General features: G+C 71.9%; 41 protein-coding genes and 1 pseudogene. 7 read left to right on the forward strand and 35 right to left on the reverse strand.

Going from position 1 to position 46,135, the window contains the following annotated elements; translation table 11 throughout:
- The 7 genes and pseudogenes from ACZ7FF_RS42270 to ACZ7FF_RS42300 form a co-directional block, all read right to left on the reverse strand.
- Positions 1 to 305 (reverse strand): annotated as a pseudogene (locus tag ACZ7FF_RS42270) (hypothetical protein); the annotation flags it as partial.
- Between the two features lie 484 nt (positions 306 to 789).
- Positions 790 to 1,089 (reverse strand): helix-turn-helix domain-containing protein, encoded by a 300-nt coding sequence (locus ACZ7FF_RS42275; RefSeq protein ID WP_470819734.1) that lies wholly within the window; start codon positions 1,087 to 1,089, stop codon positions 790 to 792.
- A 452-nt stretch (positions 1,090 to 1,541) separates the two neighbouring features.
- Positions 1,542 to 1,868: a WhiB family transcriptional regulator gene (locus tag ACZ7FF_RS42280; RefSeq protein WP_470819735.1), complete on the reverse strand. Its 327-nt coding sequence runs from the start codon at positions 1,866 to 1,868 to the stop codon at positions 1,542 to 1,544.
- A gap of 252 nt (positions 1,869 to 2,120) precedes the next feature.
- Complete coding sequence (locus tag ACZ7FF_RS42285) at positions 2,121 to 2,750, reverse strand: TetR/AcrR family transcriptional regulator (RefSeq protein WP_470819736.1); 630 nt, start codon at positions 2,748 to 2,750, stop codon at positions 2,121 to 2,123.
- Positions 2,751 to 2,809: 59 nt separating this feature from the next.
- On the reverse strand, positions 2,810 to 3,748 hold the full coding sequence (locus tag ACZ7FF_RS42290; RefSeq protein ID WP_470819738.1) for an alpha/beta hydrolase fold domain-containing protein: 939 nt from the start codon (positions 3,746 to 3,748) through the stop codon (positions 2,810 to 2,812).
- Positions 3,745 to 3,942, reverse strand: a complete 198-nt coding sequence (locus tag ACZ7FF_RS42295; RefSeq protein WP_470819740.1) for a hypothetical protein — start codon at positions 3,940 to 3,942, stop codon at positions 3,745 to 3,747. Before ACZ7FF_RS42295 ends, ACZ7FF_RS42290 begins: the two co-directional genes overlap by 4 nt.
- 36 nt (positions 3,943 to 3,978) lie before the next feature.
- On the reverse strand, positions 3,979 to 5,532 hold the full coding sequence (locus tag ACZ7FF_RS42300; protein ID WP_470819741.1) for an FAD-dependent monooxygenase: 1,554 nt from the start codon (positions 5,530 to 5,532) through the stop codon (positions 3,979 to 3,981).
- Positions 5,533 to 5,663: 131 nt separating this feature from the next.
- Here ACZ7FF_RS42300 and ACZ7FF_RS42305 point away from each other — a divergent pair, with 131 nt between their 5' ends.
- On the forward strand, positions 5,664 to 6,956 hold the full coding sequence (locus ACZ7FF_RS42305; protein WP_470819743.1) for a multidrug effflux MFS transporter: 1,293 nt from the start codon (positions 5,664 to 5,666) through the stop codon (positions 6,954 to 6,956).
- A gap of 128 nt (positions 6,957 to 7,084) precedes the next feature.
- Here the strand turns inward: ACZ7FF_RS42305 and ACZ7FF_RS42310 are convergent, their stop codons facing one another.
- The 10 genes from ACZ7FF_RS42310 to ACZ7FF_RS42355 all read right to left on the reverse strand — a co-directional run bounded on the left by ACZ7FF_RS42310 (position 7,085) and on the right by ACZ7FF_RS42355 (position 16,395).
- Positions 7,085 to 7,756, reverse strand: coding sequence for a hypothetical protein (locus tag ACZ7FF_RS42310; RefSeq protein ID WP_470819745.1), 672 nt, complete (start codon positions 7,754 to 7,756; stop codon positions 7,085 to 7,087).
- 360 nt (positions 7,757 to 8,116) lie between these two features.
- A complete protein-coding gene (locus ACZ7FF_RS42315) occupies positions 8,117 to 9,121 on the reverse strand; it encodes a 2-dehydropantoate 2-reductase (RefSeq protein ID WP_470819746.1) in 1,005 nt (334 codons plus the stop codon).
- 127 nt (positions 9,122 to 9,248) lie between these two features.
- Positions 9,249 to 10,028: an SGNH/GDSL hydrolase family protein gene (locus ACZ7FF_RS42320; protein ID WP_470819747.1), complete on the reverse strand. Its 780-nt coding sequence runs from the start codon at positions 10,026 to 10,028 to the stop codon at positions 9,249 to 9,251.
- Position 10,029: 1 nt separating this feature from the next.
- Positions 10,030 to 11,157 (reverse strand): acyltransferase family protein, encoded by a 1,128-nt coding sequence (locus tag ACZ7FF_RS42325; RefSeq protein ID WP_470819749.1) that lies wholly within the window; start codon positions 11,155 to 11,157, stop codon positions 10,030 to 10,032.
- 228 nt (positions 11,158 to 11,385) lie between these two features.
- A complete protein-coding gene (locus ACZ7FF_RS42330) occupies positions 11,386 to 12,444 on the reverse strand; it encodes a CU044_5270 family protein (protein WP_470819750.1) in 1,059 nt (352 codons plus the stop codon).
- Entirely contained in the window at positions 12,441 to 13,067 is a 627-nt protein-coding gene (locus ACZ7FF_RS42335; protein WP_470819793.1) for an RNA polymerase sigma factor, read from the reverse strand. Before ACZ7FF_RS42335 ends, ACZ7FF_RS42330 begins: the two co-directional genes overlap by 4 nt.
- Before the next feature lie 135 nt (positions 13,068 to 13,202).
- On the reverse strand, positions 13,203 to 14,432 hold the full coding sequence (locus tag ACZ7FF_RS42340; protein WP_470819752.1) for a cytochrome P450: 1,230 nt from the start codon (positions 14,430 to 14,432) through the stop codon (positions 13,203 to 13,205).
- 172 nt (positions 14,433 to 14,604) lie between these two features.
- Positions 14,605 to 14,736, reverse strand: coding sequence for a hypothetical protein (locus tag ACZ7FF_RS42345; protein WP_470819753.1), 132 nt, complete (start codon positions 14,734 to 14,736; stop codon positions 14,605 to 14,607).
- 28 nt (positions 14,737 to 14,764) lie between these two features.
- The gene (locus tag ACZ7FF_RS42350) at positions 14,765 to 15,700 is read right to left on the reverse strand and encodes a sugar kinase (RefSeq protein WP_470819755.1); all 936 of its coding nucleotides are present in this window, start codon (positions 15,698 to 15,700) and stop codon (positions 14,765 to 14,767) included.
- Positions 15,697 to 16,395, reverse strand: coding sequence for a bifunctional 4-hydroxy-2-oxoglutarate aldolase/2-dehydro-3-deoxy-phosphogluconate aldolase (locus ACZ7FF_RS42355; RefSeq protein WP_470819757.1), 699 nt, complete (start codon positions 16,393 to 16,395; stop codon positions 15,697 to 15,699). The genes ACZ7FF_RS42350 and ACZ7FF_RS42355 overlap by 4 nt, the downstream gene beginning before the upstream one ends.
- A 104-nt stretch (positions 16,396 to 16,499) precedes the next feature.
- Between ACZ7FF_RS42355 and ACZ7FF_RS42360 the strand changes: the two genes are divergently transcribed.
- From ACZ7FF_RS42360 to ACZ7FF_RS42370, 3 genes are read left to right on the forward strand one after another with little or no spacing between them, the layout of a single operon-like run.
- Positions 16,500 to 17,663 (forward strand): mandelate racemase/muconate lactonizing enzyme family protein, encoded by a 1,164-nt coding sequence (locus tag ACZ7FF_RS42360; RefSeq protein ID WP_470819758.1) that lies wholly within the window; start codon positions 16,500 to 16,502, stop codon positions 17,661 to 17,663.
- Between the two features lies 1 nt (position 17,664).
- Positions 17,665 to 18,582 carry a dihydrodipicolinate synthase family protein gene (locus ACZ7FF_RS42365; RefSeq protein WP_470819760.1) on the forward strand — a complete coding sequence of 306 codons (918 nt, stop codon included), beginning with the start codon at positions 17,665 to 17,667 and terminating at the stop codon, positions 18,580 to 18,582.
- Positions 18,579 to 19,316, forward strand: a complete 738-nt coding sequence (locus ACZ7FF_RS42370) for an SDR family NAD(P)-dependent oxidoreductase (RefSeq protein ID WP_470819761.1) — start codon at positions 18,579 to 18,581, stop codon at positions 19,314 to 19,316. The genes ACZ7FF_RS42365 and ACZ7FF_RS42370 overlap by 4 nt, the downstream gene beginning before the upstream one ends.
- Before the next feature lie 265 nt (positions 19,317 to 19,581).
- Here the strand turns inward: ACZ7FF_RS42370 and ACZ7FF_RS42375 are convergent, their stop codons facing one another.
- The 11 genes from ACZ7FF_RS42375 to ACZ7FF_RS42425 all read right to left on the reverse strand — a co-directional run bounded on the left by ACZ7FF_RS42375 (position 19,582) and on the right by ACZ7FF_RS42425 (position 35,057).
- Positions 19,582 to 20,463 (reverse strand): SMP-30/gluconolactonase/LRE family protein, encoded by an 882-nt coding sequence (locus ACZ7FF_RS42375; protein ID WP_470819762.1) that lies wholly within the window; start codon positions 20,461 to 20,463, stop codon positions 19,582 to 19,584.
- Between the two features lie 2 nt (positions 20,464 to 20,465).
- A complete protein-coding gene (locus tag ACZ7FF_RS42380) occupies positions 20,466 to 21,293 on the reverse strand; it encodes an IclR family transcriptional regulator (RefSeq protein WP_470819764.1) in 828 nt (275 codons plus the stop codon).
- Between the two features lie 129 nt (positions 21,294 to 21,422).
- Positions 21,423 to 22,733: an ABC transporter substrate-binding protein gene (locus ACZ7FF_RS42385; RefSeq protein WP_470819766.1), complete on the reverse strand. Its 1,311-nt coding sequence runs from the start codon at positions 22,731 to 22,733 to the stop codon at positions 21,423 to 21,425.
- Between the two features lie 94 nt (positions 22,734 to 22,827).
- The gene (locus ACZ7FF_RS42390; protein WP_470819768.1) at positions 22,828 to 23,712 is read right to left on the reverse strand and encodes a carbohydrate ABC transporter permease; all 885 of its coding nucleotides are present in this window, start codon (positions 23,710 to 23,712) and stop codon (positions 22,828 to 22,830) included.
- Entirely contained in the window at positions 23,709 to 24,650 is a 942-nt protein-coding gene (locus ACZ7FF_RS42395) for a carbohydrate ABC transporter permease (RefSeq protein ID WP_470819769.1), read from the reverse strand. The genes ACZ7FF_RS42390 and ACZ7FF_RS42395 overlap by 4 nt, the downstream gene beginning before the upstream one ends.
- A gap of 355 nt (positions 24,651 to 25,005) precedes the next feature.
- On the reverse strand, positions 25,006 to 26,025 hold the full coding sequence (locus ACZ7FF_RS42400; protein WP_470819770.1) for an AAA family ATPase: 1,020 nt from the start codon (positions 26,023 to 26,025) through the stop codon (positions 25,006 to 25,008).
- Entirely contained in the window at positions 26,022 to 29,711 is a 3,690-nt protein-coding gene (locus tag ACZ7FF_RS42405) for a WGR and DUF4132 domain-containing protein (protein ID WP_470819772.1), read from the reverse strand. Before ACZ7FF_RS42405 ends, ACZ7FF_RS42400 begins: the two co-directional genes overlap by 4 nt.
- Before the next feature lie 289 nt (positions 29,712 to 30,000).
- On the reverse strand, positions 30,001 to 32,262 hold the full coding sequence (locus ACZ7FF_RS42410; RefSeq protein ID WP_470819773.1) for an ATP-binding cassette domain-containing protein: 2,262 nt from the start codon (positions 32,260 to 32,262) through the stop codon (positions 30,001 to 30,003).
- 87 nt (positions 32,263 to 32,349) lie between these two features.
- On the reverse strand, positions 32,350 to 33,117 hold the full coding sequence (locus tag ACZ7FF_RS42415; RefSeq protein ID WP_470819775.1) for an ABC transporter permease: 768 nt from the start codon (positions 33,115 to 33,117) through the stop codon (positions 32,350 to 32,352).
- On the reverse strand, positions 33,107 to 34,090 hold the full coding sequence (locus ACZ7FF_RS42420; protein WP_470819776.1) for an ATP-binding cassette domain-containing protein: 984 nt from the start codon (positions 34,088 to 34,090) through the stop codon (positions 33,107 to 33,109). The genes ACZ7FF_RS42415 and ACZ7FF_RS42420 overlap by 11 nt, the downstream gene beginning before the upstream one ends.
- An 82-nt stretch (positions 34,091 to 34,172) precedes the next feature.
- Positions 34,173 to 35,057, reverse strand: a complete 885-nt coding sequence (locus ACZ7FF_RS42425; RefSeq protein WP_470819777.1) for a siderophore-interacting protein — start codon at positions 35,055 to 35,057, stop codon at positions 34,173 to 34,175.
- Between the two features lie 114 nt (positions 35,058 to 35,171).
- Between ACZ7FF_RS42425 and ACZ7FF_RS42430 the strand changes: the two genes are divergently transcribed.
- From ACZ7FF_RS42430 to ACZ7FF_RS42440, 3 genes are all read left to right on the forward strand, one after another.
- A complete protein-coding gene (locus ACZ7FF_RS42430) occupies positions 35,172 to 36,008 on the forward strand; it encodes a TetR/AcrR family transcriptional regulator C-terminal domain-containing protein (protein ID WP_470819779.1) in 837 nt (278 codons plus the stop codon).
- 223 nt (positions 36,009 to 36,231) lie between these two features.
- On the forward strand, positions 36,232 to 36,879 hold the full coding sequence (locus tag ACZ7FF_RS42435) for an LmbU family transcriptional regulator (RefSeq protein WP_470819780.1): 648 nt from the start codon (positions 36,232 to 36,234) through the stop codon (positions 36,877 to 36,879).
- A 36-nt stretch (positions 36,880 to 36,915) separates the two neighbouring features.
- A complete protein-coding gene (locus ACZ7FF_RS42440; RefSeq protein ID WP_470819782.1) occupies positions 36,916 to 37,119 on the forward strand; it encodes a ferredoxin in 204 nt (67 codons plus the stop codon).
- Between the two features lie 66 nt (positions 37,120 to 37,185).
- Here ACZ7FF_RS42440 and ACZ7FF_RS42445 read toward each other — a convergent pair whose 3' ends face one another.
- The 7 genes from ACZ7FF_RS42445 to ACZ7FF_RS42475 form a co-directional block, all read right to left on the reverse strand.
- Complete coding sequence (locus ACZ7FF_RS42445) at positions 37,186 to 38,478, reverse strand: cytochrome P450 family protein (RefSeq protein WP_470819783.1); 1,293 nt, start codon at positions 38,476 to 38,478, stop codon at positions 37,186 to 37,188.
- Positions 38,479 to 38,504: 26 nt separating this feature from the next.
- Entirely contained in the window at positions 38,505 to 39,545 is a 1,041-nt protein-coding gene (locus ACZ7FF_RS42450; protein WP_470819784.1) for a methyltransferase, read from the reverse strand.
- Between the two features lie 122 nt (positions 39,546 to 39,667).
- Entirely contained in the window at positions 39,668 to 40,930 is a 1,263-nt protein-coding gene (locus ACZ7FF_RS42455; RefSeq protein ID WP_470819786.1) for a kynureninase, read from the reverse strand.
- A 35-nt stretch (positions 40,931 to 40,965) separates the two neighbouring features.
- Positions 40,966 to 41,766: a tryptophan 2,3-dioxygenase gene (locus ACZ7FF_RS42460; protein WP_470819788.1), complete on the reverse strand. Its 801-nt coding sequence runs from the start codon at positions 41,764 to 41,766 to the stop codon at positions 40,966 to 40,968.
- Positions 41,767 to 41,813: 47 nt separating this feature from the next.
- A complete protein-coding gene (locus ACZ7FF_RS42465; protein ID WP_470819789.1) occupies positions 41,814 to 42,677 on the reverse strand; it encodes an alpha/beta hydrolase in 864 nt (287 codons plus the stop codon).
- A gap of 39 nt (positions 42,678 to 42,716) precedes the next feature.
- Positions 42,717 to 43,361 carry a DUF6875 domain-containing protein gene (locus tag ACZ7FF_RS42470; RefSeq protein WP_470819791.1) on the reverse strand — a complete coding sequence of 215 codons (645 nt, stop codon included), beginning with the start codon at positions 43,359 to 43,361 and terminating at the stop codon, positions 42,717 to 42,719.
- A 72-nt stretch (positions 43,362 to 43,433) separates the two neighbouring features.
- A partial coding sequence (locus ACZ7FF_RS42475; protein ID WP_470819792.1) for a thioesterase domain-containing protein occupies positions 43,434 to 46,135 on the reverse strand: 2,702 nt, incomplete at its 5' end.

Here is a 46,135-nt window from a genome sequence, read left to right on the forward strand (position 1 = left end):
CAGGAGAAGATCACGAACTGCGGCGGGGTCTGACCCGGCTCCAGCGGCACGGGCCTGGCCGGCTGATGCGGCTGCTTGCCGGTGAAGGACGTCGAACCATCACCGATCGGACGGCTCGACGGCGGACTGCTCGCTCCACTCGGGCCGCCGGGCGGCCCGGACGTACCCCCGCCGGAAGGGTTCGAGGGCTCGTCGACGACCGACGGCTTTCCCGTCCCGCAGCCGGAGAGGGAGGCAGCGGCCGCGGCACCCGCTCCGAGGCCGAACACTCCTCGGCGGGACAAGCCCCGGAAGGCGGTGCGCATGAGGTTCTCCGATCACCATTCCCGCCGGTGGACACCCGTTCAGAAGGCGTGACAACCGCGGAGGCTACGGTGTTTCTCACAATCCCCACAAGGGCCGCAGCAGTTGGGCGCCGAGCGGCAATCGCCCGGTACAAGGGTGCCGGCGCCAGGGGTTCGGGCCATGCTGCTCCCCTCCGGGCACGGCCTGCCGACAGCCTGTTCCGGGCTTTTCCACATGTATCCGTCGGCGAGAACGTCGTGAGGCGATTGTGGGAACTCACCGTCCCCGTGCCCTCAGGAGCCGCCGACGGCGTCACCCGGCGGGAACGCGCCTGCCATCGGGCCGCCGCGCCGTCGAACTGCTCACACACATGACCATGTCCCAGCGTGCCGGCCGGGGGTGGCTGGGCATGGCGATGAGCGGGTGCTCCGTGGAGTGCCCGGCACCTGCGTCGCTTCGGGCACGGTCCCTCATGCGCTCGCTGTCCTCCTCGGGGCCGGTCACCTATCGCTGCGCCGGGGTCAGCATCTGCACGAGATCTCGGACCTGCCTCCGGCTTGGCACGTCACCTTTGATGTAGATGTTCCGCAGATGGAACTCGACGGTTTTCATGGTCACATACAGCTCCTGCGCGATCTCTCTGTTGATCCAACCCTGCCCGACGAGTCTGGCGACATCCCTCTCCCGGTCGGTCAGGACCGTCCAGAAACGCTCCGCCCGGGAGACTGTGAGCTCGTCGGCCAGGGTCGCCTCTCGGATCGAGGGCGAGACACCAGCGACGGTTCGTATGCGCGGGTGGTCCATGTGCTCTCTGCTCTCTTGGTGATCTGTCCTCGCGATGTGCTCCTGCCGGATGGGGCGGCTCCCGGGGAAGGGGGCCGGCGGCACGCCACGCCTGGGGCGCGCGGCGCGTCGGCCTGCAAGGACGGACCTCGCTCGAGGTCTCTCGTGTCCTCGCCCGGGAAGAGCACCGGTAACGACTCCATGCTGGTCACGGCTGCCCTGGCGGACATCCGCCGAATGACGCAGGAATCGCTGCCATCCCGTGCGCGCGGCTCCGCGGTACGGCCGGTGTCGACGTCACCCAAAGGGAGCGATCACCTGTGGCGGCTCTGCGTGATCTGCCGTGGAACCGTCCGAAGGCGCAGATCGTCCCGGCCCCGGGACACGACCTTTGTGCGCAACACGGCGAGGCAGGCGTGCGACTACGGAACAGCCGGTGAAGTGGCCGCCACACCGCGCTGCCGGGAGGCGGTTCAGCTGGTCGCTCTCCAGCGCTCGCCGTCGCCCGCGCCCGCCTGCCGGTCGTGCTCCCGGCGGGCCGCCTCCAGCAGCCGTCGCCAGGACGTCACCGTGGGCCTCCGCCGCAGCAGGGCGCGTCGTTCGCGGTCCGTCATCCCGCCCCATACGCCGTGCTCGATGCGGCGATCGAGCGCGTGGGCAAGGCATTCGGTGCGCACCGGGCAGCCGGTGCAGATGGACTTCGCTCCGTTCTGGGCCGCGCCGTCGGCGAACAGCTCGTCCGGATCAGCGGTTCGGCAGGCTCCGCGTACTTCCCAGGTTGCCTCGTCACCCTCGCCCACTGATGCCGTCCTCTCCCCGATCCGGCCTGCCGCGCCCGACCCCGGACGCGTGCCGATCCGGACGTTACGACAATCGCGGCGCGCCTGGCACATCGTCATCCCGATGCAACCCGCCCGAGTGACGGAGGTCTTGACGCCTCCGACGCATCCACCACGGCGAGACTCGGGGCTCGCGGGCGACCTCCTCCGGCGCCGGGCACGGATCGGCGCCGGCGCAGGCTCCGGTGACCACCCGGGTATCGGCGCGGTGGGTTACGGGTGCAGACCGTTGCGGAGGGACTCGAAAGCGGCCTGCGCGTCGTGACGGGCCGTGCTCGCGACGGAGTCGGGTGAGGACCCGCCGACGACACGTTCCTGGTTGACGCGGATGAGCAGGAACTGGACGGCGCTGATCTGGCAGGCGGCCACGCGGGCCGCCATGGCGTCCATGCCCGGGCTCGCTTCGTGCAGGGCTTCGGCGAGGAGCTGGGTGGCTCGTTCCTGGTAGCGGTTGAGGGCGGCTGCCAGGGAGGGGGTTTCGATCACCAGGCGGCTGTACGCGATCACTTCGGGCCTGTCGCAGAGACCCGAGATGGGATCACGGGAGTCCAGATTCCGCAGGAAGGCCTCCTCCAGCGCGTCGAGCGGAGTCTGCTCCGCCCGGCGATGCCGGACGACCTCGGCCGACTGGTCGAGATGGTCGGCGATGCGGTGCAGAACCAGGTCGTCCTTGCTGGGGAAGTAGACGAAGACCGTGGACTTGGTCACCTCGGCCGCGGCCGCGATCTCCGCGACCGACACCTGGTCGTAGCCGCGCTCCAGGAACATGGAGATCGCGGCTGCCGAGATCGCGCTCCGGGTCTTCGCCTTCTTCCGCTCACGCAGGCCGATGGGTGCCGTCATGGCCCCATTCTAACCGCGCGCCGCCCGCAAATCGGACTCGGTCCGGGTTTTCAAGACGCTCACTTCCACGACTCGCGCAGGAAGCTCACCGCCTCGCTCACCACGGGCTCCGCGAAGAAGGCGGGCGCGGCGTGGTCTTCACCGTCGACGATCACGAGCCTCGCCGTCACCCCCGATTCGACCAGGCCTTGGTGCAGCCGCCTGCTGTCGTCGACGGGCACCCGCCGGTCCGCGCTCCCGTGGACGATCAGGAACGGCGGCACACCGGTCGATCGCCGGGCTCGCGAGACCGGGTCGCCCTCCGGGACGCGCTCGGGGGCGGTCACCGGATCGAATCCGAAGAACACCTGCAACTGGGCGCGTTCCTGGGGTGACAGCGCGGGCGGAGCGCCCTGGTCCCTCAGGTGTGCCGCGAAGGCCGTCAGCGGTCCGGGCCCGTAGTGGTTGACGACGGCGGTGAGCCGGGCCGGTTCGCCGTGGGGCAGCAAGGGCGGGCCCACGGGCTCGCCGCCCGCCGCGGCCACCATGGAGAGGAGATAGCCTCCGGCGGAACTGCCCCAGCCCGCGACCCGGGTGGGGTCGAGGCCGTGTTCCGGGGCGTTCTCCCTGACCCACTGGACCGCGGCACGCATGTCCTCCACGGGGTGGGGCCATGTGGCTTCGCCGGCCAGTCGGTAGCCGACCGACACCACGGCGATTCCCTGGGACGGAAGGGAGTGCCACGGGCCGTATCCCGGCACGCCGCCGAGGAAGCCCCCGCCGTGTGCGTAGACCACCACCGGGCAGGGCGCGTCACCCGGGTCGACGGGGACGTGCAGATCGAGCCGCAGCGGCCGGAAGCCGATCGGGGAGGCGAACGGGATCCCCAGGTGGCTGCGGACCCCGGGAATGACGCGCACGGCCGGCGGGAGGGTGAATCCACGGGGAATCCGGGCCGCGTAGTCCGGCTGCTCGGGCAGTCTCAGCTGCTCCGGCGTGCTGTCGCTCGCGCCGGTCACCGGTCCACCGCCGATCCGGAGCCGACCGGCGCGCGGAGGGCACGTTCGCGGGCCGTCGCCGACGGCGATCCGCCGGGACGCGTGACGATGCGGCGGGCGCACATCTCGTCCCGCCGGGGGCGCAACCGGCGTCCGGGCTGCGGCTCGAGGGGCGGTGTGCCGCCGGGAACGGCGGGACGGGCGGTGTCGGGCACGGAGTCTCCTCGCTGGGTGTGGGGCATGACGGGGCGTCAGGCCGCGAGCGGCGGAGAGTGCGGAAACCACAGGTGCAGCGCCTTCTCGAAATGCTCGTCGGCCGTGTCGCCGGCCCAGCAGACATAGCCGTCGGGCCGTACGAGGACGTGTTCGGCGTCCACGGTTCCTGCCGGAGAGGCGACGACTCGGCCGCGGTGGGCCTGTACCCGGCCCTCCGCCGAGGGGGCGGGCGAGCCGTCCAGGGACAGCAGCAGGCCGTCGCCCGACCGCAGCAGGGCACTGACGGTGGTGTGCCGGCCGTCGAGGCGGAGTTCCAGGTCCGGCATGCGCCGCCCGGTCAGGGGGTGCGGGCAGCCGTCCGTCTCGTAGCGGATGTCGAGTCCCGACATGCGGCCCGTCAGAAGCCGGTTGGCCTCGGGGGTGTTGGCGAGTTCGGTGACGATGTCACGCAGGGCGGCCACCTCCTCGCTCAGCCCCTCCAGCGGCATGAGAACCCCCTGGGCGCGGGCGGTGGCGATGACCCGCGACGCGACGGGGCGCCGTTCCCTGGTGTAGCTGTCCAGCAGCTCTTCGCGGACGGCTCCGCGCAGGGCGGTGGCGAGCTTCCACCCGAGGTTGACCGAGTCCTGGAGGCCGAGGTTGAGGCCCTGGCCGCCGTAGGGCGGATGGATGTGGGCCGCGTCCCCGGCGAAGAAGACGCGGTTGCGGTGCCGGTAGTCGTCGAGCAGCCGGGCGGCGTCGGTGAAGCGTGAGGCGGAACGCAGTCGGCCGACCCGCGTCTCGGTGCCGTAGACGGTCGAGACGGCGACCGCGACCTCTTCGAGGGTGACGCGGGCGTCCCGTCCCGCGTCCTGCTGGGCGGCGGTGGAGAACATCACGCGGTAGGCGCCGGCCGCGCCGGGGACGGTCTCACCGAGCGTGTGCATCATCATCTGGTAGCCGCCGACACTGACCGTCTGCATGCTCATGTGCCTGAGCCGGTCCTGGACGCGGTCCGACACGGACAGCAGTTCCACTTCCGCCGACGTGGCCACCCGCACCCCGGGGCTCCCGGGGAAGGGTGTGCCGGTGAGGCTCCGCACCGTGCTCCTGGCACCGTCGCACGCCACGAGGTACCGCGCCTGGAGCGTGCGGCTCCGCCCGCCGTGGCTCACCTCGGCGGTCACCAGGGTGTCGGACACCTCCAGGGCCTGGAGTTCCGTTCCCCGCTGGACGCCGACGCCCAGTTCGCGCAGGCGGTCCTCGAGGATCGCCTCCGTCCGGCTCTGCGGGAGCATGATGCCGCCGTTGTGGCGTGTGGACCACACGGAGGCGTCGAGCACGACCGGCAGCGCACCGAAGTGGCCGCCCAGGCCCTCGCGGTGCACGGACCGGGCCTTCGCCTCGTCCCACAGGCCGCGCATGGCCAGGACCTCGCAGGTCCGGGCGTTGACCCCGCTGCCCCTGGTCTCGGTGCTCGGCTCGTCTCTGCGGTCGATCACCGCCACGCGCACTCCGCGCATGGCCAACTCGACACCCATCATCAGCCCGCTGGGTCCCGCGCCCACGACGAGGACCTCCAGGCTGCCGCTGGCGCTCACACTGGTCATACCGAGACGGTAATCAGACCGGGTATGATTTTCAACCGAGTCGGAGATTTCTTGTGCGGCTGTGCGCATCCGGGGAGCGGGGGCCAGGTCGAGCCGCCGCCACCCGGTGAGCCGGCCGAAGGGAGGGACACATGCCCGAAGACACGGCTGCACCGACACCCGAGAAGGGACGCGGGTCAGCCCCCGCCCGGCTGTCGGCAGTCGCCCGCCGCACCGGCCTGGTCGTCGCCCTGCTGGGCGGCCTCACCGCCACGCCCGCGCTCGCGATGGACATGTACCTCCCCTCGCTGCCGCAGGTCAGCCGCTCCCTCGGCACCCCCGCCGCCGCCGTGCAGCTCAGCCTCACCACATGCATGGTCGGCATGGCGCTCGGACAGCTCGCCGTCGGCCCGATGAGCGACCGCTGGGGCCGTCGTCGCCCGCTGCTGGCCGGACTCGTCGTCTACCTCCTCGCCACCGCCCTGTGCGCGCTGGCGCCGGACATCGAGACGCTGATCGCCCTCCGGCTGGCGCAGGGCCTCGCCGGCGCGGCCGGCGTCGTCATCGCACGGGCCGTCGTACGCGACCTGTACGACGGCGTCGCCATGGCCCGCTTCTTCTCCACCCTGATGCTGATATCGGGGGCCGCGCCGATCGTGGCGCCACTGATCGGCGGGCAGATCCTGCGAGTGACGGACTGGCGGGGCGTGTTCGTCGTGCTGACCGCGCTCGGGGCCGTGCTCGCCGCGCTCGTCTGGCTGCGGCTGCCGGAGACACTGCCTCCCTCCGGGCGCGACGGCAGAGGACTGCGGGAGGCCCTGCACACGATGCGCGGCCTGCTCGCCGATCCGCCCTTCACCGGCTGCGTACTCGCGGGCGGCTTCGCCTACGCCGCGCTGTTCGCCTACCTGTCCGCCTCGCCCTTCGTCGTCCAGGAGATCTACGGCGCCTCCCCGCAGACCTTCAGCCTGCTCTTCGGGCTCAACGCCATCGGGCTGATGATCGCCGCCCAGGTCAACGGCAGGATCCTGGCAGGCCGGGTCAGCCTGGAGAAGGTGCTCGCCACCGGGCTCGCCGTGATCGTGCTCGCCGCCACGGCCCTGCTGCTGATGACCACGGGTGCCTTCGGCGAGGCCGGCCTGCTCCCGGTCGCCGCCGCCCTGTTCGTCCTCCTGTCCGCGATGGGACTCACCCTGCCCAACGCCCAGACCCTCGCGCTGCTGCGCACCCGGCACGCCGCCGGATCCGCCTCCGCGCTGCTCGGCACCTCCTCCTTTCTCATCGGAGCGCTCGCCTCCGCGGTCGTCGGGATCGCCGGGGAACACACGGCCGTGCCCATGGCGCTCGTCCAGCTGGTGGGAGCGCTGATGGCGGCGGCCTGCTTCGTGGGCATGTACCGCCCCTGGTCACCGGGCGCGGGACGGGCGGGAGACGCCGGACCTTGACCTTCGGTGCCGGGGACACACCGAACGCCCCTACCTGATGAGCAGTCAACTTTCGAGCGGTGGGCCGCTTGCCGGGGACGGGTGTTGCCGGAGGATCCGTGGCGGCCTGGGTTCCGCCTCCGGGCCGGTCAGCCGAGGTGGAGTGTCGTCAGCGCGGTGGTCCAGTCGGTCACGATCGCCTGCTGCGCCTGGGCCAGGGTGATCTTCCCGGAGCAGAGGGCGGTGTGCAGCTTGGTCTCCACCGGGTCCTTCTTGTTGTTCACCCCGGCCCCCTTCCGGTGGCCCGGGTCGGCGGGCTCCACCCACAGGTTGCGGGGATCGTTGGGGTCGCCGCCCAGCTGCAGACTTATCAGGTGGTCGTACTCGGCATCTCCCATCCTGCCGGTGAAACCGTAGGACGCGGCGTTCAGCCGCTTCTCCTTGCCCGTCACATAGGCGGAGGGCCGCACGCCGGAGGTGTAGCCGCCCCTGCGGCAGACCGTCGACCGCAGATTCGCCTGCGTCACCGCCGGAGAGATCGCGCCCGGGGTGCACGTGCGGTCCTCCAGCGGCTCCCCGTGCTCGTAGCGGTAGTGGCAACTGCCCGCGGCCGGCTGCTGCTGCACCTTGTACGTCTTCTGCGGGCCCGCACCCACCGCGATCACCCGCGACCCGCCCGGCGCACCCGACCCGGACCCTCCCGACGCCGCGGCGCCGGACGACGAGGAGGGGCCCGAGGAGCCCGGATCGACCGAGGAACAACCCGCCAGCAGCAGACAGGCGAGCAAGGCCGGCGGCACGGTACGACGGTGGAAACGCATGACGACCCCTCACGGGCAGGCGATGGCTGAACAGATGCTGCCCTATCGGGAATGCGGCACACCGGCCGGGGTCCCCGCACGGGAGCACAGAGGCGGCCCGATGGGAGCGCGTGCGGAGGTGACCGCGCCCAAAGGCCCGCACCGCAGGCCCGCTCGGGATCGGGAGGGCGGCGGACTCACCGGTCCGGTGGCACGTGCCGTGCGCGCCGACCTGCCGCTCCGCCAACCCGTCCGGAAGCGGGACCAGTTGGCGGGGCCGGCAGGGCGTGAACGGCTCGGCGCGCCGACTCCTTCGTACGCCCGTACCCGCCCCCACCGCTCAACGCGGTTCCCGGCCGGCTCGGGCGGTGGTGCGCGGTTTCAGCGCGCCGCGCGGAGTTCGGCGTAGAGCGCCGGTCCCGGCCATGCGCGGGGCCGGGACTCCGCCTCGTGCACCAGGGCGGCGAGGCGGGCGTTCACGGGAGCGCCGCGCCCGTGAGCGGCGGCGAGGGCGACGATCTCGCCCTGGAGCGAGTCGATCTCCGTGGGCCGCCCGCGTTGCAGGTCCTCCCACATCGACGAGCGGGCGTGGGCGTCGATGCGCAGGGAGGCCGCCGCCACCCGCCGGAACAGTGCGTCGGGCAGCCCCAGCACGTATGGGGTGACGCCGGGCGGCGTCGGGCCCAGGCGGGCCGGAGTGACCCCGGCGGCACGGTAAGCGGCAAGGGCCTCGCGCTGGCACAGGGCGAGGCAGCGGCGGTAGGCCCGCAGGCCGAGCTGATCACGCAGCGGCAGCCCGGAGAGTGCGTTGATCGCGTTGTTGAGGTTCATCAGCAGCTTGGCGTGCTGTACCTCGGACATGTCCGTACGGGTCCCGATGGCGAGGCCCGCGCCCAGGAAGGCCGCGAGGAGCATGTCGTCGGGTTCGGTCATGAGCCTGCCCGGCATGCCCTGGTGCACGGTGCCCGGCGCGGACCCCACCACGTTGTAGGGCACCATTCCGGCGAGCACCGTGTGGCCGGGGAGCGCGGCGCGCAGGATGGCGGTGTTGTGCAGCCCGTTCTGGAAGCTGACCACGACGGCGCTCGGCGCGAGATGGGCGGCGAGGTCGTTGGCAGCCGCCTCGGTGCCGGCGCTCTTCACGGTGACCAGCACGTAGTCGGCGCCAGCCGCGCCCTCGGGGCCGGTGGCCAGCGTCAGCCGGTCCGGCGGGAGGTGCACGGGGGGCCGGTGGGAGGTGCTGAGCGTGAGTCCCCGCTCGCGCAGCACGTCCATGGCGCGAGCCCTGCCGATGAGGGTCACGTCGTGTCCGGCGGCGACGAGATGCCCACCGAGATGACAGCCGATGCTGCCGGCTCCGAGTACGGCGAAGCGGGGCTTGGACATGCGTGACTCCTGCGGACGAACGCCTGGGGCAGGGGCCAGAATGCCCCAGGGCCACCCCCTCTGACCAGGCCGCGGGCACCTCAGGGCACGGGTGGACCCGGCCGCTTGACCGCCGCTCTCGGCTGTCTCAGGCACTGCGGGCCCGTCTGCCGGCACCCTGCGGGTCCGCCGGGGGTTCCTGATCCTGCGGGCGGGTGTCGGCGAGCGCGGGCTCCTCGGCACTCTTGACGGGGGCAGGGGGAGGTCTTCCGGTCAGCCGGGCCGGATCGACGGCTCGGGCCATGGCGCGGTGGCCTTCGTCGTTGGGGTGGAGGTGGTCGCCGGAGTCGTAGCCGGGGCGGATGCGGGTGGGCTCGGCGGGATCCCTGAGTACGACGTCGAAGTCGAGGACCGCGTCGAAGAGGTGGCTGGTGCGCAGGTAGGTGTTGACGGCCTGACGGCAGCGCTCGCCGGCGATCTCCCAGCGGACGAAGCCCCCGTAGGGCGGAATCGTGGTGACGACGACTCGAACGCCATGCCCGATGTCGTTGACGACGTCGGTGAGGACGACGGTGCGCACGCCGGGCGCCGCGAGGGCGTCGCGGCTCTCGCGGGCGAGGGAGCTGGGACGGCCCTGGTCGTTGGGTGTGAGCAGGCGGGTGGCGCCGATGCTGGCATTGACCAACCGGATCGGCGGTGTCTCCTGCCGCAGCCGGGCCGCCGTCCGGTCGGGCCAGGAGGCGCCCGGGGTGGTGCGGAACCCGCCGGAGACGGAGGCTCCGATCACCACGACGGTGTCCTTTCGCTCCGTGCCGCGGTGCGGCGGTGGGCCGCCGCCCAAGACCGTGACCACGGCCGCCGTCGCGATGACGAGCATGGCCACCAGGAGCAGGGCGGCGGGTCGTGGCCGTTCCGGGCCAAACCGCATCTCAGGCACGGCCCGGGTGACGTGGGGCAGCGACTGCCGGTCGCCGCCGAGAGCGCAACAGGAGGCGTCTGCCGGGTTGTTCGACCCACTGGTACAGGGCCCAGGCCAGTGCGAGGGAGACGAGGAACGCCGTGGCGGTGACGGCCAGGGCGGGGCCTGGGGCGAGGAGTGGGCGAGCGCGGAAGAGCTGTTCGCCGGTGCGCAGCACCAAAATGTGGATCATGTAAAAGGCGTAGGACCACTCCCCCAGGCGCACGAGCCGACGGCGGCGCCACAGGGAAGGGGCGGAGCGGAGGTCGGCGCAGGCCGCCGCGGGTATCAGGCAGGTGAGGCCGAGCACGGTGCAGGCGGCGGTGCCGTAGGGGCCGGGGAGTTGGCCGATGAGGAAGTAGCCGGTCAGGGTGACGGCCGAAGAGGCCTCCAGACCGGGTCCGCGCCAGGCACCGAGCTTGACCAATTGAGCGGTGGCGGCGCCGAGGACGAACTCCGGCAGCCGGGTGAGCGGCTGGTGCGGCTGCCACCAGCCGAGATGATGGTTGACTTCGCTCCACGGCCAGGCCATCACCGTCACCACAGCCGCCGCCACGACCACGACCAGGGCTCTGGGACCGAGCCGGCGTAAGAGCGCGTGCAGGGCGGGAAAGAGGGCGTAGAAGAAGGCCTCGCAGGTCAGGGACCAGCTGACCGGATTCAGCGCCTGCCACCACTCGGGCTTCCAGGCGCTGACCAGAGCGGGATTGGCCAGCGCCTCGGACAGGCCCCCGGGCCGCAGCCCGGGCACCAGGGTGAAGGCCAGCAGCACGGCCAGGGCAGCGGTGGCCAGGTGTACCGGGTAGATCCGGGCAACCCGGCGGCGCCAGAACTCCCAGGCCCCGTCGTGTTCGCGCGCCGACCAGGCGAGAACGAAGCCCGAGAGGATGAAGAAGAACGACACCCCGGCCGCGCCGGCGCCGAAGGCCCAGTCCGTGATTCGGGCGCCTTCGCCGCCGAAGTAGCCGAAGTTGTGCACGTGGTAGACGAACACGATGAAAGCGGCCGCCCACCGCATGGCGGTCAGCGACGGCAGCGGGCCGCCTGGAGCGGGCTGGGTTCTGGTGCCGGGGTGCGGCGGGCCGGTGAGCAGCGTCATGCGGACATCGGCCCGTTCCGGTCGAGGAGGCGTTGCGGGCCTGGCGATGTGAGGGCGTGCATGAGGAACTCCTGTCGGGTGACCGAGGCCGTTCCCCCCTCATGGCCTGACGAGGGCAGGACGGGGCCTCGTACGAGGAGAGTGGCGAAGGGACGTCCAGGGCACGGGCCCCGACGGGGACCGACGCTGGACCGGAGCCGGCCGATGTGCCGGAGCCGGCCGGGCGGTTCAGACGGCGGGTGCGGTGGGGGTCCGGCCGGGTTCGTCCACGATCGCGCGGTCCAGGATGGCGCTGGTGCTGGTCACCTGCCCGGCCTTCGTCCCGGCGGTGTTCTCGGCCATCACGCTGCGGTTGCCCAGCAGTGTCAGGGTCGTTCGGTCGAAGATCCATTCGGCGCGTTCGCCGTTGGCCTTCAGGAAGGTCACCGCGATGCCGTGGCGGCCGGCGGCGTCGACCGCGTCCTTGACCACGCTCACACCGGGGATCCTCGCGGCGGCCTGGTAGAGGGCGGCGCTGACCTTCGGCGGAGCGATCTGCTCACGCAGTGCGTCACCGATGGTGACGAAGGCCTCCTCGGCGGGACTGGGGCCGACGCCCCCGGTGTCCTGGTAGATCTTCTGCAGGAGCAGATCCGGGTCCGTGGGCAGGGATTCCAGGTAGCGGTAGGTCGGGCTGTTCAGGCCGGGGTGGGGGTTCGCGCCCAGGGAGGAGCCACGGGCGGGCAGGCCCTTCTCGCGCAGCAGTCCCGGGCGGGAGCCGTCCACCGACAGCCACACCTGCCGCAGTTGGGGCTTGTCCAGGGTGCTCCGCGCGCCGGCGGGAGAGCGGCCGTCGGTGAGCAGGAACGCGTCCAGGGACTTGATGTACACGTACTGGCCGTCGTGAGCCGTGAAGGCGGGCTTGCCGGCTGCCGCTGCGGCGATCCGGTCCAGCAGCCGCACCGGATCGCCCGTCGTGGAGTACCCGCCTCCGGCGGTGCCCGGTGAACCGGTCACACCGCCTGCGGCGGCATTCCCGGCGGGGGTGTGCTGCCGGCCGGGCAGCGCGCCGCTCGCCAGCGCCACCACCATCGCACCGGCCGCCAGAAGGGGTGCGATGTGGGACATGCGGCGCCGGACACTGCGCCGGGGGGTGAGAGCCGCGGTGTTCTGCCGTACCTCGGCCACCAGGTGGTCCCTGAGCAGGCGACGGCGGCTCGGGGGCAGGTCCCGCTCGACCGGCACCCGCAGCAGCCGAGCCAGCTCGGCGCGCTCGGCCTCGGTGGGCCCGTGCGGCTTACGGCTCATCGGGTCTCCTCCTGCGTGCGCCGGGCCGCGGAAGCACGGCAACCTTCTACCTGTCCGCAGTCCGCATCCGGGTTCCCGGGCTCGAACTCGGCCGCCGGGCCGACGGATTTCCGGAGCTTCCTGCGGGCGCGGGACAAGCGGGAGCGGACGGTGCCCACCGGGATTCCCAGCGCCTTGGCCGCTGCCGCGTAGTCCAGTCCGGACCAGACGCACAGCGCGAGCACGTCCCGCTCGCAGCGGCGTAATCGCGAAAGCGCCGCTCTCAGCTCCGCGAGGTGGTTCGCGTCGTCGATGCGGCCGACCAGATCGTCGGCGAAGTCCGGGAACGCGCCGTCGCACGGCAGGCGGCTGACGGCCGCCTCATGGCGGCGGGCCGCGCGGCGGGTGTTCCTCGCGGTGTTGGTCGCGATTCCCAGCAGCCACGGCCGCAGAGAACCGCCGTCCAGTTCCACCGTCTCCCGCAGCCTCCACGCCTCCAGGAAGGTGAGGGACAGCACGTCCTCGGCCGCCGACCAGTCACCGGTCAGCCGGAAGCCGTGGTTGTACACCGCCCGGGCGTAGTCGTCGAAGAGAGACCCGAACGCATCGGGATCTCCCGCGCGTATCCGGGCACGCACGCTCATCTCCATGCCATCGGACTGTCCGGCCGCAACGGGTCGGTTCCCGGAAGGTGATGTACGCCATACCATCCGCCCACGCCCCGGGCCGCCGCGGCGCGGCTGGAACGGGCCCAGGGAGTGTCCGGTCGGCCGCGCGGCTCAGGCGGTCACCGGGGTGAAGCGCACCGGCAGCGACCGCGGGCCGCGGGTGAACACGCCTTCCTCGACCAGGTCGAAGCCGTCGGCCAGCCGCATGTCCGGCATGGCGTCGAGGAGTTGGTCGACACCGGTCTCCACCTCGGCCTTGGCGAGCAGTGCGCCCACGCAGAAGTGCCGGCCCAGCGAGAACGCGAGGTGGTCGGCGGCGGCCGAGAACGCCGACTTCGTGGACAGGTCGTCGCGGAAGATGTCGAAGCGGTCGGGCTCCCGGTAGCGGTCACCGTCCCGGTTCGCGGCACCGATCAGGCAGGTCACCGTGGCGCCCTTCGGTATGGTGCCACCGCTCACCTCGACGTCGGTCGCGGTCTGCCGCATGATCATTTGGATCGGCGGGGTGTACCGCAGAGTCTCCACGAAGGCCGCCACGATCAGGCTCCGGTCCTCCCGGACGGCCGCCAGCTGATCCGGGTGCAGCAGCAGGTTGCCGAGGATGCCGGCGATCGCCTTGTCCGTGGTCTCCCCGCCCGCGGCGAGCAGCAGGTAGCAGAACGACTTGATGTCCTCGTCACTCATCCGGACCCCGTCGACCTCGGCCGCGCACAGCGTGGACAGCAGGTCGTCGTCGCCCGGGTTGTCCCGCCGGTGCCGGATGATCGGGATCATGTACTCGGCGAACTCGACCCGGGTGCGCTCACCCGCCGCCTTCACCTCCGGGTCTCCGGACAGGTTGCTGATGAAGGCGATGGCGGCCGTGTACCAGCCGTGGAAGCGGTCGTGATCGGCCTTGTCCAGGCCCAGCATGTCCGCGATGACGTTGACCGGGAAGCGGGTCGCGTAGTCCCGGACGATGTCCGCGGAGCCGGACTGCCGTAAGGCGTCGATGAGTTCACGGGAGTTGCGCTCGATGAGCGGCAGGTACTTCTCCTGGAGGTCGCTGCCCCGGAAGGCGGGGGCCACCAGCGCCCGCCGCACCGCGTGCTCGCGTCCGCTCATCTGGAGGATCGTGCGGCCGTAGACCGGCTCCAGCTGCCAGCTGTAGTTGTCGGTGGTGAACTCCGACTTCTTGTCCTTGAAGACCCGCTCCACGTCCTCGTAGCGGGAGACGACCCAGCTCCGGGTGGCCTCGTGCCAGAACAGCGGCTCCCTCTCACGCATGACCGCGTAGGCGGAATAGGGATCGGCCGCGAACTCCGGCGACAGGATGTCGGGCACCTGCTGTGCGATGGACATGGAACTCCTCAAGTGGTGAGCCGATCTTCAACGGGTCGATTATGGAACTGATTGAAAGTCACATATGTTCTTCTGGATCGACGTTGCGTACTTCTGCACCTTGAGGCACATGCGCACCTGAGCGGAGCCCGGCGGCGGTGACGGCCGGGCTCCGCTTCGGACGGTGGGGGTGTCAGCCCTGGAAGGCGCCGATGTCCGGCGTGGCGCTGAGCGGGTTGCCGTGGAAGTCCTGGGCCGGCCGGGCGGTGATGCCCGCGAAGATCCCGGTGCCCAGCGCGGGGAAGTCCGGGACGGACGGGGTCACCCCGGCCCCACGCCGGACGCGGCGGGCCTCAGCGCAGGGCGAGGCCGTCTCCCTGGACGAGCAGGTTCAGGTCCTCCCGGTGCGGCAGGGCCTCCCAGTCTCCATGGGACTGGACACAGAACGCGGCGACCGTGGCGGCGCGTTGGAGACGGTCCGCGGGCCGGGAGCCGTCGAGGACCGCGGAAAGGTACCCGGAGACGAACGCGTCGCCCGCGCCGACACTGTCCACCACCGTGACCGGCAGGGCGGGTTGGTACAGGCTCCCGTCGGACGTGTGACAGCGGGCGCCGGCGGCTCCGGCGGTGACCACGACCTCCGCCACTCCGCGCGCCAGCAGGTCCGCGGCGGGATCCGGTGCCGGGCTGAGCAGGTCCAGTTCGTCCTCGGAGGCGAAGACCGAGTGCACCCACGGCAGCAGTTCGCGCAGTGCCGCCGCCGCGGCGGCCCGTGACCACAGACGGCCCCGGTAGTTCACGTCGAGCGTGACGCGTGTCCCCGACGCGTGGGCGGCCCGTGCCACGGCCCGCGTGGCCTCGTGAGCACAGGAGGACAGGGCGGGAGTGATGCCGGTCAGGTGCAGCAACTCCGGTGCCACGGCAATCAGTGCGGCGAGGCACTCGTCCGCGGTCAGCGTGGACCCCGCCGATCCGGCACGGTGGTAACTGACCCGGGTGATGTCGTGCGCGGGCTTGTCGAAGGCGATGAAGCCGGTGAAGGCGCCGGCCGCGGACCGGACGAAGCGGGTCCCCACACCTTCGGCACGCAGGGTCCTGCGGATCAGGTGGCCCGGCTCGTCCGCGCCCACCGCCCCGGCCCAGAAGACCTCGTGGCCGAGTCGGGCGAGACCGATCGCCACGTTGCTCTCGGAGCCGGCCACGGACAGCCGCGCCGGGCCGCCGAGCCGCAGCGGCGCGGGGGTGCGGATCGACGCCATCGTCTCCCCGATCGTGAGCACACCGGTCATGTCGCCGCTCCTTCACCCGCGTTGAGCCCCGCGTCCGCCGCCGACCGTGCCGCACGCGCGGATGCCGGCACTCCCAGGGCCGTGAGCAGAGCGTCGGCCCGTGCGGCGAGGCCGGCCTGGATGCCGTGCGCATCGCTCGTGCCGGCGTCGCCCAGCAGGGGTGAGCCGACGCCGACCGCGCGGGCTCCGGCCGCCAGATACGCGGCGGCGGTGTCCGCGCCGATCCCGCCCACGGCGATCAGCGGGGCGGTGGGCAGGGGTGCGAGCAACTGGCGCAGGTATCCGGGGCCTTGCACGCCCGCGGGAAAGATCTTCACCGCCGCCGCGCCGAGTTCCAGGGCGCTCACCACCTCGGTCGGGGTCAGCGCGCCGCACAGCAGCGGCAGGCCGATCTCCCTGCTGCGGCGGGCTCCGTGGGTGATCGCCGGAGTCACGGCGAACGCGGCGCCGGCCGCCGCGGCGGCGTCGGCGTCGGCGGCCGTGAGGACCGTTCCGGCGCCGATCAGGACGGAGGGCGCGCACTCCGTGCGGGCCCGGGCGACCGCCCGCAGGGCGCCCGGCGTGGTCAGCGACACCTCGAGCGCCGTCACTCCGGCGCCGGCCAGTGTGCGGATGCAGGCCAGTGCGCGGTCGGGCCCGTCGGCCCGGATGATGGCGAGAACCCTGCGCCGGGTCAGCTCTGCCAGCAGATTCACAGCTCCTCCGTGATGTTGTGAGCCGCAGCGGGACTGATGTGGATGCTACTTTCAATATGCGCAAGCACCAAGTCATCATGCGAATAGCGAACCTGGGAGAGTGCATGCGGATCAGTCAGGTGACGACTCACGTCATCAAGCAGCCGACCGGGTCGGCCTACCTCGGCAAGCAGGACGACGGGACGACGCCGGCGGACGACGGCTACTACGTCCGGCCGCCCTGGCGCAGCCTCTACTCCGCCCGCATGGAGACGCTCCTCGTCCGCGTCACGACGCACGACGGGACCGAGGGATGGGGCGAGGCACTGGCCCCGGTCGGCCCCGAGGTGGTCGCCGCGATCGTGGACCGCGTGCTCGGCCCCTGGCTGATCGGCCGGGACCCGCGCGCCGTACGGCCCCTCTGGGACGGCATGCGGAACCTCATGCGGGAGCGGGGACACCTGGTCGGCCACCAGGCGGACGCCCTCGCGGCGCTCGACATCGCCCTGTGGGACCTGGCGGGCAAGGCGGCCGGGGTGCCGCTGGCCCAGCTGCTGGGCGGCGCCTACCGCACCGAGGTCCCGGTGTACGTCTCCGGCCTGCCCGAACCGACCGACGAGGGCCGGGCGAGGCTGGCCGCGGACTGGGCGGCCAAGGGCGCGCCGGCCGTGAAGATCGCCGCCGGCAAGGGAGTCGAGGCCGACCTCGCCACCTACGACGCCGTCGCCGCGGCCGCTCCCGGACTCCGCATCGCCGTGGACGCCCACTGGGCCTACAGCCTCGCGCAGGCGCTGGAGCTGGGACGTGAACTGGACCGCCGGCGCGCCCTGTTCTTCGAGGCCCCGCTGGCGCCCGAGGACACCGAGGGACACCGTGACCTCGCTTCGCGCATCACCACGCCGGTGGCGGTCGGTGAGGCGATGCGCAACCGCTACGAGTTCCGCGACTGGCTCTCCCGGCGAGCCCTGGGACTCGCCCAGCCGGACGTCGCGCGCACCGGCGTCACCGAGGCCGTCACGATCGCGACGCTGGCCGACGCCCACCACGTACCGGTGGCCTGTCACCACTCGGTGGGCCTCGGCGTGGCGCTGGCCGCGGGCCTGCACGTCTCGGCGGCCGTCGCCGACTGCCCGTTCTTCGAGTTCCAGCCCACCACCGTGCCGTTCGCCCAGCGGATCCTCACCACGCCGCTGGCCGCCGGGCCCACCGGGTTCACCCTGCCCGAGGGTCCGGGGCTGGGCATCGAGATCGACCGTGAAACCGTCCTCGCACTCGCGAAGGAGAGCTGACGTGTCAGGCAGCACCGCCCCCACCGGCCTGATCCCCATCCTCGCCACACCCTTCACCAGCACCGGGCGGCTCGACATCGGCTCCCTGCGCTCCCTGGTGGAGTTCCAGCTCCACTGCGGTGTCGACGGGCTCGCCGTCTTCGGCATGGCGAGCGAGGGCTTCGCGCTGACCACCGAGGAACGGGCCGTCATCCTGCGCACGGTCCGGGAGGTCGTGGGCGACGGCTTCCCCGTCGTCGCGGGCGTCAACGGCACCAGCACCGTGGTCGCCGTCGAGCAGGCCCGCCAGGCCGCCGCGGGCGGCGCCGACCAGCTGATGGTGCTTCCCCCGTTCCTCGCCAAGCCCAGCCGGCAGCAGGTCATCGACTTCTTCGCCGAGGTCGCGGCGGCCACCGGGGCGACCGTCATGATCCAGGACGCGCCCGGTGTCACCGGCGTCCCCATCGACGTGGCCGCCCTCACCACGCTCGCGGCCGTTCCCGGCATCACCTCCGTCAAGGTCGAGGCACCGCCGACCCCCGTGAAGGTGTCAGCCGTGGCCGGCGCCGTGCCGGAGGAGTTCGCCGTGCTCGGCGGCCAGAACGCCCTGTCCCTCATCGAGGAGTACGACAACGGCGGCGTCGGCACGATGCCCGCCTGCGAGTTCGCCGATTCCCTGCGCTCCGTCCTCGACGACCTCGCGGCCGGACGCAGGGCCGAGGCCCGTGCCGCGTTCGGCCGACTCCTGCCGCTCATCCAGATCGGCATGCGGCCCGGGCAGGCGTGGGCCGTGCACAAGGAGGTCCTGTGCCGGCGCGGGGTGATCGCGTCGGGCGCGGTCCGGCTTCCCGCGCAGGACCTCGACCCGCTGACGGCCAAGGCCCTCGCGGAGATCCTCGACGACCTGCGACTGCCCGGCCGGCCCAGGAGCCTCGCATGAGCCGTGCCGTGCTGCTGATCGGGAGTTCCTCACCGATCGGCCGGGCGATCGCCGAGGAGTTCACCCGGGCCGGGGACCGCGTCGTGGGCGTCTCGGCCTGCGCGGACGACCACTCCGGCCTCGTCGAGAGCCTCACGCTCGACGTCAGCGGACCGCGGGGCGCCGACGCGGCGGTCGGCCGGACCGTCGAACGGCTCGGCGGCCTCGACGTCCTGGTGCTCGCCGCCGCCGCCATGGCACCGGCGCCCGCGCACGAGGCCACTCCCGAGGACTGGCGGCGCGCGATCGAGAACACGCTGTACACCGCGTTCTTCCCGGCGCGGGCGGCCCTCGCGGTGCTGCCGCGAGGGGGCAGCATCGTCGCGGTCAGCTCCGTCAACGCCACGCTCGCCGCGCCGTGGCTGCCCGGGTACTCCGCCGCCAAGTCCGGAGTGGAGGGCCTCGTACGGCAGTTGGCCCTCGACTACGGCCCGCGCGGCGTCCGCGTCAACGCCGTCGCACCGGGCGTGATCGGCGACCCCGGTCTGCCGAAGGTCACCGAGGGCTATCCGCTCGGCCGCGTCGGCAAGCCCGCCGACGTCGCCGGGGCCGTGCTGTACCTGGCCTCGGCGGACTTCGTCACCGGCGTGGTGCTGCCCGTCGACGGCGGACTGTCCATCGCCTCCCCGGCGGCGTTCCTGCGCCCCGACCTTCGGCACAAGCTGCTGGGACACACGGACGCCGCGGACACCTGACCCCGTCCGGCGCCTCTCGCGCGCCGGCCCCCAACACCTGCCCGCGGGCCCGGCGCCCGTCACGCGGCGGCCCGGCCCCCCCGGCCCGACGTCCGCCTCACGCCGGTCGTGGGCGTCGCGCCGCCTCGGTCTGAGGGGCCGCGATCGCGGCGCCTGTACGCCGCGCCGGGCCGGGGGTGAGGGGCGCTCGCTCTCCCGGCCGATGGGGACCGGGGGTCCGCCGGGCGCGGGCGGGTACGGCGGGCGTGTCGTGTGCGCGGGTTCCTCAGTGGGACACAGCTGTCAGCGACGCCCGGTTCGCGGGTGGGCCGCCGACGGGGACGTCCACCGCGTAGCTCCAACCCGAGCCCTCCTCGCCCGACACGGTCGCCGTGGTCACCAGCAGCCGGGAGCCGACCAGAGCACACGCGCTGGGTCGTGAGCACGGCAGGTCCACGTGCGCCAGCAGCACTCCGTGCGGGCTCAGCCGTACGACGCGTCCGCCGTCCCACAGGGCGACCCACACACAGCCCTCGCTGTCGACCGCGATGCCGTCGGGAACCCCGTCCGGGACGCCGAACGGCGGCCCGGCAGGTTCCAGCGGGCCCTCGGCGGCGGTGCGCAGCCGATGGACGAGGCGCAGACCGCTGTCGACCACGTAGGTGATCGTGCCGTCCGGACTCCAGCCGATGCCGTTGGCCGCCAGCATCCCCTCCCGCAGCACGCCGGCGCCCGCAGCACGGCCGGCGCCGACGACGTGGAGGCGGCCCCACGGTCCCAGCGGGCGCCGCACCCCCATGGAGCCCACCCAGAAGCGGCCGTCGCGGTCCACCGCGCCGTCGTTGAGACACGTGAACGCCGGATCCGGCTCCAGGACCGCCACGACCGAGGGCCCCGTCGACGGATGCCAGTGCACCACGGCGCCACCGAGCGCCAGGATCCAGTCGCCGTCGCCCCGGGCACGGACCGCGCAGCTCAGCGGCTCGGAGAACGCGGCCAGCAGAACCGGTTCGGACACCCAGTCGTCCACCGGGGCGTCCGGCCGCACCCGAGCCTGCCACAGGCGGCCCGCGGGGATGTCGACCCAGCTCAGCGTCCCGGTCGCGGCGTCGTGGCGGGGGCCCTCGCCCAGCAGCGCCCTGGGCAGCGGCGCACGGACCGGCCGCATGCTCAGTCCGACAGCTCCTGCGACGCCACGGGCAGGCGGGGCCGGGCGGCGAAGGCGATGGTGAACCCGAGGGCCACGGACAGCTCGTCCGCCGCCTCGATCACCATCAGCGACAGCTCCTGCTGGCGTCCCGGCAGGTCCAGCTCCGAGAGAGGGCCGCTCAGCGACAGCGCGGCGACCACCTGGCCCCCGCGAGCCCGGATCGGGGCGGCCAGGCAGGCCCGCCCGAAGGCCAGTTCCTCGATCTCCGTCGCGTAGCCCCGGCTGCGGATCTCGGCCAGCACCGCCTCCATGTCGGCGGCCGCGGTGATCGTGTGCGGGGTGTAGACGTGCCCGTAGCCGTCGGCGAAGTAGGCCCGCACGTACTCGGCCGGCTGCTCGGCCAGGATCGCCTTGCCCATGCCGGTGGCGTGCAGCGGTGCGGTGCGCCCGGCCATCGTGAACGACTTGGGCGACTTGGCGCCCTCGAAGTTGCACAGATAGAAGAGCCGGTCGTCACGGAACTCGGCGAGGTTGACCCCGAGTCCCGTGGTGTGGGCGAGGTTCTGCGCGATCGGCCGGGCCGCGCGGAAGAGGGAGGAGCTGTTGAGCGCGACCGAGCCGAGCGTCACCGCCGAGGGTCCCAGGCGGTAGAGGCCGGTGCGGGCGTCCTGCACGACGTAGCCGAGGCGGTCCAACGACGAGATCATCCGTGACACGGTGGACTGTCCCAGCCCGGTCTGCGCGCAGAGTTCGGTGATCCGCAGCTCGCTGTGCTCGTCCGTGAAGCAGGCGAGCAGTGAGATCGCGCGCTCGACCGCCTGCGTACCGGCGCCGGATTCGGCTGCCATGACCCTCCCTTTCCCACGCGGCCCCCAGTCGCCGCGCCATGCGCCATCCACTACTTGCAATGTACTTGCATATCCTGGTGAGACGGTAGCGCGATGTCGGCCCGCTGCACCAATTGACCGAATGCCGGCTCAGTGCCCCTGGTCGAGGATGTCCTGGACCTTCTTCCTGAGCGCGTTCAGCCCGCCCTGCACCCCGGACTGGCCGGCCAGGATGGAGGCCACACCCGCGCCTATCGTCGTGTCGAGCTGGGCCGTGACGGTCAGCTTGTCCCAGGCCGCGACACGGGCGTGGTCGCTGACATGCCGCTGGAACGCGGTCTGGAAGCGGTCCTCGGCCAGGCCCGGCACCTGCCTGGCGATGCGGGAGTCGGCGGGGCCGAGGGCGGCGCCTCGGTAGAGGGCGGTCGCCGCGCCGACGTCGGTGGTGACGTAGGAGATGAAGTCCTTGCTGGTCTTCTCGCCCTTGCCCTTGCTGCAGAACAGGACGTTGCCCCAGTAGCGGTTGTAGGACGCGTGGCCCTTGACGGCGGGCCGGGTCAGGGGGCGCATCGCCGCGATGAGCGAGGCCGGCGCGCCGTTGGTCCTCGCGAAGCTGTTGGCGAGCGGAGCGTCGTCGTACATGACGGCCTGGCCCCGGGCGAAGAGGACGCGGGCGTCGTTGCGGTCGACGCCCGCCTTGGTCAGGCCCGCGTCCTGCAGGTGCTTGTACCACGTCATCGCGGCCACGCTCTCGGCGTCGCCGATGGTGCACCTGCCGCCGTCGGTGACCACCTCGCTGCCCCAGCCCCACATCCAGTGCACGGCGTCCTTCAGGTCGGTGGCCTTGGTGATGGCCGCGTACGGGATCAGCTTGGAGTCCTGCCGCTTGATCTTCTCCAGGGCCGTCGCGAACTCCTCGATGCTGGTCCCGCCGTCCTTCAGCCCGACCTCGTCGGCCTTCCGGCCGTCGCACACCATGCCGATGCCGGACATGTTGAGGGGGACGAAGTACAGCCTGCCGTCGATGCGGAACGCGTCGATGATCTTCTTCGACAGGCTCATCCGGGCGGCGACGTCGGACAGGTCGGCCAGCGCCCCGGTGGGCACCAGCACCTGCCAGGTGCCCTGTGCGACGCCCTGCAGCTCACCCGACTTGGCGGCCAGCATCAGCTGGGTCGCCACCTGGTCGTAGGGGTAGACGACGGGCTTGACCGTCTTGCCGGTCTTCTTCTCCCAGCCGCTGATGATGGTCTGCCAGGCCTGCTTCTGCGCGCCCTCGCCCAGGGCGCTGTTGTAGAAGTTGATCTCGTCGGTCTCCGAGGCGCCGGACGTGGCCGATCCGCCGGAGGTGGTGGTCGAGCAGCCGGTGGCGGCGAGAGCGCCGAGGACGCCGAGGGCGCCGAATCCGGCGAGTACTCCTCTGCGGGACACGGACGGGCTGGACGCGGGCGTGTGGGACATGTCGGCTCCGGTGAGAGTGAAGCGGTGCGAGGTGTGCGCGGGGGGTGACGTGTGCGGGGGGCGTGTGCCGGGGACGTGTCTGCGGGCCGGCCGGTCAGCCCTTTACGGCTCCGGCCGCGAGGCCGGAGACGAAGTAGCGCTGGAGGATCACGAAGATCACTGCCAGCGGCAGCGAGGTGACCACCGAGGAGGCCATCAGCACCGGCCAGTCGGCGGAGCCCTCGTGGATGAAGGCGGTCGTCATGCCGACGGGCAGGGTCTCCTTGTCCGGGCCGGCGAGGGTGAGCGCGAAGAGCAGGTCGCTCCAGCCGCGCATGAAGGCGAACATCCCGGCGGTGACGAGGCCGGGCGCGACCAGCGGGAAGACGATCCGGAACAGGGTCGCCACATGGGACAGCCCGTCGACCTTGGCCGCCTCGACGAGTTCGTCCGGCAGCGCGTCGATGATGCCCTTGAGCAGGAAGGCGGACAGCGGCAGCGTGAACGTCGTGAAGGCCAGCACGACGGCCGTATAGGTGTGCAGCAGTCCGGCGGCGCTGAACATCAGGTACAGCGTGACCAGCAGCAGGGCTCCCGGTATCAGCTGTCCGACCAGGAACATGACCATGACGGCGTTGCGGCCGCGGTAGCGGAACTTCGACAGCGAGTACGCCAGCAGACCGGACACCACGACGGAGACCAACGCCGTCCCGGCCGAGACGATCACGGAGTTGACGAGGTCGGAGAGCAGGGTCGCGTCGCCGAGGAACGTGCCGAAGTTCTCCAGCGTCGGGTGCAGCGGGAAGAAGGGACGGTCGGCCGCGAAGACGTCCTGGCGGTGCATGAACGCGGTGGCGACGAGCCAGTACACCGGCAGCAGTCCGAACAGGGCGAGCACCGTCAGTCCCAGCTTGCCGGGGATGCCCAGGGAGGGCTGGGTGATGCCCTCTCCGACGTGGCGCGACCCGCCACGCGGCCGGGCGGGGGTGAGGAGGCTCATGAGCGCGACTCCAGCTTCTTGTTGAGCAGGAAGTAACCCCCGCACACCACCGACAGCGCGAGCAGCCAGAGCACGCCCATGGCGGCGGCCCTGCCGAGCGAGAACTCGGTGAAGGCGTACTGGTAGAGGCTGACCGCGAGCGTCATGGTCGACGTGCCCGGGCCGCCCCCGGTCATCACGAAGATCATGTCGAACGAGCCGAAGTTGTAGATGAACTCCAGCATGCTCACGAGCGCGACCGGCCCGATCAGGTGCGGCAGCGACACGTGCACGAAGCGCTGACGGCGTGAGGCCCCGTCCAGGGCGGCGGCCTCCAGCTGCTCCCGCGGCAGGGTCTGCAGGACCGCGAGGACCACGACCATGATCCACGGAAAGGAGTTCCACGTCTTGGCGATGACGACGGCCGCCATGGCCGTGGAGGCGTTCCCGAGCATGTTCACCTCGGGCAGGTGAAGCGTGCCGAGGACGTGGTTGAGCACCCCGTAGCTGTCGTTGAAGATCCAGGCCCAGAGGAAGGACACCACGACACCGGGGAGCAGCCAGGGCAGCATCAGCATGCCCCGCAGGACGTTGCGGCCGCGCAGGCGGGAGTTGAGGAGCATCGCGAGCGCCACTCCGAGCAGCACCGGGCACACGGTCGCCAGCACGGAGAACTCCAGGGTGACGCCCAGCCGGCCGACGAAGTCGGGCCAGACGTCGGCGTAGTTCGCGAAGCCCACGAACTTCCGGCCGGGGTACACCAGCGACTGGTCGTACAGGCTCGTGCCGATGCTCGCCACCAGCGGATAGACGGCCACGACGAGGAAGAGGGCGACCGCGGGCGCCGCGAGCAGGAACCCGAAGGTGCGGTCCCGGGAGTTCAGGGAACCGCGCCGCCTCTCGCGCTGCGCGGAGCGCGAGAGGTGGCGCGCGGGCGGGGGCTTGACCATGGTCACCATACGGACTCCTCACGATGTGACGCATGAGAACCGTATAGCAGGTCATGAATCTAGTAAATGGATGGGACTTTCACCATGAGCAGCTTCCTCCCCAACGAGGCCGATGGGCGAGGGACGGGACGGCCGCGGTGACGTGGCGGGCCATCGACGGGCCACGACGGCGGGGCGCACGGCGAGGGGCGCACGGCGAGGGTTGCGGTGGCCCGGCGTGGTCATGTCCCGGGTCGGCGGGGTCAGTGCCGTGTTTCGCGAAGTGGGGCGGCGCACCACATGACCACCGCCCCCAGCGGATGGCGTGGCCACGGGTTTTCGAGGCTAGTCCCCGAGAAGTGCGGCAGGAACGGCGCGTGGCGGATTACCTGGAACGCTCATCGTCCGTGAGCACTTCACGACAGCACGCCGCGGCCCTCGGCCGACGCGGTGGTTCAGTTGCCCGTCCCGCGGTGCGGTGCCGGGACCGCCGCGACCGTGGGGACGGGGGCTGGGCGGCGGTGGCGGGATGAGTGCTCGAGGAGGTGCCCGGGCCTGTGTTCCGGTCAAGGAGTGCGGGCGTGCACAGCTGGACGGGTTGCCCCTTGAGGGCGGCGTCGTGTAGCCGGTCCACACCTTGGTGGGCTGGTCGGCGCCGGAGGCCTGGGGGAGCCTCCGACCACTTGCAGCGACCGGAGGCCGGCGCTCTTCGGGTCCTCCTTGAACCGCCACCAAGCTCGGCGACACCTTCGCCGGCGGGCACCGGGACGCCGTACTGGCCGACGCCGGAGTGCCGGGCCTGGCCGCCGGTCTGGCCGGCGCCGCCCTCCTGTACTTCCAGCGGGCAGCGGGTGATCTCCTCGAACCGAACGAGCCTGCCCTCCCTCATACCGCGTAGCACGGGTGCCGGGACTAGGGAGCGTTCGGAAGGGCCCTCGGAGACGAGCAGGGCGTAGTTCCAGGAGTACTTGATGTGTTCCTCCGTGGTGGCGGCGCCGCCCTGCACGACGAGGGTGGAGTCGCCGCTGACGGCGGCGGCGATCAATTCCGACAGCAGGGACTTTGCGGTACCGGGCTCACCGACGAGCATCAGCCCGCGGTCGGTGGCGAGCGCGACCAAAGCCCGCTCGACGAGCGCGACATGGCCGACGAACTTGCGGCTGACCCCGCTGTCGGCGTCGCCGCAGACGAAACGGCGTGCGGCCCGCATGCTGAGGAACCAGCCGGGCGGCCGTGGCGCGTCGTCCGCGGCGCGCAGGGCGGCCAGTTCGTCTGCGTAGCGGACCTCCGCGGGCGGCCGCTGGAGGGACGTCGGCTCCGCGTCCGTGCGGCTCCCGAAGGCAGCGGTGCCGTCGGCCGGCGGCGCGTCGTCCGAGGCTGGCAGGTCGTGCTGCGGTCCCGTCATGCCGTCAGCTCCGTGAGGTCGGCCAGGGCCTCGGACAGGGCGACGGGGTCGACGTCTGCGCACTTCAGGGGGTGGTCATCGGCGGGTCTGTACTCCCCTGGACAGGCGTCGAGCCAGATCGCGGCGAGGCGCTGTTCGGGGTTCTCGCCGGGCATGCCGACGATGATCCCGGGGTCCAGTGCGATGACGAGGTGGCGGCTCTCGCCGAGGCGTCGGGAGAACCACTCCTCGACACCGGCGTCCTGCGGTTCCCCGCGCTCCCAGCCGCGCCGGGTGAGAGCGAGCAGCCGGCCCACCGGCACGGTGGCGTCCTCGAAGCGGCGCAGCCGGTGCCCGGCCGCCTCCTCGGGGGTCGTTGCGAACACCGGACGACCGAGTTGGGGGAAGGGCTGCGTGATCTCGTGGTCACCGAACACCTCCGCCCACGCGCTCAGGTCGCCGGTGCTCAGGAGGAGCGGGTGCGGGAGGCTGATCACCGCTTCCTCGGCCAGGGTGAGCAGGACGTCGTCGCGGCCGGCACAGCTGTTGTCCTCGGCGACCCGGAAGGTGACCTCCGTGTCCGGGGTGCGGGCCCGCCACAGCAGCCGCCGGGTCAGATGCCCCACCAGGGGATGTTCGACGAACAGTTTCCGGAACTCGCCGGTGGTCCACGAGCGGCCCTGGACCATCGCGGACTCCAGCCGCCGTATCTGGTCGTCGGCGACGGCTCGGACGTCCTTCTTCAGGGCGGTGAACCGCTTCCGCTCCGCGGCGGCCAGTTCCGTGCGGTCCTTCGTGCCCGGCCTGGGCAGGTCCCCGAGCAGCTTCCCGGCCTCGTCCCGGACACGGGGCTTCAGCCGCTCGTCGAATCCGACCGTGAAGCGGCGCGAACCGTAGTCGATCACGGTGGCACCGTCGGGGCCGAGTCCGAGGTCGGGCACCAGCCGGTCGCCGAGTTGGTCGGCGCTCAGTCCGAGAGCGTCCGCGATCCTTGTGATCTCCTCTTTCGCGCGTGCCCTCAGGGCCTTGAACCTCACACGCTGGGCGATGGCGTGCAGATGGAGCAGGGCGGTGTCGCTGCCGATGGCCGCCAGCACCGACAGGCCCTCGACGGCCCGTTGGTGAGCGCCCTCCCCCGGCCAGTCCCTGATCACCGGAGTCAGCCGCCGGACGGTCTCGTCGTCACCGATGACGCCGAGCTGGTGAAGCGCCCAGCCGTCCTTCGCCGGCATGCCCAGCAGTCGCCATTGCGCGAACACCTCCCAGCCGAACGCGGCCAAGGACGCCGGATCGGCGATCTCCCGCACGGTGTCCAGGCCGGGAGGGGGCGTGCCGGGCTTGGCCAGCGACAGCATCGACACAACGTGGCGCGTTGCGCCCGCGGGCAGGGCCTCACCGGTGCGCAGCCGGATCTGCGGCAGCGCCTCGGGATCGGCCCACGCACCGATGGCCGGCATCCTGACGGGGAACCGGGGTTCCGCCGAGGCCGTGAGGAAGACGTCCAGGGCGTCGGCGGCCTGCGGCCCGTACGTCTCGGCGGCCTCCAGGACGGCTGCGGGGCCGTGCGCGTCGGCTATCACGCGAAGTGCCGCCTCGGCGGCCGCGCGAGCTCTGCCCGGCTTGCCGAGGGCGTCGGGGATCAGCAGGCGGGCCGCGTCGCCGCCGTGCCGGACCAGCCACGGGCGGGCCGCGCGCTCGGCGTGCTTCGGCCGCACCGCCCAGTCCGCCACCTGCCGGGCGACCCGAACGTCCAAGTACGGCAGCAGGAGCTCGGCCGCTTCGTCGGGGCGCCGGCGGCCCACCAGCCTGAGGACCATGTGCAGAGCCACCGCTTCATGAGCCGCGGCCAGGAGCTTGAGATCGCAGGGCTGGGTGCGTGCCGGAGGGGGGCCGTCCCAGTCGGCCAGCACGGGGCGGACGAGGTGGGCAGGTCCGTGCAGGACGTGGGCGAAGAGGGCGTCGTACTGGCATCGCGTCGCCCGCTTGTCACGGTGCCGGGCGATCAGCTCATCGACGGTGTCCTGGGCGACGATGTCGTGCAGTCCCTCCTTCGTCCGGGGCGTACCCTGCGGATCCGTTCTCCAGTAGCTGTCCCAGTCGTATTGGCTGTACGGGTGTGCGCGGGCCCATGCCTCCTGCTCACCGTCCAGCCACCGCACCTCGGTCTCCGCCGGAGCGGTCAGACCCGGCACCACCGTCGGCTTGCGCATCTCGCGGCGCTGGGTCCTTCGCGGGCTGGTCAGCATGGCGGGCAGGCTGTCCGAAGCGGCTTCGGGAAGCAGTCCGTCACGCCGGGCGAGCGGACCGACCACCTCCGCCACGGACGGAGGCAGTTCGGGCAGGACGGCGAGCGTGAGGTCGCGATGCGTGGCGACGTGCCGCCGCAGGAGTGCGCCGGCCAGGTCGGCGCCGTCGCCGGAACCGCCCGCGGCCGCCGTCAGCAGCCGCAGGGCGCGGACCGGGTAGCGGTCGGCCGCCGCCAGCAGTACGGCCCGGACCTCCTTGATGCCGATCCGGCCGAGCAGCAGGCGGAAGGCGTCGTCGGAGGGCAGCTCGGCCAGCGCTCCGGCCAGGAGGGCCGTGGTGTCCTTGAGGTCGGCATGATCGTAGGCGTGTTTCAGGAGCGGCAGCATGCCGGCGCCGAACTCCGCGGCGACCGTGGCCAGGAGAGGCACGGTCCAGCCCGGCCAGCGGAGGTCGAGCCCGTCGGCCGCCAGCAGGCCGATCTGTTCCGGGGTGGTGAGAGACGCGGTGAGCAGCGCCCGCCCGTTCGTGCCGGAGGGCCGACGAGCCTCCGGTTCGGTGCAGCACTCGGTGACCCACTTGTGCTCGCCCGGCACCAGATACCCGATGCGGATACGACGGCTGGGCGTGGTGCGCAGTTCGGCGAGCGCCGAAACGGTGGCCCGGTAGTCCGCTTCGTCGGCCACCGACAGCAGGCTCCGGACGCGGTCCAGAACCATGTCCTGACCCGGCCAGCCACAACCCACCTCGTCCGGGTTCCACGTGACAGCTTGGAAGACGGTGTGTGAGTAGCCCGTACGAAGGGAGCTGCTCACCTCCGATGCCTGCACCGCGGCGCACGCCGCGAACGGCAGGCCGTGCTCGATCACCCAGGCGTCCACCGCGTCTGACTGGTACGCGACCTCACAAGAAGCAAGGACGGCGGCGCCCAAGGGGCACGGCCTGCCGTCCTGGTGGGCGCGTGCGGCGCCGACGAGGTCCGGGTCGCTGTCCCGATGGGACAGGAGCCTCTCGCGGTCGTACGCACGCCGCCCGCCCTGGGCACGGATCCTGGCGAGCGCGTCGGGGCTCGGCTCCGGGACGGGGCCAGGTGTGCCGCCGCGGCGGGGTATGTGCCGGTCTCGCCATGCCTCGGGGAGGACGAACGTGTCCTCGTCGGGGCGCGTGACCACGGGGGGGCTGCCGACCGGACCGGTGGTGTGCGCGGCGGCATCCGAACCGGCCACGTCGTCGGCGACCCCGGGACGGACCACGGCCTCGCCGACCGGACGGTACCCCTCGCGCCGCCGTGTGTCGACGGCACCGGCCAGATGGGCGGAGGCCGCGTCGGCCGTGTCGAACTCCTTCACCTGCGTCCGGCCGGCCGTGCCGACTCGTCCGAAGCGGAGTGTCACCCTCGGGCCGTCCGCGCACCCCTCCCAGAACTTCGGACGGCCCTCACCGTCGTGCTCCCAGCGCTGCACCTATCCTCCGTACGGTCGCGGTCGATGTTGCCGAGCACCGTAGACAGGAGCACCGACAACAGGGGCCGGCTCGGTGGCGAGCGGTTCGGGGAGGACGCTGGGTGGGGGCCGTGTGGCGCCTACGGCCCGGGGTTTTCGGTTCGGCAGTCGGACGCCGACAGTGTTCATCTCCCTTGCACGTTGGGGGTGGTGGCCCACCGCGCGCGAGGGTGCCCGGCGCGGGCGGCTTCGTGGCGAAGACTCTCCTTGGAGCGTCCCCTGAACGGCGAAGGGGAACGCTGGACGTGTGTCATGTCTGCGTGAGATCCCGGCGCAGGTGTGCGGCGGTGTGGGAGCCGCTGACCTTCAGGAGGTCGGCCGGGGTTCCTTCGAACAGGATCTGCCCGCCGCCGCTGCCCCCCTCGGGGCCGAGGTCGATGATCCAGTCGGCGCTCTTGACGACGTCGAGGTTGTGCTCGATGACGATGACGGTGTTGCCCTGGTCGACGAGGCGCTCGAGGATGCCGAGGAGGCGGTGGACGTCCGACATGTGAAGGCCCGTGGTGGGCTCGTCCAGGACGTAGACACTGCCCACGCGGTGCAGTTCGGCCGCGAGCTTGAGGCGCTGGCGCTCACCGCCGGACAGGGTGCTGAGCGGCTGGCCGAGGCGCAGGTAGTCCAGCCCCACCTCGTTCAGGGCGTGCAGGACCGGGCGGAGTCTGGGCTCGGTGAAGAAGTCCGCAGCCTCTGCCGTCGTCATCTCCAGTACATCGCTGATCGACCGGCCCCGCAGGCGGTGGCGCAGGACGTCGTCGCAGAAGCGGCGGCCCCGGCAGACCTCGCACACGGACTTCAGCGTGTCCAGGAACGCCAGGTCGGTGTACAGCACGCCGAGCCCCTGGCAGTTGGGGCAGGCGCCCTCGGAGTTGGCGCTGAACAGCGCGGGGCTGACGCCGTTGGCCTTGGCGAACAGTTTGCGGACCGGCTCCAGCAGACCGGTGTAGGTGGCGGTGCTGGACCGCCGTCCGGCCGTCACGGCCGACTGGTCGATCACGATCGCGTCGGGGTGCCGGCCGAGGAACTCGTCGTTGACCAGCGAGCTCTTGCCCGATCCGGCCACGCCGGTGACCACGGTCAGGACGCCGGTGGGGAAGCCGACACTCACGTCCTTCAGGTTGTGGCTCCTCGCGCCGGTGACGGTGAGCGTCCCGGTGCCGCGACGGGGCTCGGCCTTCAGCCGTAGCCGGCGCCGCAGGTGGCGTCCGGTGAGGGTGTCGGCCCCGGCGAGACCCGCGAAGCTCCCCTCGAAGACCACTTCGCCACCGAGCGTCCCGGCCTTCGGGCCCATGTCGACCACGTGGTCCGCGACGGCCATGACATCGGGATCGTGCTCGACCACGAGGACGGTGTTGCCCTTGTCCCGCAGGGCGACCAGGAGTTCGTTGAGCCGGTGCACGTCCCGGGCGTGCAGGCCGACACTCGGCTCGTCGAACACGTACAGCATCTCGGTGAGGCTGCTGGAGAGATGGCGGACCATCTTGATCCGCTGTGACTCGCCACCCGAGAGTGTGCGGGTCTCCCGGTCCAGGCTCAGGTATCCGAGGCCGATGTCGGCCAGGTGACGCAGGCGGGCGACCAGGTCGTCCAGGACCGGTTTCACATGGGGCAGGTCCAGTGCCGCCAGGACCTCCGTGAGGTGCCCGGCCTCCATCGCGGTGAGGTCCGCGATGTGGTGACCGCCGATCCGGCTCGCGAGCGCGGCCGGCCCGAGGCGGCTGCCGTCGCAGTCGGGGCAGGGGGCCGAGTGCGCGAACCGCCGGAACACCTGGCGGCTTCGCTCGGACATGTCCTCCTTCTTGACGTAGAGCCGGGTGAACTTGTCGACGAGGCCCTCGTACCGGACGTTCAATGTGTTGCCCTGCCAGACCAGGCGTTGCTTGTCCGGCAGTTCGCCGTGCAGCAGAAGCTGCCATTCCCGCTCGGTGAAGTCGCTCAGCGGCTTGTCGTTGTCGAACAGGCCGGACTCCGTGTAACTGAGCCAGTACCACCTGCCGGTGGAGAAGTCCGGGTGCAGCAGCGCACCCTGGTTGAGGGATTTCGAGCGGTCCACGAACGCGTCGAGGTCGAGGCCCACGACCGTGCCCAGGCCCTCGCAGGTGGGGCACATGCCCTGGGGGTCGTTGAAGGAGAACGTGCTCGGCGGCAGGCCGGCGGGGTCCCCGGCGCGGGAGAACAGCAGGCGCAGCAGCGGGTTGATGTCGGTGATCGTGCCCACCGTGGAGCGCGGGTTGCCGCCCAGGCGTTTCTGGTCGATGACGACCGCGGCGGAGAGGTTCTCGACGGCGTCCATGTCCGGACGGCCGTGGTCGGGCAGAAAGGTGCGGACGAAAGCGGTGAAGGTCTCGTTGAGCTGCCGCTGGGCCTCGGCCGCGATGGTGTCGAACACGAGGGACGACTTGCCCGAGCCGGAGACGCCGGTGAAGACCGTCAGCCGTTGTCTCGGGATCTCCAGCGAGACGTTCTTGAGGTTGTTCTCCCGGGCGCCGGTCACCCTGATGGCGTCGGTCGTCACATGTGCTCCTCGGTGGTGCGGGGGGGGCTCCCCCTCCAGGGGAAAAGGGGGAGCCCGGTCTCGGGTCGGTTCGGCGGGCGGCGCCCGTCAGGCGTTCTCCTTCTGGAACGTCCGCGTGCCCCACACAAGGGCGAGCACCGCCATGAGCAGCAGCACGAGGGAGCCGGTCAGCAGCCCCGTCGAGCTCATGTCGCCGCGGAAGGCGGCCCGTTCGGCGTCGACGACATGGGTCAGGGGGTTGATCCGGGCCAGGTCGTACAGCCAGCCGGGGGCCAGCTGCTCGGAGACCGGGAGCAGGACCCCGGACAGCAGGAGGAGCGGCAGCAGTACGGCGTTCATCAGCGAGGGGAACGCGGCCTCGCTCTTGAGGACCATCGCCAGCGCGTACGACCCCGAGGACAGCGTGATGGCCAGCACCGCGGCGATCGCCAGGCTGAGCAGCATGCCCGCAACGGGGGCGTCGAGGTCGAAGACGAGCAGTGTCACCAGCACGATCAGGGTGGACTGGGCGGTGGCCTGCACCGCCTGGGCCAGGACCTTGCCGAACAGGAGGGCGGCCCGGCTCGCAGCGGTGCCGCGGAAGCGGTCGACCACGCCGACCCGGTACTCGGTGAGCAGCCCCACCCCGGCGAAGGAGCCGCTGAACAGCGCGGTCTGGACGATGAGCGCCGGGGTGAGCACCTCCCAGGCACCTCCGGGCGGGAAGCCGGGGGTGTGCTCGGCCACCTTCACCATGAGCGGGCCGAAGAGGAACAGGTACAGCAGCGGCTGCATGATCCCGATGATCAGCCATGTCGGGCTGCGCAGGGAGAGTCTCATGTCCCGCAGGAAGATCAGGCCGGTGTCACGCAGCATGGGCGATCTCCATGTTCCCGGGCGCGGGTTCGCCGTCGCGCAGCGAGCGTCCGGTGAGGCTGAGGAAGACGTCGTCCAAGGTGGGCCGGTTGACCTTGACCGAGGCCATGGTGATCCCGCGGTTGTCGAGGGCGCGCAGCAGTTCCGGCAGGGCCACGTCGCCACGGGGCACCCGGAACCGCACGGTGTCGGCGGCGACGGCCACCTCGTGCGCGCCGCGCAGCCGCCCGGCGATTTCGGCCGCCTCCGGGGCCCGGTCGGTCACCTCGACGGTGATCGCGTCGCCGGCGACGCGGGCCTTGAGCTCGTCCGGGGTGCCCTCGGCGACGATCGCGCCGTGGTCGGTGACGAGGATCCGGTCGCACAGTGCGTCGGCCTCGTCGAGGTAGTGCGTGGTGAGGAAGACGGTCATGCCCTGCTCGCCTCGCATGCGGCGGACGTGGTCCCACAGGTTGGCCCGGCTCTGCGGATCCAGCCCGGTGGTGGGCTCGTCGAGGAAGACCAGTGACGGCTCGTGGACCAGTCCTAGCGCGATGTCGAGCCGGCGGCGCTGGCCGCCGGAGAGCGTCTTGGCGGGGCGCTGGTCCAGGCCGCCCAGGTCGAGCCGCTCCGCGAGCAGCGCCCCGCGCCGCCGGGCCTCGGCCCGTGACAGGCCGTACAGCCGGGCCTGCAGTTCGATCTCCTCCGCGACCCTGGACTCCGGCCAGGTGGAGCCGCCCTGGGCGACGTAGCCGATTGCGCGCCGGACGCCCTGGGGGTCCGTCAGCAGGTCGCAGCCGGCCACGGTGCCGGTGCCGCCGGTGGGGCGCAGCATGGTGGTCAGCATCCGTAAGGTGGTGGTCTTGCCGGCCCCGTTGGGGCCTAGGAACCCGACCAGTTCCCCGGCCGCGACGTCGAAGTCGATGCCTTTGACCGCGTCGACGGTGCGGCCCCTCAGGGTGAACCGGCGGGCGAGGCCTCGCACTGTGATCATGGGATCCCTCTCTCGTACCGGCTGTTGTCCGGCCGGACCGCGACGGTGCCCGGCCGGGCGGGCGGCCCCGCCGCGCCGCTGGTCAGGAGTGGTCATCGCCGGCTGACTGGCACTCGGCGAGCCGCTCCTGCGCCTCGACCATGTCCTCGGTGGTCGGGGCGTCGTCCTGGGTGAGCTTGAAGCGCCAGTAGCCGCTGAAGTCGATCGACCGCTTGGGCAGCCCCCGCTCGTCGACCAGGTGGCGCCGCAGCGACCGGACGGCGCCCGCCTCGCCGGCCAGCCAGGCGAAGGGGCGCCCGGGCGGGAACTGGGCCCCGCGGACGGCGTCGGTCAGCACGTCGCTGCGGCCCGCCGGAGTTCCGTCGCGGTGCAGCCAGTGGATGTCGACGTCACCGGCCGTCTCGAGGTTCTGCTGCTCGCCGCCGTCGGCCACCTCGATGTAGACCATGGCGCGGGCTTGCTTCGGCAGGGCCTCCAGCAGGGTGCCGATGGCGGGCAGCGCCGTCTCGTCGCCGGCGAGCAGCAGCCAGTCGGCCGCTGCGATCGAGTCGGTGAGGGAGACCGACGGGGCGTAGAGCGCCGAAGGGCCGACCATGCCGAGCCGGTCACCGGGGCGGGCGGAGCCTGCCCAGCTGGTGGCGGGGCCGGTGTCGCCGTGCAGGACGAAGTCGATCTCGACGGTCCTGGTCCCGGGAAGGCGCCGCCGGAGGGTGAAGCTGCGCATCCACGGCCGCTCGTCCTCGGGAATGGCCAAAAACGCCTGGTACCAGCTCGTCGCGTCGTCGCTCTGCTCCGGCAGGACGGGCAGTCGTTGGCCCGGGCGGGGGAAGCAGAGCTTGAGCTGCTGGTCGGGAGTCCGGCCGACGGAGTCGTCGAGGTGGTCGGCCTCGAACGTCACGCGGGCCATCCGCGGTGTGATGCGCGTGATGTCGGTGACCTGGATGAACGTGACGGGGAGCTCTGCCATCGAAAACCTTCCGTGAACGTAGGACACCCCGGGGCGGGCCGATGCCCACCTGATATCCTTACGCCGTAAAGAGATGCATCGGTGAGGTTACTTTATGCAGTAAGGAGTTGCAAGGTGGTTGTTTTTGCCGGTCAAGGCGACGCCCGCCGTTCCATGGCTCTGCTCTGGCGCCCGGCCGAATCCGGGGGCGGGAGAACCGGCCCCGGCCCCAAGCCGGGACTCGACGTCGACACGATCGTGGCCGCGGGTGTCACGGTGGCGGACGAACAGGGAATGGGGGCCCTGTCGATGCGGGCGGTCGGCACCCAGCTCGGGCGGACCGCCATGGCGCTCTACACGTACGTGCCGAGCAAGAGCGAGCTGGTCGACCTCATGCACGACCGGGTGCTCGCCGAACTGCCCACCGAGTACGACACCGGCGCGGGATGGCGCCCGGCGATCACGGCCTGGGCCGACGACGCCTGGTCGTTCTACCTGCGCCACCCGTGGGTACTGCAGATCTCCCAGGCCAGGCCCGTACTCGGACCCAGCGAGTACGCGCAACTGGACACGGTGGTGCGGATCCTGGGCGGAATCGGCCCGGACCCGTTGCACACCAGACGCGTCATCGCCGTATTGTTCCAGTTCGTGCGGGGTATGGCCCGGGTCGCCGCGGAGCACCGGCAGGCGGCGCCGGAGACCGGGGTGTCCGACGAGGAGTGGTGGGCGGAGCGGTCCGCGCTGCTCGCGGAGGTGGCACCTGACTTCGCCGAACGCTTCCCCGCCCTGGCGGCACTGGAGTCGAGCGCGACCCGCGCCGCCGCGACCGAGGCGAGCGACGCCGCGTCGTACATGGAGCGTGAGGCGAAGGAGGCGTTCCGGATCGGCCTGGAAGTGATCCTCGACGGCATCGAGGCGGTGGCGCGCACGGACGCCGGCGACGCGGAGCACACCTCCGCCCGCACGTCCTGACGGGCCCTGACGGGGAGGCACAGCACGGGACCCGAAAGCACTGTGACCAGGAGTCGGTCATCCTGGAAATCGAGCGCATCCCAATCGGTCATATGTCGGCCGGAAATGCTCATTGACGTTTTCTCGGGCGGTGATTTACCGTTTTTTCACCATGCACCCTTGGTCGCTCAAGGGTGCGACACGGGTGCGAGATGCGTCAGTGCCTCGATTCCAGGAGAAGCCGGTGCAGCAAATCGCCAGGTGCGACCAGAATGACCGCCCATTACCCGTCGGCCGCCAAGCGGGCGATGCCGCCCGTCCCCGCAGGCCGGGCGGGCAGGGAAGAATCCTGACCACCCGGGTCGGCCTGAAGATCCCCGCCCCGCTCTCGTACGACCGGTGGGAGAAGGCCGGACAGCACCTCTTCCAGATCGCCGACTCCTCCGCCTGGTGCCTGGGCGACTGGCTCGTCTACGGCCAGGACCGCTACGCCGACCGCTACCAGACCGGCGTCCAGGCCGCCGGGCTCGACTACCAGACCCTGCGCAACTACGCATGGGTGGCACGGCACTTCGAGCTGTGGCGCCGGCGCGAGACGCTGAGCTTCGGCCACCACGCCGAGGTCGCCTCGCTGCCGCCCGCGGAGGCCGACACCTGGCTCGACCGGGCGGAGCAGCACGGCTGGTCCAGGAACCAGCTGCGAGCGCAGCTCCGGGAGAACCGCAGGGGGAACCGGACGACCGCGCCCGCGCGGGCCAGTCTCCCCCGGATCAGCGCCCCCTGCGACCGGGTGGAGCGCTGGCGCGAGGCCGCGTCGAGAGGGGACCGGGACTTCGAGGAATGGATACTCCTGACCCTCGACCGCGCCGCCGCGCACGAGCTCGGTCACTGACGGCCCCGCCCGCCCGACCACCGGAGACGGCCTCACATGCAGATCCGCATCGACCACCACACATGTATCGGGTCCGGGCAGTGCGCCCTGACGGCACCCGCCGTGTTCACCCAGGACGACGACGGGTACGCCGCGCTCGTACCCGGAGGGACCGAGGCGGCGCCGCCGCGGCAGGTGACGGAGGCCGCGCTCTCCTGTCCCGTACAGGCCATCGCCGTGGCGGACGACCCGCGCGACTGACCGGCCGACGACAGGCCGAGGGGCTCCACGGACGGACCGTGGAGCCCCTCGGTGCCGCGGTCGCCGTCACGGCCGTAGCCGCAGGCGCAGCGAGTCCAGCCGCCAGCTGCCGGGGAGCCGGGCGCGGTTCAGCTCGGGATCGCCGTCCGCCAGTGAGACGTCCGGGTAGTGCGCCAGCAGCCGGGCGAGGGCCACCTCGCCCTCCTGCCGGGCCAGCGTGGCGCCCAGGCAGTAGTGGATGCCGTGACCGAAGCCGACGTGGTTCTCGGCCTGCCCGTCCTCGTGTCGCGTGATGTCCAGCCGGTCCGGATCGGTGTAGTGCCGCGGGTCGAAGTTGGCCGACACCAGCACCGGTTGGACCGCGTCGCCGCGGGAGACGTGCGTGCCGGCGAGTTCCAGGTCCTCGGTGGCGTAGCGCAGCCGCGCCACGTGCACCGAGCCGCACCAGCGCATCAGCTCGTGCACGGCGCGCGACAGCAGCGCCGGGTCCCTGCGCAGCAGCGCCAGCTGATCGGGGTGGGTGAGCAGCGCGGCGGTTCCGTTGCCGATCAGGTGCGCGCTCGTCTCATGGCCGGCCAGGACCAGGGTGACCACCATGGTGACCATCTCCGTGTCGCTGAGCCGCCCGCCGTCGTCGTCCTGTGCCCGGATCAGCTCGCTCAGCAGATCGTTGCCGAGCGCGGCACGGCGCCGTTCGACCAGTTCGTGGCAGTAGCCGATCATCACGGGGAAGGAGTGCTGCAGCCGTTCGGGCCGCATCGACACCAGGTCGCCGCCCCACTCGCGCCACTGCTCGAGGTCGGCCGCCGGGATCCCGACCAGCTCGCAGATCACCGTGATCGACAGTGGATAGGCGAAGTGGCCCAGCAGGTCGACCGCCCCGTCCTCCTCCCGGTGCGGCAGCCCGGCCAGCAGCCGGTCGGCGATCCGCTCTATGTCGGCACGCAGATCGAGGATGCGCCGGGCGGCGAACGCCCGGGTCACCAGGCGGCGCAGCCTCGGATGGTCCGGCGGGTCGCTGTCCAGGACGGAGCCGAGCAGGTAGACCCGCAGGTGTTCGGGGACCTTGAGCAACTCCATCATGCCCTCGCGCGGATCCGCTCCCGCTTCGCCGGGCACATGAGAGGGGGTGTTGACGAACCGGGGGTCGCGCAGCACCGCGCGGACGTCGTCGTAGCGGGTCACGAACCACACCGGAGTGCCGTCGACGAACCGGCCGCGGACGACCGGGGCCTGCTCGCGCAGCCGGCCGTAACCGCCGAAGGGGTCCGCGAGCAGATCCGGGTCCATCATGTGCCGGCCGGTGGGGCACACCGCTCCCCCGCGGGCCGGCCGGGCGTCCTGGGACGTGTGGGACATGGTCGGCTCCGGTTCTCGCTGGGACGTCACTTGACCGCGCTGATCACGCCGTGCGGCGTCCACCGGCCGCCGGGCAGCCGTTCGGACTTCACGAACCCGGCGGCGGCCAGCCACTCCTCGTACTGGCCCCACCGGTAGATCGTGCTGCTCGCGGCGGGCAGCGTCGCGAAGTACACGTTGTCGAGGGCCGCGTAGAGAGGGCCGTCGCCGCTGTCGTCGGACATGGCGTTGAACACCAGGACCCGCCCGCCGTCCGCCAGGGCCTCGTGTGCCCTGCGCAGAAGCCGCACGTTCTCCTGCGGTGACCAGATCACCAGCTGGTTGGCGAAGAGCACGCAGTCGTGTCCGGTCGGATAGGGGTCGGCGAAGATGTCCGCCGCGCGGACGGAGATCCGGTCGGCCAGGCCGTGCTCGGCGACCTTGCGACGGGCGATCTCCACCGTGCCGGGGAGGTCGAGGACGGTGAACTCCACACCAGGGTTGGCCTCGGCGAGGGCGATGGCGTTGACGCCGTCGCCACCGCCCACGTCGAGCACCCGGCGCACCCCGGTCAGGTCCGCCTTCTCGACCAGCACGGGATTCGACAGCCGGGACCAGGACCGCATACAGCGGTAGAACAGCTCCTCGAGGTCGGGATCCGCGGACAGCCGGTGGTACAGGTCCTCGCCGGTGCCCTTGATCCGTCGCAGGCCGACGTTGGTGTTCTCGCGCAGCGACCGGGTGAAGTCCACCTCGGCGGGCCGGACGATGCGCTCCTCGTACTCGATCAGGTCGTCGATGATGTCCCAGGTCCCGTCCGACAACAGGCCGTTCAGCAGGTCGGCGTTCTCGTAGCCGTCACCCTGGCGGACCGTCAGTCCCAGAGCGGTGGTGCCGAGGAGCAGGATCTGCACCGGGCGTGGCTCCAGGGCGAGTTCCCTGCCGATCTCCTGCGGGGTCAGGCCCGGTCGCCGGTGCAGCAGGGTGAACAGGCCCAGGTTGCGGCCCGCGTTGAGCATCTGGAACGCCGAGGAGCCGAACAGGATCTGTACCAGTCCGTCGGTGGTGAGCGGGGATCGGTGTGCCATGAGAACTCCGTAACGGCTGGGCTGGCGGGGTCTTCGGGTGGGCCGGGCCCGGCGGTTCAGGTGCTGCGGGCCGGATGGGCAGGGCGTTTCAGGTGATCCGGGCCGGGCCTGCGGCCGGCTGGTCAGGTGATCCGGGCCGGGTGGGCGGGCCGGGAGGCGTAGGTGCGCTCGGCCGCGACCTCCCGGATGCGGGCCAGCGCGTCCCAGAGCTCGGTGTACCGGGTGTAGAGCGGGGACGGGCCGATCCGGAGCCGGTCCGGGACCCGGTGGTCGCAGACGACCTTCGCGTCCGCGGCCAGCGCCTGGCAGATCCGCCAGGCGTCGGGGTGGTACAGCGACAGGTGCGAACCGCGCCGCTCCGGCGGACGGGGCGAGGCCGGCCGGAAGCCCAGCGGAGTGAGCCAGGCGTCCGTCAGGTCGTCGGCCAGCCGGCCCAACCGCAACCCCTTCGCCCGGATCCGCGCCACGCCGGCCTCCTCGACCAGGGTGAGGGCCGGATCGATCGCCGCCAGCGACAGCAGCGGCGGCGTGCTCACCAGGAATCTCTCGATGCCCGGCACCGGGTCGTAGTCGGGACCCATCCGGAACTGCTCCCGCTGCCCGAACCAGCCCCACACCGGCTGTCGCAGCCGGGACTGCAGTTCGCGGCGCACATAGAGGAAGGCGGGCGAACCCGGGCCGCCGTTCAGGTACTTGTACGTGCACCCGACGGCCAGCTCCGCGCCCGCCGCGGCCAGGTCGACGGGGACGGCTCCGGCGGCGTGCGACAGGTCCCACAGGACCCGCGCGCCGACCGAGCGGGCCAGTTCGTTCACCTCCGCCATGTCCAGCAACGCGCCGCTGCGGTAGGACACCAGTGACAGCACCACCAGCGCGACGTCCCGGTCGAGGGCGGAGCGCAGCAGGCCGGGGTCGAGGCCGCCGTCGAGACCGGAGGCGAGGCGGCGCAGCCGCAGCCCGCGCTGTTCGGCGAGGCCCTCCAGGACGTACCGGTTGGTCGGGAAGTCCTCGGCGTCCACCAGGACGGTGCCGCGCCCCGGAGCCGCGTCCAGGGCGGCGCCGGCCAGCTTGTACAGGTTGACCGACGTCGAGTCGGAGACCACCACCTCGCCGGGCCGGGCGCCGAGTACGTGCTCGGCGAGGCGGTCGCCGAGCCGGGCTCCCCAGTCGATCCAGTCCCGCCACGACCGCACCAGCCCCCCGCCCCAGCCCTCCTCGACCACGCCGCGCAGCATGTCCGGGGTGGCCGCGGGCAGCCGGCCCAGCGAGTTGCCGTCCAGATAGATCAGCTCCGGATCGGTGATGACGAACCGCTCCCGGAACGCGGCCAGCGGATCGGCGGCGTCCAGTTCCTCGGCGACCGTGCGCGGGACCCCTCCCACCACCGGCCCTCCCTCCCTCTCGTGTCGTCTGCGTCCGGTCAGAGCGTGGAGCGCACGGACCACAGCTCCGGAAAGAAGCGGTGCTCGCTGATCCGGGCGAGCCAGGCCACGCCCTCGGTGCCGCCGGTGCCCGCCTTGGCGCCCAGCATCCGCTGCACGGTCACCAGATGGGTGTAGCGCCAGCGGGCGAACTGCTCCGCGGTGTCCATCAGTGCCTCGGCCAGCAGATGCAGTTCGTGGTGGCGGACGGGATCCCGGTAGACCGCCCGCCACGCCTCCTCGACCTCCGCGCCGACGCGGTACGGCCGGGTGGTGTCCCGGTCCGGGGAGTCGTCCGGCGTGAGCAGGCCGCGGCGGGCCAGCAGCGCGAGCGCGGCGTCGTACAGGCTCGGCTCGTGCAGCTGGCCGACCACCGCGTCGTGGCCGGCGGTGCCCCGGTGGGGCTCGGTCATCGCAGGGTTCTTGTTGCCGAGCAGGAACTCCAGCCGCCGGTAGCCCGCCGACTGGAAACCCGAGGCCGACCCCAGGACGTCCCGGAACTCGGCGAACTCCACGGGCGACAGCGCGGAGAACGTGTCCCACGATGCCAGCAGGACCTGCTGCACCCGCGCGACGCGGCGCAGCGTCCACAGTGCGTCGCCGAGCCGGTCCTCGTCCAGTTGGTCGCGGGTCGAGGCGAGTTCGGTGTGCAGCAGCTTGAACAGCAGCTCCTTGACCTGGCTCATGATGATGAACCCCGGCTCGGTCCGCGCCGGGCTGAGCGGATGCTGCAGGGCCAGCAACTCGTCCATGCGCGCGTAGTGCGCGTACGGCGTGGTGCCCGGCGAAGTCGCGGACATCGGACATCCCGGGCTCGGTGCGAAACGCCGGGCGGTCGGTTCGGTGGTCATGTGCTCCTTCCTCCCAGTCCCATCTGCGCGAGGACCGCGTCACCCAGCCGGGCGCCCCGCACGCTCAGGTCGTAGGGCAGGTCGAAGTGGTCGCGCCGCTCCGCGACGACCTCCGTCACCGCCGTCCGGGAGCGCAGCGCCGTGACCATCCGGCCGTGCTGGCGGGCGTATTCCTCGGTCTCGTTTCCGCCGCGGGCGACCACCACCTCGGGCAGCCGTGCCGGCAGCTGGTGGAGCGGGCTGTTGCGGCGCGCCGCGACCTCGTCGAGCCGCAGCGCTTCGTTGATGTACGACAGCCGCACCGGCTCCAGGTCGTACATGCCGCTGAGCAGCACCGCCCCGGCGATCCGGCCGGACACGTCCGGGCCGTCCGGCGGATCGGGCAGCAGGGCCATGGCGGCCAGATGTGCGCCGGCCGAGGTGCCGCACAGATGGAGCCGGTGCGGGGCGAACCCGAGCCGGTCCGCGTGCCGCAGCAGCCAGTCCACGGCCCGCCGGACCATGCCCGCCATGGCGTCCAGTGGGACATCCGGTGCCAGCCCGTAGCCGATCACCGCGACCGCCCCGCCGGCGGCCAGCAGGGGCGGCACCCAGAAGGCCGATTCGGCCCTCCCGAGCGCCTGCCAGTTCCCGCCGTGCACGAACACCAGCAGCGGGGCACGCCCGGGGGCGGTGCCGGGGAAGTAGTCAAGCTTCTCCGCCGGGTGCGGGCCGTAGGCCAGACCCGTCCGCACCGGGTGGAGCCGTCGGGCCGCCTCGCTCAGCCGCTCGTACTGACGCAGGTAGGCGTCCAGGCTCCGCACGCGGGAACTCGGCGAGTACTGCCGGTCCAGCGTGGCCTGATCCATTCCCCGGTACACGGCGGCACCCGTCACCGCGCGCCCCAGGACCGCAGTTCGTCACGCATCCCCGCGGCTCCCCGGTCGGTGGGCGGCACGCGCCCGTTCGTACACCTCGGTGAGCACCGGGTCGATGCCGTGCGCCGAGTCGCGGTAGCGGGCCCCGAAGCGGCTCGCGTACTCCTCGAACCACTCGGGCCGGTCCGCCAGGAACAGCACGTCGTGGATCGCCATCGACCGCACCGCCATCATCGGCACCGGGGCGCGGCTCACCTCGAAGTCCGGGTTGCGGGCGGCCTTCTCCCTGCACCGCTCGTGGAACTGGGCGATCATCAGCCCGCGCCGTACGCTCTCCGGCTTGAGCGCGGTGTGCGCCGCGTCCAGCAGGTGCAGGTGCTCGGCCGGCAGGTCCGGCAGGACGAGCAGCAGCGAGCGCAGGTTCGGGTTGCCGGCCTTCCAGTCGACCTCGCTGAACTCGTCGAGCCCACAGCGCACGATCTCGTCGATGAGGGCCTGGCTCGGGGTGGGGCCGACCAGCCTGAACCGGATCTCCAGCGCACCGACGCGCTGGGCCGGTGCGACGAACGGGCACACCGGCCCGGGGCGTCCGAGTTCGCCGTGCGGTTGGCGGATGTAGTCGCTCAGCCAGCCGTCCACGGCTGTCACGGCCTTGGCCAGGTCGACGTGGAGCACGTCGGTCAGCATCGTTAGTCAGTCCTCGTGGGTCGGTCCTCGCAGGAAGCGGACGGTGAGTGCCTGATGAGCGGCCCGCGAAGGTCACTCGTCACCGGTGAGTTCGTGGAGCCTGGCCGAGAGGATCCGGCCGATCCCGGCCAGCGTGTCCGGGCGGGTCAGCATCGACCCGTGCTCGCCGGCCACCACATGGGCCTCGACGGTGCCGCGGACGTACGGCTGCCAGGCCGCGGCGGTGACGGGCGGGTCCTGTTGCTCCGAGCAGGCGATCAGCAGCAGGTCACCCTCGATCGGGCCGGGCCGGTAGTCGACGGTCAGGTGGGTGTTGTTCGCCGAGATCTCGGTGATCGTCGTGAGCCGGTCCTCCTCCAGGTTGGCCAGCACACTGCCCTGGCGGCGCAGGATCTCCCGGGCCTTGGCGAAGGTCATCTCCTCCTCGTCGTGCCCGTGGCCGTCGTCGACGAGACCCACGTGGTACAGCAGCATGACCCGGTCGTCGGGGGCCGGTACGTCGGCGTGGGTCAGCCCCTGCCAGTCCGGGATCACGTCGAGCACGGCGACCAGCGCCACCGGTTCGCCGCGCCGCTGGAACTCCGCGGCCAGCGCGTGCGCGCACAACCCGCCGAACGACCATCCGGCCAGGTGGTACGGGCCGTGCGGCTGCACCGTCTGGATCTGGTCGGCGTAGTCCACCGCCATCTCCTCCATGCTGCCCGGCCGGGGCTCCGGACGGGCGAGGCTGCGCGCCTGGATCGCGTACAGCGGGTACTGCGGCCCCAGGTGCTTGATGAGCGCGCTGTACGACCAGCCGATGCCTCCGCCCGGATGGATGCAGAACAGCGGCGGCCTGCTGCTCCCGGTCCGCAGCGGCAGCACCACCTCGTACGAGCCGTCCGCGTCGTCGACGTCGAGCCGCGCCGCGATCCCGGCCGGGGTCGGCGCCTCGAAGAGGCTTCGCACCCCCAGTTCGACGCCGAAGGCAGCGCGGAGCCGGGCCATCAGCCGGGTGGCCAGCAGGGAGTGCCCGCCCAGGTCGAAGAAGTCCTCGGCCACACCGACCACCGGCCGGCCCAGCACCTCCGCGAACAGCTCGCACACGACCTGCTCCTGCGGCGTGGCGGGCGCCCGGCCGATGTCGGCGCGTGCGAGGTCGAACGCGGGCAGCGCGGCACGGTCGAGCTTGCCGTTGGCGGTGAGCGGAAGCCGGTCGAGCGGAACGACGGCTGCGGGGCGCATGTAGTCGGGCAGGTGGCGGCGCAGGTGCTCACGCACGGCGGTGAGCAGGGCGCCGGTGCTCCGGCCGGTGGCCGGGCTGGTGGTCCAGGAGGACAGCGGGACGTCGGGTCCCGCGGCGTCCGCGGGCGCGTAGGTACCGACGGGAACACCGTCTTCGAGCAGTTCGCGCCTGACGTAGGTGACGTCGAGGGCGGCCGGGTCGTGCGCGCTCCAGCTGATCGCGGTCCAGTAGCCGTGCTCCTCGCCGAGCCGGTGGAAGTCCTCCGGATCGGCACCGGGCGGGAGCGGAGCGACCGGTGCCGTCCCGGACTCGAGCGCGCGCTGTACGGCGAGATCCCCTGCGACGCGGGCGTGGGGAACACCGGTCACCCGCAGCCGGCCGGGCCGCGCCGTGCGCAGATGATCGGCGAGGGCGCCCAGGTCCCGGGTCCAGGGCCGGGTGGGGGTGTGGGTGAGGGGCTGGGGGGTGATGCCGTCCTTGTAGAGGGTGGCGTCGTAGCGATAGCGGGTCAGTTCGTTGTGGGCGGTGCCGCGCTTGAGCTGGATGTCGGTGCCCGCGAGGCCGGGTATGTGGTGGGCGAGTGCGGTGAAGTACTCGGGGTCGACGAGGAGTTCCTTCTCCAGGACGAGGCTCTGCTCCACGGCACGCCGGATCGCGGCCGTGTCCGCCGGGTCGACGGCACGCGCGGTGTGCACACCGGCGGCGAAGGTGCGCAGCAGCCGCGGATTGCGGACGTCACCGACGAACAGCGCCCCACCAGGCGAGAGCAGAGCGAAGGCCCGCTCGACGACCTGCGTCAGATAGCCGGCGTTCGGGAAGTACTGGGCCACCGAGTTGAGTACCACCGTGTCGAAACGGCCCTGCGGAAGACCGCCGAAATCGTGGGCGGCCTGCACACGGAGCCTGACTCGCCGGGCCAGCTCGGGATCGGCCTCGACATGGCGCCGCAACTCCTCCACGACGACCGGCGACAGGTCCGTGCCCCAGTACTCCTCGCACTCCCGCGCCACCCCGGCCAGGAGCAGACCCGTACCCACCCCGATCTCCAGCACCCGACGCGGCCGCAACGCCCTGATCCGCTCCAGCGTGGCCTGACGCCACTCCCGCATCTCGGACAACGGAATCGGCTCACCGTCGTAACTGCTGTTCCAGCCCGAGAAGTCCGCACCGAACTCGGACCCGGGCGCGGAGTACAGCGAGTCGTACAGGTCCTGCCACTCGCCGACCTGGCTCCGCTCCTCCTCGTCCCCCGCCGGTGCGGGGGCCTCGGCGACGACGTAGGCGACGAGGCGCGCGTCACCGGGCTGGTCGTGGTGTGCGACGACGGCGGCTTCGGCGATGTCGGGATGACCGGTGAGGACGTTCTCGATCTCCGCGGGTTCGATCCTGAAGCCGCGGATCTTGACCTGGTGGTCGGCCCGGCCGACGAACTCCAGCTCACCGTCCCGGTTCCAGCGCACCAGGTCACCGGTGCGGTACATACGGCCCCCGGGCTCGACGGCGTACGGGTCCGCCACGAAGCGTTCGGCCGTCAGGGCGGGCCTGCCCA

It is taken from the genome of Streptomyces sp. NPDC037126, assembly GCF_055605965.1.

Coding starts and splice junctions, on each gene's coding strand:
- ACZ7FF_RS42275 (WP_470819734.1), bottom strand. CDS start 1,089: ATGGACCACCCGCGCATACGAACCGTCGCTGGTGTCTCGCCCTCGATC.
- ACZ7FF_RS42285 (WP_470819736.1), bottom strand. CDS start 2,750: ATGACGGCACCCATCGGCCTGCGTGAGCGGAAGAAGGCGAAGACCCGG.
- ACZ7FF_RS42300 (WP_470819741.1), bottom strand. CDS start 5,532: ATGACCAGTGTGAGCGCCAGCGGCAGCCTGGAGGTCCTCGTCGTGGGC.
- ACZ7FF_RS42305 (WP_470819743.1), top strand. CDS start 5,664: ATGCCCGAAGACACGGCTGCACCGACACCCGAGAAGGGACGCGGGTCA.
- ACZ7FF_RS42310 (WP_470819745.1), bottom strand. CDS start 7,756: ATGCGTTTCCACCGTCGTACCGTGCCGCCGGCCTTGCTCGCCTGTCTG.
- ACZ7FF_RS42315 (WP_470819746.1), bottom strand. CDS start 9,121: ATGTCCAAGCCCCGCTTCGCCGTACTCGGAGCCGGCAGCATCGGCTGT.
- ACZ7FF_RS42320 (WP_470819747.1), bottom strand. CDS start 10,028: ATGCGGTTTGGCCCGGAACGGCCACGACCCGCCGCCCTGCTCCTGGTG.
- ACZ7FF_RS42325 (WP_470819749.1), bottom strand. CDS start 11,157: ATGACGCTGCTCACCGGCCCGCCGCACCCCGGCACCAGAACCCAGCCC.
- ACZ7FF_RS42330 (WP_470819750.1), bottom strand. CDS start 12,444: ATGAGCCGTAAGCCGCACGGGCCCACCGAGGCCGAGCGCGCCGAGCTG.
- ACZ7FF_RS42335 (WP_470819793.1), bottom strand. CDS start 13,067: ATGAGCGTGCGTGCCCGGATACGCGCGGGAGATCCCGATGCGTTCGGG.
- ACZ7FF_RS42340 (WP_470819752.1), bottom strand. CDS start 14,432: ATGTCCATCGCACAGCAGGTGCCCGACATCCTGTCGCCGGAGTTCGCG.
- ACZ7FF_RS42350 (WP_470819755.1), bottom strand. CDS start 15,700: ATGACCGGTGTGCTCACGATCGGGGAGACGATGGCGTCGATCCGCACC.
- ACZ7FF_RS42360 (WP_470819758.1), top strand. CDS start 16,500: ATGCGGATCAGTCAGGTGACGACTCACGTCATCAAGCAGCCGACCGGG.
- ACZ7FF_RS42370 (WP_470819761.1), top strand. CDS start 18,579: ATGAGCCGTGCCGTGCTGCTGATCGGGAGTTCCTCACCGATCGGCCGG.
- ACZ7FF_RS42375 (WP_470819762.1), bottom strand. CDS start 20,463: ATGCGGCCGGTCCGTGCGCCGCTGCCCAGGGCGCTGCTGGGCGAGGGC.
- ACZ7FF_RS42380 (WP_470819764.1), bottom strand. CDS start 21,293: ATGGCAGCCGAATCCGGCGCCGGTACGCAGGCGGTCGAGCGCGCGATC.
- ACZ7FF_RS42385 (WP_470819766.1), bottom strand. CDS start 22,733: ATGTCCCACACGCCCGCGTCCAGCCCGTCCGTGTCCCGCAGAGGAGTA.
- ACZ7FF_RS42390 (WP_470819768.1), bottom strand. CDS start 23,712: ATGAGCCTCCTCACCCCCGCCCGGCCGCGTGGCGGGTCGCGCCACGTC.
- ACZ7FF_RS42395 (WP_470819769.1), bottom strand. CDS start 24,650: ATGGTGACCATGGTCAAGCCCCCGCCCGCGCGCCACCTCTCGCGCTCC.
- ACZ7FF_RS42400 (WP_470819770.1), bottom strand. CDS start 26,025: ATGACGGGACCGCAGCACGACCTGCCAGCCTCGGACGACGCGCCGCCG.
- ACZ7FF_RS42415 (WP_470819775.1), bottom strand. CDS start 33,117: ATGCTGCGTGACACCGGCCTGATCTTCCTGCGGGACATGAGACTCTCC.
- ACZ7FF_RS42420 (WP_470819776.1), bottom strand. CDS start 34,090: ATGATCACAGTGCGAGGCCTCGCCCGCCGGTTCACCCTGAGGGGCCGC.
- ACZ7FF_RS42425 (WP_470819777.1), bottom strand. CDS start 35,057: ATGGCAGAGCTCCCCGTCACGTTCATCCAGGTCACCGACATCACGCGC.
- ACZ7FF_RS42440 (WP_470819782.1), top strand. CDS start 36,916: ATGCAGATCCGCATCGACCACCACACATGTATCGGGTCCGGGCAGTGC.
- ACZ7FF_RS42445 (WP_470819783.1), bottom strand. CDS start 38,478: ATGTCCCACACGTCCCAGGACGCCCGGCCGGCCCGCGGGGGAGCGGTG.
- ACZ7FF_RS42450 (WP_470819784.1), bottom strand. CDS start 39,545: ATGGCACACCGATCCCCGCTCACCACCGACGGACTGGTACAGATCCTG.
- ACZ7FF_RS42460 (WP_470819788.1), bottom strand. CDS start 41,766: ATGTCCGCGACTTCGCCGGGCACCACGCCGTACGCGCACTACGCGCGC.
- ACZ7FF_RS42470 (WP_470819791.1), bottom strand. CDS start 43,361: ATGCTGACCGACGTGCTCCACGTCGACCTGGCCAAGGCCGTGACAGCC.